Source organism: Bradyrhizobium sp. SZCCHNS3002, assembly GCF_032377435.1.
In the GTDB taxonomy this organism is placed as follows: Bacteria; Pseudomonadota; Alphaproteobacteria; order Rhizobiales; family Xanthobacteraceae; genus Bradyrhizobium.
In genome coordinates, this window is record NZ_JAUHHY010000005.1 from 1 (window position 1) to 57,671 (window position 57,671).

The 57,671-nt window shown below is 66.0% G+C and carries 45 protein-coding genes and 1 pseudogene; 25 read left to right on the forward strand and 21 right to left on the reverse strand.

Annotated elements, in window-relative coordinates:
- Positions 1 to 587 precede the first annotated feature (587 nt).
- Positions 588 to 1,121 (reverse strand): GNAT family N-acetyltransferase, encoded by a 534-nt coding sequence (locus tag QW845_RS11905; protein ID WP_315801787.1) that lies wholly within the window; start codon positions 1,119 to 1,121, stop codon positions 588 to 590.
- 105 nt (positions 1,122 to 1,226) lie between these two features.
- Between QW845_RS11905 and QW845_RS11910 the strand changes: the two genes are divergently transcribed.
- From QW845_RS11910 to QW845_RS11950, 9 genes are all read left to right on the forward strand, one after another.
- Positions 1,227 to 1,826 carry a superoxide dismutase gene (locus tag QW845_RS11910; protein WP_315801788.1) on the forward strand — a complete coding sequence of 200 codons (600 nt, stop codon included), beginning with the start codon at positions 1,227 to 1,229 and terminating at the stop codon, positions 1,824 to 1,826.
- Positions 1,827 to 2,001: 175 nt separating this feature from the next.
- Positions 2,002 to 2,388 (forward strand): fluoride efflux transporter CrcB, encoded by a 387-nt coding sequence (gene crcB / locus QW845_RS11915; RefSeq protein WP_315801789.1) that lies wholly within the window; start codon positions 2,002 to 2,004, stop codon positions 2,386 to 2,388.
- A 330-nt stretch (positions 2,389 to 2,718) separates the two neighbouring features.
- A complete protein-coding gene (locus tag QW845_RS11920; RefSeq protein WP_315801790.1) occupies positions 2,719 to 2,940 on the forward strand; it encodes a hypothetical protein in 222 nt (73 codons plus the stop codon).
- Positions 2,941 to 2,942: 2 nt separating this feature from the next.
- Positions 2,943 to 3,701, forward strand: a complete 759-nt coding sequence (locus QW845_RS11925; protein ID WP_315801791.1) for an ABC transporter ATP-binding protein — start codon at positions 2,943 to 2,945, stop codon at positions 3,699 to 3,701.
- Positions 3,698 to 4,570: a metal ABC transporter permease gene (locus tag QW845_RS11930; RefSeq protein WP_409997905.1), complete on the forward strand. Its 873-nt coding sequence runs from the start codon at positions 3,698 to 3,700 to the stop codon at positions 4,568 to 4,570. Before QW845_RS11925 ends, QW845_RS11930 begins: the two co-directional genes overlap by 4 nt.
- An 11-nt stretch (positions 4,571 to 4,581) precedes the next feature.
- On the forward strand, positions 4,582 to 5,451 hold the full coding sequence (locus tag QW845_RS11935; RefSeq protein WP_315801792.1) for a metal ABC transporter substrate-binding protein: 870 nt from the start codon (positions 4,582 to 4,584) through the stop codon (positions 5,449 to 5,451).
- Between the two features lie 69 nt (positions 5,452 to 5,520).
- A complete protein-coding gene (locus QW845_RS11940) occupies positions 5,521 to 6,564 on the forward strand; it encodes a CobW family GTP-binding protein (protein ID WP_409997906.1) in 1,044 nt (347 codons plus the stop codon).
- Positions 6,564 to 7,583, forward strand: coding sequence for a WD40 repeat domain-containing protein (locus QW845_RS11945; protein WP_315801794.1), 1,020 nt, complete (start codon positions 6,564 to 6,566; stop codon positions 7,581 to 7,583). Before QW845_RS11940 ends, QW845_RS11945 begins: the two co-directional genes overlap by 1 nt.
- Before the next feature lie 105 nt (positions 7,584 to 7,688).
- Positions 7,689 to 7,997 carry a hypothetical protein gene (locus QW845_RS11950; RefSeq protein ID WP_315801795.1) on the forward strand — a complete coding sequence of 103 codons (309 nt, stop codon included), beginning with the start codon at positions 7,689 to 7,691 and terminating at the stop codon, positions 7,995 to 7,997.
- 137 nt (positions 7,998 to 8,134) lie between these two features.
- Here the strand turns inward: QW845_RS11950 and QW845_RS11955 are convergent.
- The 6 genes and pseudogenes from QW845_RS11955 to QW845_RS11980 form a co-directional block, all read right to left on the reverse strand.
- Positions 8,135 to 8,554: pseudogene (locus QW845_RS11955) on the reverse strand (transposase); the annotation flags it as partial.
- Between the two features lie 167 nt (positions 8,555 to 8,721).
- Positions 8,722 to 10,146, reverse strand: coding sequence for a homospermidine synthase (locus QW845_RS11960; protein WP_315801796.1), 1,425 nt, complete (start codon positions 10,144 to 10,146; stop codon positions 8,722 to 8,724).
- A 73-nt stretch (positions 10,147 to 10,219) separates the two neighbouring features.
- Positions 10,220 to 10,609 carry a RidA family protein gene (locus QW845_RS11965; RefSeq protein WP_315801797.1) on the reverse strand — a complete coding sequence of 130 codons (390 nt, stop codon included), beginning with the start codon at positions 10,607 to 10,609 and terminating at the stop codon, positions 10,220 to 10,222.
- 244 nt (positions 10,610 to 10,853) lie between these two features.
- Positions 10,854 to 11,447: an N-acetyltransferase gene (locus QW845_RS11970; RefSeq protein ID WP_315801798.1), complete on the reverse strand. Its 594-nt coding sequence runs from the start codon at positions 11,445 to 11,447 to the stop codon at positions 10,854 to 10,856.
- A gap of 177 nt (positions 11,448 to 11,624) precedes the next feature.
- Complete coding sequence (locus QW845_RS11975; protein ID WP_315716540.1) at positions 11,625 to 12,767, reverse strand: type III PLP-dependent enzyme; 1,143 nt, start codon at positions 12,765 to 12,767, stop codon at positions 11,625 to 11,627.
- A gap of 674 nt (positions 12,768 to 13,441) precedes the next feature.
- Positions 13,442 to 13,702 carry a hypothetical protein gene (locus tag QW845_RS11980; RefSeq protein WP_315801799.1) on the reverse strand — a complete coding sequence of 87 codons (261 nt, stop codon included), beginning with the start codon at positions 13,700 to 13,702 and terminating at the stop codon, positions 13,442 to 13,444.
- A 132-nt stretch (positions 13,703 to 13,834) separates the two neighbouring features.
- Here QW845_RS11980 and QW845_RS11985 point away from each other — a divergent pair, with 132 nt between their 5' ends.
- The 3 genes from QW845_RS11985 to QW845_RS11995 are packed head-to-tail and all read left to right on the forward strand — an operon-like array spanning position 13,835 to position 17,782.
- Positions 13,835 to 15,916, forward strand: a complete 2,082-nt coding sequence (locus QW845_RS11985) for a M3 family metallopeptidase (protein WP_315801800.1) — start codon at positions 13,835 to 13,837, stop codon at positions 15,914 to 15,916.
- 10 nt (positions 15,917 to 15,926) lie between these two features.
- Positions 15,927 to 16,562 carry a DUF1007 family protein gene (locus QW845_RS11990; RefSeq protein ID WP_315801801.1) on the forward strand — a complete coding sequence of 212 codons (636 nt, stop codon included), beginning with the start codon at positions 15,927 to 15,929 and terminating at the stop codon, positions 16,560 to 16,562.
- The gene (locus QW845_RS11995; protein WP_315801802.1) at positions 16,559 to 17,782 is read left to right on the forward strand and encodes a nickel transporter; all 1,224 of its coding nucleotides are present in this window, start codon (positions 16,559 to 16,561) and stop codon (positions 17,780 to 17,782) included. The genes QW845_RS11990 and QW845_RS11995 overlap by 4 nt, the downstream gene beginning before the upstream one ends.
- 223 nt (positions 17,783 to 18,005) lie before the next feature.
- Here the strand turns inward: QW845_RS11995 and shc are convergent, their stop codons facing one another.
- Positions 18,006 to 20,096, reverse strand: a complete 2,091-nt coding sequence (gene shc / locus QW845_RS12000; protein WP_315802159.1) for a squalene--hopene cyclase — start codon at positions 20,094 to 20,096, stop codon at positions 18,006 to 18,008.
- 216 nt (positions 20,097 to 20,312) lie between these two features.
- The gene (locus tag QW845_RS12005; RefSeq protein ID WP_315801803.1) at positions 20,313 to 20,720 is read right to left on the reverse strand and encodes an MAPEG family protein; all 408 of its coding nucleotides are present in this window, start codon (positions 20,718 to 20,720) and stop codon (positions 20,313 to 20,315) included.
- 95 nt (positions 20,721 to 20,815) lie between these two features.
- Here QW845_RS12005 and hemH point away from each other — a divergent pair, with 95 nt between their 5' ends.
- From hemH to QW845_RS12020, 3 genes are all read left to right on the forward strand, one after another.
- A complete protein-coding gene (hemH, locus tag QW845_RS12010; RefSeq protein WP_315801804.1) occupies positions 20,816 to 21,913 on the forward strand; it encodes a ferrochelatase in 1,098 nt (365 codons plus the stop codon).
- Positions 21,914 to 22,122: 209 nt separating this feature from the next.
- The gene (locus QW845_RS12015; RefSeq protein ID WP_315801805.1) at positions 22,123 to 23,127 is read left to right on the forward strand and encodes an SPFH domain-containing protein; all 1,005 of its coding nucleotides are present in this window, start codon (positions 22,123 to 22,125) and stop codon (positions 23,125 to 23,127) included.
- A gap of 16 nt (positions 23,128 to 23,143) precedes the next feature.
- Positions 23,144 to 23,590, forward strand: coding sequence for an NfeD family protein (locus QW845_RS12020; RefSeq protein WP_315801806.1), 447 nt, complete (start codon positions 23,144 to 23,146; stop codon positions 23,588 to 23,590).
- A gap of 79 nt (positions 23,591 to 23,669) precedes the next feature.
- Here the strand turns inward: QW845_RS12020 and QW845_RS12025 are convergent, their stop codons facing one another.
- Positions 23,670 to 24,827: an IS481 family transposase gene (locus tag QW845_RS12025; protein ID WP_315800828.1), complete on the reverse strand. Its 1,158-nt coding sequence runs from the start codon at positions 24,825 to 24,827 to the stop codon at positions 23,670 to 23,672.
- A 174-nt stretch (positions 24,828 to 25,001) separates the two neighbouring features.
- Positions 25,002 to 26,720: an outer membrane beta-barrel protein gene (locus QW845_RS12030; RefSeq protein WP_315801807.1), complete on the reverse strand. Its 1,719-nt coding sequence runs from the start codon at positions 26,718 to 26,720 to the stop codon at positions 25,002 to 25,004.
- A 169-nt stretch (positions 26,721 to 26,889) separates the two neighbouring features.
- On the opposite strand from QW845_RS12030, the gene QW845_RS12035 reads away from it, so the two are divergent.
- From QW845_RS12035 to QW845_RS12045, 3 genes are read left to right on the forward strand one after another with little or no spacing between them, the layout of a single operon-like run.
- A complete protein-coding gene (locus QW845_RS12035) occupies positions 26,890 to 27,891 on the forward strand; it encodes a KpsF/GutQ family sugar-phosphate isomerase (RefSeq protein ID WP_315801808.1) in 1,002 nt (333 codons plus the stop codon).
- 10 nt (positions 27,892 to 27,901) lie between these two features.
- Entirely contained in the window at positions 27,902 to 28,717 is an 816-nt protein-coding gene (locus QW845_RS12040) for an arylamine N-acetyltransferase (RefSeq protein WP_315801809.1), read from the forward strand.
- A 15-nt stretch (positions 28,718 to 28,732) separates the two neighbouring features.
- Positions 28,733 to 29,548 carry an arylamine N-acetyltransferase family protein gene (locus tag QW845_RS12045; RefSeq protein WP_315801810.1) on the forward strand — a complete coding sequence of 272 codons (816 nt, stop codon included), beginning with the start codon at positions 28,733 to 28,735 and terminating at the stop codon, positions 29,546 to 29,548.
- A gap of 981 nt (positions 29,549 to 30,529) precedes the next feature.
- Here QW845_RS12045 and QW845_RS12050 read toward each other — a convergent pair.
- Both QW845_RS12050 and gltB read right to left on the reverse strand, forming a co-directional pair.
- A complete protein-coding gene (locus QW845_RS12050; RefSeq protein ID WP_315801811.1) occupies positions 30,530 to 31,978 on the reverse strand; it encodes a glutamate synthase subunit beta in 1,449 nt (482 codons plus the stop codon).
- Between the two features lie 314 nt (positions 31,979 to 32,292).
- Complete coding sequence (gene gltB, locus QW845_RS12055) at positions 32,293 to 37,029, reverse strand: glutamate synthase large subunit (protein ID WP_315801812.1); 4,737 nt, start codon at positions 37,027 to 37,029, stop codon at positions 32,293 to 32,295.
- Between the two features lie 548 nt (positions 37,030 to 37,577).
- Between gltB and QW845_RS12060 the strand changes: the two genes are divergently transcribed.
- The gene (locus QW845_RS12060; RefSeq protein ID WP_315801813.1) at positions 37,578 to 38,567 is read left to right on the forward strand and encodes a hypothetical protein; all 990 of its coding nucleotides are present in this window, start codon (positions 37,578 to 37,580) and stop codon (positions 38,565 to 38,567) included.
- Between the two features lie 187 nt (positions 38,568 to 38,754).
- Here the strand turns inward: QW845_RS12060 and QW845_RS12065 are convergent, their stop codons facing one another.
- Entirely contained in the window at positions 38,755 to 39,519 is a 765-nt protein-coding gene (locus QW845_RS12065) for an alpha/beta hydrolase (protein WP_315801814.1), read from the reverse strand.
- 163 nt (positions 39,520 to 39,682) lie between these two features.
- A complete protein-coding gene (locus QW845_RS12070; RefSeq protein WP_315801815.1) occupies positions 39,683 to 40,162 on the reverse strand; it encodes an Hsp20 family protein in 480 nt (159 codons plus the stop codon).
- 194 nt (positions 40,163 to 40,356) lie between these two features.
- Between QW845_RS12070 and QW845_RS12075 the strand changes: the two genes are divergently transcribed.
- Positions 40,357 to 41,304, forward strand: coding sequence for an alpha/beta hydrolase (locus QW845_RS12075; protein ID WP_315801816.1), 948 nt, complete (start codon positions 40,357 to 40,359; stop codon positions 41,302 to 41,304).
- Positions 41,305 to 41,385: 81 nt separating this feature from the next.
- Positions 41,386 to 42,234 (forward strand): tetratricopeptide repeat protein, encoded by an 849-nt coding sequence (locus QW845_RS12080; protein ID WP_315801817.1) that lies wholly within the window; start codon positions 41,386 to 41,388, stop codon positions 42,232 to 42,234.
- Here the strand turns inward: QW845_RS12080 and QW845_RS12085 are convergent.
- The 3 genes from QW845_RS12085 to QW845_RS12095 all read right to left on the reverse strand — a co-directional run bounded on the left by QW845_RS12085 (position 42,224) and on the right by QW845_RS12095 (position 46,149).
- Complete coding sequence (locus QW845_RS12085; protein WP_315801818.1) at positions 42,224 to 42,934, reverse strand: hypothetical protein; 711 nt, start codon at positions 42,932 to 42,934, stop codon at positions 42,224 to 42,226. The two genes, QW845_RS12080 and QW845_RS12085, sit on opposite strands and share 11 nt — an antisense overlap.
- A gap of 89 nt (positions 42,935 to 43,023) precedes the next feature.
- Positions 43,024 to 44,586, reverse strand: coding sequence for a TadE/TadG family type IV pilus assembly protein (locus QW845_RS12090; RefSeq protein WP_315801819.1), 1,563 nt, complete (start codon positions 44,584 to 44,586; stop codon positions 43,024 to 43,026).
- A gap of 360 nt (positions 44,587 to 44,946) precedes the next feature.
- Positions 44,947 to 46,149: an ABC transporter substrate-binding protein gene (locus tag QW845_RS12095; protein WP_315801820.1), complete on the reverse strand. Its 1,203-nt coding sequence runs from the start codon at positions 46,147 to 46,149 to the stop codon at positions 44,947 to 44,949.
- A gap of 147 nt (positions 46,150 to 46,296) precedes the next feature.
- On the opposite strand from QW845_RS12095, the gene QW845_RS12100 reads away from it, so the two are divergent.
- Both QW845_RS12100 and QW845_RS12105 read left to right on the forward strand, forming a co-directional pair.
- Positions 46,297 to 46,971 carry a GntR family transcriptional regulator gene (locus tag QW845_RS12100; RefSeq protein ID WP_315801821.1) on the forward strand — a complete coding sequence of 225 codons (675 nt, stop codon included), beginning with the start codon at positions 46,297 to 46,299 and terminating at the stop codon, positions 46,969 to 46,971.
- A gap of 465 nt (positions 46,972 to 47,436) precedes the next feature.
- The gene (locus QW845_RS12105) at positions 47,437 to 47,586 is read left to right on the forward strand and encodes a hypothetical protein (protein WP_315801822.1); all 150 of its coding nucleotides are present in this window, start codon (positions 47,437 to 47,439) and stop codon (positions 47,584 to 47,586) included.
- Between the two features lie 105 nt (positions 47,587 to 47,691).
- Here QW845_RS12105 and QW845_RS12110 read toward each other — a convergent pair whose 3' ends face one another.
- Entirely contained in the window at positions 47,692 to 48,591 is a 900-nt protein-coding gene (locus QW845_RS12110) for a LysR family transcriptional regulator (RefSeq protein WP_315801823.1), read from the reverse strand.
- Between the two features lie 113 nt (positions 48,592 to 48,704).
- Here QW845_RS12110 and QW845_RS12115 point away from each other — a divergent pair, with 113 nt between their 5' ends.
- Positions 48,705 to 50,294, forward strand: coding sequence for an NADH-quinone oxidoreductase subunit L (locus QW845_RS12115; protein WP_315801824.1), 1,590 nt, complete (start codon positions 48,705 to 48,707; stop codon positions 50,292 to 50,294).
- A 13-nt stretch (positions 50,295 to 50,307) separates the two neighbouring features.
- Positions 50,308 to 52,836, forward strand: a complete 2,529-nt coding sequence (locus tag QW845_RS12120) for a DUF2309 domain-containing protein (RefSeq protein WP_315801825.1) — start codon at positions 50,308 to 50,310, stop codon at positions 52,834 to 52,836.
- Between the two features lie 46 nt (positions 52,837 to 52,882).
- Here the strand turns inward: QW845_RS12120 and QW845_RS12125 are convergent, their stop codons facing one another.
- Both QW845_RS12125 and QW845_RS12130 read right to left on the reverse strand, forming a co-directional pair.
- On the reverse strand, positions 52,883 to 55,687 hold the full coding sequence (locus tag QW845_RS12125) for a di-heme-cytochrome C peroxidase (protein ID WP_315801826.1): 2,805 nt from the start codon (positions 55,685 to 55,687) through the stop codon (positions 52,883 to 52,885).
- A 187-nt stretch (positions 55,688 to 55,874) separates the two neighbouring features.
- Entirely contained in the window at positions 55,875 to 57,668 is a 1,794-nt protein-coding gene (locus QW845_RS12130) for an adenylate/guanylate cyclase domain-containing protein (protein WP_315801827.1), read from the reverse strand.
- Positions 57,669 to 57,671: the final 3 nt, after the last annotated feature.

Genomic DNA, 57,671 nt, shown 5'->3' on the forward strand with positions numbered 1-57,671 from the left:
CATTCCCTGCGCGACGGTCTTCACGCTTATACGCAGTCTCCCTGGTGCGCCGGGCTTGTTGGCCACCATGCCGCGACCATGCTTGCGCATTGCGCGGGTGACACCAGCGTCGGGGTGTCAGGACGCTGCGACTTCACGTCCGCGAGGTATCGTTCGTCCGCATCCTCGTCGAAGAGAATGCTGCGATCTCTCGCGGCCATCGCATCCCCACCTCGCGTGTCGTGACGATCGCGCGCTACGCCCCTCTGCGGTGAGGCGGGATGCACGGAGATAATCATGATTTCCGATAATGCGCAAGCGAATTATTTTTTTCGGAAGTTGCGCCGGGCGCTGCGCTGTCGTCCCGGTCGGGACATGGTTTGGACTGCCGCGACAAACTCCGCTGTCGTCCCGGCGAACGCCGGGACCCATACCCCCAGGGAGCGGTTTGAGGCACGCTGGCCGTTGGCCTTTCGCGTCTCGCAACCGCCGCGGCGTATGGGTCCCGGATCGGCGCCGCGACGCGCTGGCGCGCGTCACGGCTTGTCCGGGACGACAGCGGAAGGGAGAACGGATTTACGATTCAAACAAGGGAGGGGAGAACGGAGTCACCACGGCAATCCGCAGAGGTCGATGGTGCCGCGGGTCGGCGCGGTGCGCTTGACGTCGTGGACCAGCGCGGACAGCCGGTCGAAGCGGATGCGGCCCTGCTCGGGCTGCTCGGCGTAGACGTCGCCGTCGAACGGGATGAAGCCTCTCGCCGTGTAGAAGGGGATGCGATCCGCCGCGCAGAACAGCACGGCGTAGTTGATCGAGTCCTCGTGCCGCAGGGTCTGGATCGCCGCGTTCAGTCCCACCGTGGCGAGGCCGCGGTTGCGCATGTCGGGACGCGTCAAAACGCCGCCGATGCCGGCGACATTGACGTTCTGGCCGTTCCACTTCACGAGTCGGCGATAGATGCCGACATGGCACAGCACCTCGCCGCTCTCGTCCTGCGCCAGCACCCGCAGGTCGGCATGCGCAAATGTGATACCAGCCCACGGCAAACCGGCGACCACCTCCGGCGGCCAAACCGCGTCGTAAAGCGGCTTGACCAGCGGCCAGGCGGCGTCACCATTCAATACGTCGATCTCGATGCTCATCAAAGCGGCTCGCTTTTTCCAAATTCACGGTGTTTTACGGTGTCGGAACCTTCTATAAGAAGGTCCCGTTAAATCCCGTCTTCCACAAGTTGCGGAACCGCCCCCATGACCTTTACGCTTCCCCCCCTGCCTTACGCCTATGAAGCCCTCGGACCCTACATGTCCAAGGAGACGCTCGAGTACCATCACGACAAGCATCATCAGGCCTATGTGACCAACGGCAACAATGCGATCAAGGGGACCGAATTCGAAGGCAAGTCCCTCGAGGAGATCGTCAAGGGCTCGTTCGGCAAGAACCCCGCCGTCTTCAACAATGCTGGCCAGCATTTCAACCACATCCATTTCTGGTCCTGGATGAAGCCGAATGGCGGTGGCTCCAAGCTGCCCGGCCGGCTCGAGAAGAAGATCGACGAGGATCTCGGCGGCTTCGAGAAGTTCAAGGCCGACTTCGCCGCCGCCGGCGTCGGCCAGTTCGGCTCGGGCTGGTGCTGGCTCTCGGTCAAGAACGGCAAGCTGGAGATCTCCAAGACCCCGAACGGCGAGAACCCGCTGGTGCACGGCGCGACCCCGATCCTCGGCTGCGACGTCTGGGAGCACTCCTACTACATCGACTATCGCAACCGCCGTCCCGACTATCTGAAGGCGTTCGTCGAGAATCTCATCAACTGGGACTACGTCGACGAGCTCTACGGCAAGGCTGTCTGATCGCTTATGATCCACGGAGGAGGGCGGTGAGCTCTAAGCTCGCCGCCCTTTTTCGTGACAGGATATTGACGCGACCGGTCCTTGCAAGCGAAGGCGCGTTTCGGCAAGAATTTTGCTGGTGAGGTGCGGAGGGTAGGGCATCCGTTCTCCGGCGCCGTGTGCAAGGTCAGGTTCTGTGAATCAATTGTTGGGCTATCTTCTCGTCTTCGTCGGCGGTGGCTGCGGCGCCTCGCTCCGGCACGCGATCAACATGGCGAGCGCCCGCGCGCTCGGCACCGATTTTCCGTGGGGCACCTTCATCATCAACATCACCGGCTCCACCGTGATGGGGCTGATCGCCGGCTACCTCGCCTTCAAGGGCGGCGCCTCTCAGCATTGGCGGCTGTTCCTGATGACCGGCATCCTCGGCGGCTACACGACCTTCTCGGCATTCTCGCTCGATACCGCGCTGCTCTATGAGCGCGGCGCACCGGGGCTGGCGGCGTTGTATGTGCTGGGCTCGGTCGGCATCTCCATCGCCGGCCTGTTCGGCGGCCTGGCGCTGGTGCGGGTCTTGAGCTGAGGCATCTTCGGCTCCCGCTGGCGCTAATGGCCCCGGAAACATTCCGGGCCTCATGGTTCGAGACGCGCCTTTCGGCGCTCCTCACCATGAGGGGCAGCTTCGTAGCCAGCGTGGCACGTTGATCGGAAACAGCGTGTTGACGGCGCGAGGGCCGCTGCGATCTGCTCAGTCCAGTCCAGAGTGCGAACCTTCGCTCCTCACCCTGAGGAGCCCGCCGCAGGCGGGCGTCTCGAAGGGCGAGGCCCGCACGAGCGGGCGTCAATGGTGACGGCCTTGCATAGCGCGCCGCCGGTGGACAGGGGTGATGTTATAATGTAACATTATAACGAAATGACCCAGTCCGCGCTCCAGAGCCACGATCACAGCCATGCGCATGGCGCGCACGGGCATGGCCACGGCCACAATCACGCCCACGGTCATGGTCCGGGCGCGCCGCATCCGGCGCAGCCGGCGTCCTGGTCGATCCTGCGGATGCCCGTGACGACACGGCTGGGGGCCGCGATCGCGGCCAGCGCGGTGCTCTGGGTCATCGTCATCATGGCGATGCGGTGAGGATGGCGATGGTGCAGCTGCAGTTCCGGGACGTCACGCTCGGCTATGACCGGCACCCGGCCGTGCATCATCTTTCGGGCGACGTGGCGGAGGGCGCGCTGCTGGCCGTGATCGGTCCCAACGGCGCCGGTAAATCGACCTTGTTCCGCGGCATCGTCGGCCTGTTGAAGCCGCTCGCCGGCAGCATCACGGCCGCCGGCCTCAAGCCGCGCGAGATCGCCTATCTGCCGCAGATCGCCGACATCGACCGCTCTTTCCCGATCTCGGTGTTCGATTTCGTCAGCACCGGACTGTGGCGCAGCACCGGCATGTTCGGCGGCATCGGCGCGGCCGCGCGCGAGAAGATCGCCCGGGCCATCGCCGCCGTCGGCCTCACCGGCTTCGAGGGCCGCGGCATCGGCACGCTGTCGGGCGGCCAGATGCAGCGCATGCTGTTCGCGCGCGTGCTGCTGCAGGATGCCCGCGTGATCGTGCTCGACGAGCCGTTCAACGCGATGGATTCCAAGACCTCGGCCGACCTTCTGCAACTGATCGAGCACTGGCATGGCGAGCGGCGCACCGTGCTGGCGGCGCTGCACGACATGGACATGGTGCGCGCGCATTTCCCGCAGACCCTGCTGCTGGCGCGCGAGGCCGTGGCCTGGGGGCCGACGGCGGAGGTGCTGACGACGGACAATCTCGCGCAGGCGCGCCGGATGTGCGAGGCGTTCGACGACGCCGCCGCGCCCTGCGTGCCCGCGCCAGCCTCCAAGGCGGCATGATGCTGCGCGAGGTGCTGTTCGCTCCGTTCTCGGATTTCGAGTTCATGCGCCGCGCGCTCGCCGCGGTCATCGCGCTGTCGCTCGGCTCCGGACCGATCGGCGTCTTCCTGATGCTCAGGCGCATGAGCCTGGTCGGCGACGCCATGGCGCATGCGATCCTGCCGGGAGCCGCGATCGGCTTCCTACTGTCGGGGCTCAATCTGTTCGCGATGACGACCGGCGGGCTGATCGCAGGCTTCGCCGTGGCGCTGCTGTCGGGCCTGGTGTCGCGCTCGACCGGGCTGAAGGAGGACGCGTCGCTCGCGACCTTCTATCTGGCGTCACTGGCGATCGGCGTCACCATCGTCTCGGTCAAGGGCACCAATATCGATCTGCTGCACGTGCTGTTCGGCAACATCCTGGCGATGGACGATCCGACCCTGCTGATGGTGGCCTTCAATGCCACGCTCACCTTGGTCGTGCTCGCCGTGATCTATCGCCCGCTGGTGGTCGAGAGCGTCGACCCGCTGTTCCTGCGCACCGTCAGCCGCGCCGGCGCGCCGGCGCACCTGATCTTCCTCGGCCTGATCGTCGTCAATCTGGTCAACGGCTTCCAGGCGCTCGGCACCTTGCTCGCGGTCGGCCTGATGATCCTGCCGGCGGGCATCGCCCGGTTCTGGTCGCGCGACGTCACGCCGATGATCTGCATCGCCGTCGCCTCCGCGATCGTCTCCGGCTATGTCGGCCTGGTGCTGTCGTTCCAGACCCGCATTCCCTCGGGGCCAGCGATCATCCTGGTCGCGTCGCTCCTCTATCTCGGCTCGGTGCTGTTCGGACGCGTGGGCGGCGTGCTTCCGCAACTGTTTCCGGGACGTCACCTCGAAGCCTGAAGTCCATCCCCATGAAACGTTTGCTGTCCGTCCTCACTCTGCTGCTGTCGCTCGTCGCCCCCGCATCGGCCGAGACCCGGCTGAACGTCGTCACCAGCTTCTCGATCCTCGCCGACTTCGTCCGCCAGGTCGGCGGCGACAAGGTCAGTGTCGCCTCGCTGGTCGGGCCGGACAGCGACGTGCACGTCTACACGCCGACGCCGCATGATGCGAAGGACGTCGGCGCCGCGCGGCTCTTGATCGTCAACGGCCTCGGGCTGGAGGGCTGGCTGCCGCGGCTGCAGCAGGCCTCCGGCAGCAAGGCGCCGATCATCACGGCCACGCAGGGCATCAGGCCGCGCAAGCGCGGCACGGATGCCGATCCGCATGCCTGGCAGTCGGTCGGCAATGCCAAGGTCTACGTACGGAATATCCGCGACGCGCTGGTGGCGGCCGACCCCGCAGACGCGGAGGTCTTCAAGGCCAATGCGGAGCGCTACCTCGCCGAGCTCGATGCGCTCGACCGCGAGGTCCGCGCCGAGATCGACAAGATCCCGGCCGAGCGGCGCAAGGTGATCTCGACCCATGACGCCTTCGGCTATTTCGCCGATGCCTATGGCGTCGCCTTCATCGCCCCGCTCGGCGTCTCCACCGAGACCGAGCCCTCGGCCCGCGACGTCGCCGAGATCATCCGCCAGGTGAAAAAAACAGGGATTCCGGCCGTCTTCCTGGAGAATTTCAACGATGACCGGCTGGTCGGCCGGATCGCCGCCGAGACCGGCGCCAAGATCGGCGGTACGCTGTATTCCGACGCCCTGAGCGATGAAAAGGGCCCCGTTCCCACTTACATTGCCATGGTCAGGCACAATATAAGGGCCTTGACGAGCGCGCTGGTCCGTTAGGGTTTTCAAGCCCTCGCGGCCAGCGCTTTTGAGCCATTTTCGATGCGATCTGAGGTTTTCGGAGTGAGCATGTCCGACGCGAGCAAGACACCAGTGACGGTCCTGACCGGCTATCTCGGGGCGGGCAAGACCACGCTTCTGAACCGCATCCTCTCGGAAGACCACGGCAAGAAGTACGCCGTCATCGTCAACGAATTCGGCGAGATCGGCATCGACAACGATCTCATCGTCGGCGCCGATGAGGAAGTGTTCGAGATGAACAATGGCTGCATCTGCTGCACGGTGCGCGGCGACCTCGTGCGCATCATCTCCGGCCTGATGCGGCGCAAGGGCAAGTTCGACGCCATCATCGTCGAGACCACCGGGCTCGCCGACCCCGCGCCGGTGGCGCAGACCTTCTTCGTCGACGAGGACGTGCAGAAGAACGCCCGGCTCGATGCGGTGGTGACGGTGGCCGACGCGAAGTGGCTGTCGGACCGGCTCAAGGATGCGCCGGAGGCCAAGAACCAGATCGCGTTCGCCGACGTCATCGTGCTCAACAAGACCGATCTCGTCAGCAAGCCGGAGCTCGCCGAGGTCGAGGCGCGCATCCGCGCCATCAACCCCTACGCAAAGCTGCATCGCACCGAGCGCTGCCAGATCGCGATCTCCGATGTGCTGGAGCGCGGCGCGTTCGATCTCGATCGTATCCTGGAGATCGAGCCGCAATTCCTCGAAGCCGGCGACGACCACGATCATCACCATCATGATCACGACCACGGTCATGATCATCATCACCACCATCACGATCACGGCCTGAAGCACTATCACGACGAGGAGATGCAGTCGCTGTCGCTGCGCTCCGACAAGCCGCTCGATCCGTCGAAGTTCATGCCGTGGCTGCAGAACCTGGTGCAGACCGAGGGCGGCAAGATCCTGCGCTCCAAGGGCATCCTGGCGTTTCAGGACGATGACGACCGCTACGTCTTCCAGGGCGTGCACATGATGCTGGAAGGCGATCATCAGCGGAAGTGGAAGCCGGATGAGGCGCGCCAGAGCCGCGTCGTCTTCATCGGCCGCGAGTTGCCGGAAGACGCCATCCGCGAAGGCTTCGAACGCTGCATCGTGACCTGATGACGTCGTTCGACCAGGGCGGCGAGGCCGCATCCATCGTCTCCGTCACCGACAAGGTGAAGCAGGTCGCGCTCGGCATGGCCGTCACGGCCGTGCACTATCTCGGCGACCGCGCGGTCTTCGTCGGCACCGAGGAGAGCGTCGCGGTTGTCGACGCCGAGGGCGAGATCAGCAAGATCGAGGTATCAGGCGGCGGCATCCTGTCGGCGGTGTCGGACGGATCGCGCATCCTGTTCGGCGGTGATGACGGCAAGGTCTCCGCGCTCGACAAGGCCGGCAGCGTCAGCGTGCTCGCCACCGATCCGAAGCGGCGCTGGATCGACAACGTCGCGGTTCATCCGGACGGTGCGATCGCCTGGTCGGTCGGCAAGACCGCGTTCGTGCGCGCGCCGAAGGGCGAGGAGAAGTCGCTCGAGGTGCCCTCGACCGCGGGCGGACTGGCGTTCGCGCCGAAGGGCCTGCGGCTCGCGATCGCGCATTACAACGGCGCGACCTTGTGGTTTCCGAACATGGCGGGCGAGCCGGAATTCCTCGGCTGGGCCGGCTCGCATCACGCCGTCACGTTCAGCCCGGACAACAAGTTCCTGGTCACCGCGATGCACGAGCCGGCGCTGCATGGCTGGCGGCTGGCCGATTCCCGGCACATGCGCATGACCGGCTACCCGTCGCGAGTCAAGTCGATGTCGTGGGGCAGCGGCGGGCGCTTTCTCGCCACCTCCGGCGCCGACATGGTCATCCTCTGGCCGTTCGTCGGCAAGGACGGCCCGATGGGCAAGGAGCCGGCGATGCTGGCGCCGATGAAGGCCAAGGTGACCGCGGTCGCCTGTCATCCCAAGCAGGACATCCTGGCCTGCGGCTACGAGGACGGCACCGTGTTGATGGTGCGGATGCAGGACGGCGCCGAGATCCTGGTGCGGCGGAACGAGACACCGCCGATCGTGGCGCTGGGCTGGAATGCCGCGGGAACGTGGCTCGCTTTCTCCGATGAAAGTGGCGAGGCGGGCCTGCTGCGGCTGTAACGGCGCGTTCCAGGGCGGGGATGGGGCGTTGGGGCGCAGGTCCCAATCGGAACCTCGCCCCCTTCCATTCGTTGTTCCGCACATCACATGATGCGGATGACAGCCATGGCCTCGATCAACAGCAAACGGACGTTGCGAAGGGACCTGTGGCTCGCAGGCGGCCTGCTCGGCCTTGGCGCACTGGTGGCGATCATCTCGCTGACCGAGATCAAGGCCAACCATCTCGACCAGGTGGCCCAGGCGACGCCCGAACCGTCGGCGACGCCAGCCGAATCCAAGCCCGGCGGCACCCGCCCGACCACACCGGCGCCCGAGCCGGCGCGCCCCGATCCGGCTGCTCAGCAGGAAGGCGCCAAGCCCGCGCTGCCGCCGGCTCCCGCCGAGAAGGTCGCGCCGCCGATGGAGAAGAAGTAGCTGGCCGCTGCGAGCTAAGTGCTCGATCATCCGCACTCTGCCTCAACATCGTTATGCCCGGGCTCGTCCCGGGCATCCACGTGTTTCCGGCTGCGCAGGCTTCGTGGATGGCCGGGTCAAGCCCACGGCTGTCCGGTTCAGCTTCCGCATATTGCGAGGCTCAACTGTTGTGGGTTTTTGGCAAGTTGGGGTGGCCCCGTGAGCAATTGATCGATGGGGCGGCGATGCATGAGGTTGGTGCGGACCAATCTGGCAAAGACCAAGGGGCTTTGGATTGCCTTCTGAAGGTCTTGCGCGAGGCGAAGCAAGAGGAAGGCGATCAGGGCAACGGCGATCTGGATACGAACGGCGTTCTCAGAAGTCCCGAGGAACCTGGTGATCTTGAGGGTCTGCTTGACCCAACGAAAGAACAACTCGATGGCCCAGCGGCGACGATAGAGGTCGGCGATCTCTTGAGCGCTGGCATCGAGGTCGTTCGACAGGATGCGCAGGATCTTTCCCGTTTCCAAGGTGACGCGCACTTCGCGCACCGCAGTCTGCATTGGATTGCGGCGGCTGGAGAGAGCGGGGCGCGAACGCGGCGACAAATTCCGCCGTCGTCCCGGCGAACGCCGGGACCCATAACCTCAGGGAGTAGTTCGGGGCAGGCTATTAGCTCCACCTCCCGCCACATACTCGTCACGGAGTATGGGTCCCGGCTCGAGGCCGGGACGACGGCGAGGGCTTACCGCACCAGGATGTTGCGGAACTGCCAGGGATCGGACGTATCGATGTCCTCCGGGAACAGGCCGGGGCGATCGTTCAGCGGGGTCCAATCGGTGTAGTAGCCCTTGACCGGGCCGAGATACGGCGACTGGATTTCCAGGCAGCGGCGGAAGTCCATCTCGTCGGCCTCGACGATGCCGGCGGTCGGGTTTTCCAGCGCCCACACCATGCCGGCGAGCACCGCCGACGACACCTGCATGCCGGTGGCGTTCTGATAGGGCGCGATGCGGCGGGTCTCTTCGATCGACAGCTGCGAGCCGTACCAATAGGCGTTCTTGCCGTGGCCGTAGAGCAGCACGCCGAGCTCGTCGATGCCGTCGACGATCTCGTTCTCGTCGAGGATGTGCCACTTCTCCTGCATCTTGCCGGTGGCGCCGAAGATCTCGTGCAGCGACAGCACCGCGTCGTTGGCCGGGTGATAGGCGTAGTGGCAGGTCGGGCGGTACACCACCTTGTCGCCGTCGCGCACGGTGTAATAGTCGGCGATCGAGATCGACTCGTTGTGGGTCACCAGGAAGCCGTATTGCGCGCCCGGGGTCGGGCACCACGAGCGGACGCGGGTGTTGGCGCCGGGCTGCAGCAGGTAGATCGCAGCGCCGCAGCCCTCGGTGTGGCAGCGGCCGTTCTCTGGCATCCACTTCTCGTGCGTGCCCCAGCCGAGCTCGGCCGGCTGCAGACCCTCGGACACGAAGCCCTCGACCGACCAGGTGTTGACGAACACGTCCATCGGCTTCGGATTCTTTGATCGCTGGGTGTCGCGCTCGGCGATGTGGATGCCCTTGACGCCGAGCTTCTGCATCAGCTGCGCCCAGCCCTCGCGGCTCTTCGGCTCGACGATCTCGGTCTTGGTGTCCTTGGCGATGTTCAGCAGCGCCTGCTTGACGAACCAGGAGACCATGCCGGGATTGGCGCCGCAGGTCGAAACGGCGGTGGTGCCGCCCGGGCTCTTGCGGCGCGCAGCCAGCAGCGTCTCGCGCAGCGCGTAGTTGGAGCGCTGCTCGACACCCTTCTGCTTGTCGAAATAGAAGCCGAGCCACGGCTCGACGACGGTGTCGATGTAGAGCGCACCGATCTCGCGGCACATCGTCATGATGTCGACCGAGGAGGTGTCGACCGAGAGATTGACGCAGAAGCCCTGGCCGCCGCCTTCGGTGAGCAGCGGCACCAAGAGCTCGCGGTAATTGTCGCGGGTCACGCCCTGCTGGATGAAGCGGACGCCGTGCTTCTTGGCCAGCGCGCCGTCGTCATGCGGATCGATGATGACGAACCGGCTCTTGTCGTAATCGAAATGGCGTTCGATCAGGGGCAGGGTGCCCTTGCCGATCGAGCCGAAGCCGATCATCACGATGGGGCCGGTGATCTTCGCGTGGATCTGCGAGCTCATGAATGGTTCTCCGCGAAAGGTGCGTGGGATGGATGGACTCAGGCGGCGCGCGCCTTCAGATGCCTCGCCGCGTTTAGGTGCCGCGGCGCTTGGCGGTGACCTCGATCTCGACCTTCATCTCCGGCTTCAGCAGCGCCGCGACGACGACCATCGTGGCGGCGGGGCGGATGTCGCCGAGGACCTCGCCGCAGACCGCAAAATGCGCATCGGCGTCGCTGACGTCGGTGAGGTAATAGGTCGCACGGACGATGTCGGCCATCTCGAAGCCGCCCTCCTGCAGGGCGGCGGCGATGGTCTTGAAGCAGTTGCGTGACTGGCTCGTGACATCGGCCGGCATCGTCATCGTGCTGTAGTCGTAGCCGGTGGTGCCGGCGACGAAGGCGAAGTCGCCATCGATGACGGCGCGGCTGTAGCCGGCGGTCTTCTCGAACGGTGATCCGGTAGAGATCAGGCGGCGGGACATGGCGGGCCTCGTGGCGGATTTTCGGGGGTTAAAGAGCTTTTGCTGCACCTGCGCAACCCCTCGCGGGGCTGCTGCGGCGCCCGTTGCCGGAATGCCTAACGCAGGCGGGTGACGTCGGGTCCGGCGGGCGGGCCGCTGCTCCAGCGCCGGACCATGATGTCGCGAACGATCATGATCCCGAGCAGGATCAGCAGGAGCGTTGGCAACAGCGTTCGCCGCCGCGGCGTGGCCGCCGCCCCGGTCCTCACGCCGCGCACGATATCTGCCGCTCGCGGCGCGAGCGGCGGGCCTTGCGCTCGGCCGCTCCCGTGGCGACGATCATGCCGGTCGCCCCGTGCAGCGCGCCATCGACCAGCTCGAGCCCGAGCAGGCGCGCGCGCGCGAACGCACCCGGCAGCTCCAGCTCGGCGGTCTGCGCGACCGAGAAGCCGAAGCGGGCGTAGTAGGGCGCATCACCGAGCAGGATCACCGCGCCATGGCCGCGCGACGCCGCGATCATCAGCGCGGCATTCATCAGCGCCGCACCGACGCCGAGGCTGCGCGCCTCGGCGGCGACCGCCAGCGGGCCGAGCATCAGCGCGTCGCGTCCGCCGGCGCTGACGTGCCACAGCCGCAGCGTTCCCACGAGGACGCCGCCGCGCGTCGCCGACAAGGCGAGGCCTGCGGCGGGCGCGCGTCCGTCGCGCAGGCGCTGGCAGGTGCGCTCATGGCGATTGTCGCCAAAGCAGGCATCGAGCAGCGTCTCGCGCGCCGGGACGTCGGAGGCACGCTCGGCACGGATCACGAACGGAGCGGCAGTCCGAACAGGCGCAGTCGAAGGGATGCGAAAAGCGGTCATGGCACGTCAGTCCCCGGCCTGCGCGGCGGACCTTGGGCTCGCGCGCAAACACGTGATGTCAGGTTGAAGATGACGGTGGATCGCTCCCTCCCCCGCTTGCGGGGGAGGGTCGGGGTGGGGGCAGCCCCACCCGAGGCTCTTGCCCATCTCACCCGCGCAGGGGCGAGGGCAGCCAGATCAGATGTGATAGGTCTTCAGCGGGGGGATGCCGTTGAAGGCCACCGACGCGTAGGTCGAGGTATACGCCCCGGTCCCCTCGATCAGCACCTTGTCGCCGATCGAGAGCGTCACCGGCAGCGGATACGGCAGCTTCTCGTACATCACGTCAGCCGAATCGCAGGTCGGGCCGGCGAGCACGCACGGGGTCATCTCCGCGCCCTCATGCGGCGTGCGGATGGCGTAGCGGATCGACTCGTCCATCGTCTCGGCGAGACCGCCGAACTTGCCGATGTCGAGATAGACCCAGCGCAGCTCGTCCTCGTCGCTCTTCTTCGAGATCAGCACCACTTCCGACTCGATGATCCCGGCATTGCCGACCATGCCGCGGCCCGGCTCGATGATCGTCTCCGGGATCTGGTTGCCGAAATGCTTGCGCAGCGCGCGGAAGATCGAGCGGCCGTACTGCACGACCGGCGGCACGTCCTTCAGGTACTTGGTCGGGAAGCCCCCGCCCATGTTGACCATGGTCAGGTTGATGCCGCGCTCGGCGCAGTCACGGAACACCGTCGAGGCCATCGCCAGCGCGCGGTCCCACGCCTTCACCTTGCGCTGCTGCGAGCCGACATGGAACGAGATGCCGCACGGCTCCAGGCCCAGGCGCTTCGCCAGGTCCAGCACTTCGACCGCCATCTCGGGATCACAGCCGAACTTGCGCGACAGCGGCCACTCGGCGCCGGCGCAATCGTACAGGATGCGGCAGAACACCTTCGCGCCCGGCGCTGCGCGCGCGATCTTCTCGACCTCGGCGGCGCAGTCGACGGCGAAGAGGCGGATGCCGAGCGCATAGGCGCGCGCGATGTCCCGCTCCTTCTTGATGGTGTTGCCATAGGAGATGCGGTCCGGCGTCGCACCGGCGGCCAGCGCCATCTCGATCTCGGCGACGGTCGCCGTGTCGAAGGAGGAGCCGAGCGAGGCGAGCAGCGACAGCACTTCCGGCGCCGGGTTGGCCTTGACCGCGTAGAACACGCGGCTGTCCGGCAACGCCCGAGCGAAGCTCATGTAGTTGTCGCGCACGATCTCGAGGTCGACGACGAGACAGGGCTCGTGGTCCAGACCTTCCTCGCGGCGGTTGCGCAGGAATTCCCGGATACGTTCGGTCATAGCACCCTCCAAACGGCCCCAGCGACGAGACCCGTTCAAAATGATCCCGACACGGGTGCCTTGGCGTTGCCGCCCGATGGAAAGGCGACAAAACCTCGAACCCGTAGCCGAATTGTGCTGCCGTGGATTGGTTGGGAATTTCCCGCCCGCACACCTGGCAATGAAGGACAAGCCTTTTCAGTAGCCCGCGCCGGCTTTGGACTGCCGGTAGAGACCAAAAAAGCCCGATCCGTCGTTGCTTTAAGTCGCGTCCCCCGTTGAGAGCGGGGTGCGCCGGTTCGCCTCCGGCTGCCAGTCACGGTTGCAAAAGATGGGGTGACCTTCAGCGGCATCTCTTGAGAGAGATGCTGGGCTCTGGAGCATGACGATCTCGATCATGATGATCTTGACCGCAACGATCCGAGGGCCCCTCGGTTCCTCATCCCTTGGCGGCTGTCCGGCCTCTTGTCCGGATACCTACCGACTGACACACGACCACAGGCACGTGCGAAATTGGGCAGAAGCGGAAATAAGCGTTTTGAATTTCGTTCGCAAGGCATTTTTGGACGCGGGGAAAGATTTCCCTCATCTGTGCTTGCGCGACACACAGAGCGGCGTCGATGTCTGAACGAACGTTAAGCGAGCTTAAACTTTCGTAACGCGTTCACGCTTGCAGGACAGTGTTTTTGCGCTGTTCACGCGCGCCTGGTGAAAGGCTCGATGCGCTGCGCGCCGCGGATGAAGCCGATCATCACGAACACGCCGATCGCGAACAGCACGGCCTGAACGATGTGCGCGCCGCTATCGCCGAGCCCGAACAGAATCGCCAGCGCCCAGCCGCCGGCGAAGGCCGCACCGAACACTTCGGCACCGATCAGGATCGCCGCCGAGATGACGGTGATCACGGTCGGCCAGGCGATCTGGCGGCCGGCTTTGGAGGTGGTCTCTGCGTTCATGGTCCAGGGTCCTGTTGCGGGCCGCAATCTCTCCGAAAAGGTCCGGCCCTTCAAGGGGAAATGACCCAAAAAGGGCCGGCTCCGTGATATGAGGGGCGCATCGAACTTCCGGGAGAGGACGGACCCCAGCCGATGTCAGACACCACCGCTGTGATCGACGCCCAGACCAACCCGCTGCTCGCGGCCTGGGAGACCCCCCACCAGACACCGCCCTTCGACGCGATCAGGCCCGAGCACTTCCTGCCGGCCTTCGAGCGCGCCTTCGCCGACCATTCCGCCGAAATCACCGCGATCACTCACGATCCGGCCGAGCCCGACTTCGCCAACACCATCACGGCGCTGGAGCGCTCGGGCAAGCTGCTGTCGAAGGTCGCGGCGGTGTTCTACGACTTGGTGTCGGCGCATTCGAACCCGGCGATTCTGGAGATCGACAAGGACGTATCGCTGCGGATGGCGCGGCACTGGAACCCGATCATGATGAATGCCGTGCTGTTTGGCCGCATCGCGCTGCTCTACGACAACCGCAAGGACCTCAAGCTCACCGGTGAGGAGCAGCGGCTCCTGGAGCGCACCTACACCCGCTTCCGCCGTGCCGGCGCCGGCCTGTCCGATGACGACAAGGTGCGGATGGCCGAGATCAACGAGAAGCTCGCCCAGCTCGGCACCACCTTCAGCCACCACGTGCTCGGCGACGAGCAGGACTGGGTCCTCGAGCTCGGCGAGGACGACCGTGCCGGCCTGTCCGAGAGCTTCGTGGCTGCCGCCAAGGCTGCGGCGGAAGAGCGCGGCATGCCCGGCAAGGCGATCGTGACCCTGTCGCGCTCCTCGGTCGAGCCGTTCCTGCAGAGCTCCGCCCGCCGCGACCTCCGCGAGAAGGTGTTCAAGGCGTTCACCGCGCGCGGCGACAATGGCAATTCCAACGACAACAACGCCGTCATCGGCGAGATCCTGGCGTTGCGCGAGCAGGCCGCCAGGATCATGGGCTTTCCCAACTTCGCCGCCTATCGCCTCGAGGATTCCATGGCGAAGACGCCGGAGGCGGTGCGCGGCCTCCTGGAGCGGGTCTGGAAGCCGGCCCGCGCCAAGGCGCTGGCCGACCGCGACCAGTTGCAGGCGATGATCACGGCGGAGGGCGGCAACTTCAAGCTCGAGGCCTGGGACTGGCGTTACTATGCCGAGAAGCTGCGCCAGGCGAAGGCCAACTTCGACGACGCGGCGATCAAGCCGTATCTTTCGCTCGACAACATGATCGCGGCCGCCTTCGATTGCGCCACGCGGCTGTTCGGCATCACCTTCGCCGAGCGCAAGGACATCCCGGTCTGGCATCCGGACGTCCGGGTGTGGGAGATCAAGGCGGCCGATGGCAGCCACAAGGCGCTGTTCTATGGCGACTACTTTGCGCGCTCGTCGAAGCGCTCCGGCGCCTGGATGACCTCGCTGCGCGACCAGCAGAAGCTCGACGGCGACACCGCGCCCTTGATCATCAACGTCTGCAACTTCGCCAAGGGCGCCGACGGCCAGCCGTCGCTGCTGTCGCCGGACGATGCGCGCACGCTGTTCCACGAGTTCGGCCACGGCCTGCACGGCATCCTGTCCAACGTGACCTATCCGTCGCTGTCGGGCACTGCCGTGTTCACCGACTTCGTCGAGCTGCCGTCGCAGCTCTACGAGCACTGGCAGGAGCGCCCCGAGGTGCTGCAAACCTTCGCGCGTCACTACCAGACCGGCGAGCCGCTGCCGCAGGACCTGCTCGACCGCTTCCTGGCGGCGCGCCGCTTCAACCAGGGCTTTGCCACGGTCGAGTTCGTCTCCTCGGCGCTGATCGACCTCGAGTTCCACACCCAGCCGGCATCGGCTTCGAAGGATGTGCGCGCGTTCGAAAAGGCCGAGATGGAGAAGATCGGCATGCCGCCCGAGATCGCGCTGCGCCACCGGCCGACTCAATTCGGCCATATCTTCTCGGGAGACCACTATGCGGCGGGCTATTACAGCTACATGTGGTCGGAGGTGATGGATGCGGATGCCTTCGGCGCCTTCGAGGAAGCCGGCAACATCTTCGATCCCACCGTCGCCAAGCGGCTTCACGACAACGTCTATTCCTCGGGCGGCTCGCTCGATCCGGAAGCGGCGTATGTCGCGTTCCGGGGCCGCGAGCCCGAGCCCGACGCGCTGCTCCGCCGACGTGGCCTGCTCGATGTCCCCGCGGCGGCTTGAGGTGAAGGGGATGGCGGTGGTTCGTTTCGTTCTCGGTGCGCTGATGCTCGTGCTCGGCGCGAGCGCGGCGAGCGCCCATCCGCATGTCTGGGTCACCGCGACCAGCGAGCTGCTCTACGCGGCCGACGGTTCGCTGACCGGCGTGCGGCACGCCTGGACCTTCGACGACATGTTCGCGACCTACGCGTTGCAGGGCCTCGAGACCAAGCAGAAGGGCGTCTATACCCGCGAGGAGCTGGCGCCGCTGGCGCAGACCAATGCCGAGTCGCTGAAGGAATATGCCTATTTCACGTTCATCAAGTCCGACGGCCGCAAGCAGAAGCTCGAGGATCCCGTCGACTACTACCTCGAATACAAGGACACCAAGCTGACCTTGCACTTCACTCTGCCGCTGAAGGCGCCGGTGAAGTCCAACCAGCTCCAGGTCGAGGTCTACGATCCCAGCTATTTCATTGATTTCCAGATGGCGGAGAAGGATCCCGTCAAGCTGGTCAGTGCTCCCGCAGGCTGCAAGTTCGGCCTGGTGAGACCGAGCGACGGCGGCACCGTCGCGCAGACCATGAACGAACAGACATTCCTGAGCGGCGGGGCGAACGCCAATTTCGGAATGAACTTCGCCAACAAGATCTCAGTGGAATGTCCATGACACCTCGCCCCAACGCCGCCCGACCACTCCTGACTTGCGCTGCGATCCTCGCTGCGCTGGCTGCCGCCGACGCCGCCTCGCACGTGCTGCTCGCCAAGTCGCCATTCGGCGCGCCTGCGGGCGAGCCGCAGGTCGGCGGCATCGTCGGCTGGCTGCTCGCCAAGCAGTCGGAGTTCTACCGGCAGATGTCGGGCGCGATCCGCTCCGCCAAAGAGGACGGCTCGGCGGTGTGGTGGCTGCTCGCGATCTCCTTTGCCTACGGCATTTTCCATGCGGCCGGCCCCGGCCATGGCAAGGCGGTCATCGCCTCCTATCTCGTTGCCAACCAGGAGACGGCGAAGCGCGGCATCGTGCTGTCATTTGCTTCGGGCCTGATGCAGGCGCTGGTGGCAGTGGCGATCGTCGGCATCGGCGCGGTGCTGCTGAACGCGACGGCGGCCAGCATGTGCAGCGCCGAGAAGGTGGTGGAGATCGCGAGCTATGGCCTGATCGCGCTGCTCGGCGCGCGGCTGGTGTGGGTCAAGGGCGCGGCGTTCCTGCGGACGTGGCAGCCGGCGACTCCAGCGCTGGCGCTGGCTGGTGGGCCGGCGGCTGCGGTGGTGCCGTCAGGGCATGATCACGGCCACGCGCATGATCATCAGCATCGCGCGCCTCAAGATCACCATGGGCATGACCACCATCACGGCCACGACCATCATGGACATGATCATCACCACGGTCATGCTCACACGCATGCGGCCGCGGCCCATGGTCACGCCGCTCACGATCACGCCCATCATGATCATGTCCATCACGATCACGTGCATCATGATCACGTCCATGGCGACGATTGCGGCTGCGGCCATTCGCACGGACCCGCGCCGAGCGAGCTCGCCGGCCCCGGCGGCTGGCAGCGCGGCTTCCAGGCGATCTTCGCCGCCGGCATCCGCCCCTGCTCGGGTGCGATCCTGGTGCTGGTGTTCGCCCTGGCACAGGGAATGTTCTGGGCCGGCGTCGCCGCCACCATCGTGATGGGTATGGGCACCGCGATCACCGTCGCCACCATCGCCGTCATCGCGGTCGCCGCCAAGGACATCGCCCGTCGCCTCAGCGCCGGCCGCGACGGCGGCGGCGCCCTGATCATGCGGGGACTGGAGTTCGGCGCGGCCGGGCTGGTGCTGCTGTTCGGTGTCGGCCTGCTGTTCGGCTACATGGCGGCGGAACGCACGACCTGCTTCTGAGCGGGGTGCGGTCAGCTACTCCGCTCCTGCGCAACACGTCCGCCGCGGCGTACTGGATGCGCCTGCGCGGGGCATGACAGCGGTGGGGTGGGCCGAGATCGCGCAAAACTATCGGTGTCGTCCCGGCCTTGAGCCGGGACCCATACTCCGCGGCGGCTGTGATTGAGCGAGCCTTTAACTACACGCCTGCCTCAAACCGCTCCCTGTGGTTATGGGTCCCGGCTCAAGGCCGGGACGACAGCGAGGGTGCGGATGCGGTGTTGCCATGCCCCTGCGGCCGCAGCGCGCGTCCCAAGGCCATCAGCGGGAAGTAGTGGCGGTACATGCCGTAGCGGAGCATGAAGGCGCGGGACAGCTCGGGGCCCTGCATCAGCCGCTCCTGCAACGAGGGATCGTTCAGCTTGATGGTCTGGCCGACGCCGTAGCCGGGGAAGCCGGTGCCGGTGAACTCCGGCTCGTCCCAGGTGCCGGCGGACTGGCGTTCGACCAGCCACAGGCAGCCGCGCTCGATGGCTTCCTTGTCCTGCGGACGGTTGGCGGCGAGCAGTGCCATCAGCGCCCAGGCGGTCTGCGACGCGGTGGTGGTGCCGCGCCCGACCGCGCTGACATCCATGTAGGACGCGCAGCTCTCGCCCCAGCCGCCGTCCGGCTCCTGATGGGCGACGAGCCAGTCGCAGGCGCGGCCGATATAGGGTTGCGTCATGTCCTCGCCGATCGCGGCCAGCGCCGGCAGCACGGCGCCGGTGCCGTAGACGTAGTTGACGCCCCAGCGGCCGAACCATGGACCGCTCGGCTCCTGCTCCCGTCGGATGTAGTCGAGCGCGCGCACCATGGCGGGATGGTTGCGCGAGATGCCGAGCTTGCCGAACGCCTCGACGATGTGGGCGGTGACGTCGACCGACGGCGGATCGAGCGCCTCGCCGTAGTCGCAGAACGGAATTTTGGTCAGGATCTGCTGGTTGTTGTCCTTGTCGAACGCGCCCCAGCCGCCGCCGTGGCTCTGCATGCCGATCAGCCAGTCGACGCCGAGTTGGATCGCCTCGTCGATGCCCTTGGTCTTCCACTTGGGATCATGCCGCAGCGGCGCCAATGCGATCAGCGCCACCGCGGTGTCGTCCGTGTCGGGATAGTAGTTGTTGGCGTATTCGAACGCCCAGCCGCCGGGCTTGACGTGCGGCAGCTTCATCGACCAGTCGCCGGGCACCCGCACCTGGCGCTCCAGTACCCAGTTCACCGCCTTGTCGACGGCTTCCGGATAATCGCCGAGCACGCCGGCATCGTCGAAGGCGAGCAAAGTGAGGATCGTGTCCCACACCGGGCTGTTGGTCGCCTGGATGTAGGTGGCATCGCCAACATCGACCCGCCAGCCGGGATCGTTCAGGGCATCGAGGCCCTTGGCGAGAACGGGGTGATTGAGCGGATAGCCCTCGGCATAGAGCGCCATCAGGCCGTAGATCCAGGGCGGCTGGATGCCGCCCCAGGCGCCGTCGAAATCCTGATGGCGGATCATCCATTCCAGCACGCGGCTGGTCGCCGCAGGGCGAAACAGGCCGAGATTGAGCTTGTTGCCGAAGTTCTGCAGGGCATGCAGCACCTTGTCGGCGCCGCGGAAGAACTTGTCCCAGCCGCCGGCATTGGCCTTGACCGGCAGGTCGTAGCCGAACGCGTTGCGCCCATGCGGAAACAGCGCGTCGAGCCGGTTCTCGGGCGGCAGCGGCCGGCTCGGGCGCCGCGCCGACAGCACGGCGATCGGCATCAGGGTGGCGCGTGCCCATTGCGCGAAATTGTAGATCGAGAACGGAAACCAGAGCGGAAACCAGATCACTTCGGGCGGGATGTTCGGCGTCTTCTCCCACGGCCATTCGCCGATCAGCGCCAGCCAGTAGCGCGTGAACACGCGGATGTTGCGCAAGCCGCCCTTGGCCTCGATCCATTCGCGGGCGCGGCGCACCGGCGGCTCATCGTCGCGGAAGCCGAGCGAGCGCAGCGCGGCATAGGCCTCTACGGTCGCGTTGATGTCGCCATTGGGCGCGCCGAAATAGACCTGCCAGGCGCCGTCCGGGCGCTGGCTGTCGAGCAGCGACTGGCCCAGGCGCTTGCGCAGCGGATGGTCCTCGAGCCCCATGAACCACAGCGCCAGGCACCATTGCGCCTCCATGCAGGCGTTGGATTCGGCGCGGCCGACCCAGTGGCCGTCCGGCTTCTGGTTGGCGATCAGCCAGTCCGAAGCCGCCCGCACCGTCGATTGCAGGGCGGTCTGGTAATTTCCCGGGTCGCGCGGCGCGCGCGCGGAAGCCGAGCTGGTCAAAGTCATCATCATCCCTCTGGCGGCCCGATAGCGCCGCTGCAGCCGTCGAATTCACCCCGCCCTATAGGGAATTTCGCCGTCAAATCCAATCAACTGGCCGTAGCAGGCCGGATCAAAGCGGAAACGAAAAGCGTACGGACCGAGGTCTTCAGCGCTCGTGGTTAGCACCTCGGCGGGGACAGGGATGTGACACCGCTCACGCGCGGGGACCGCGGCTTCCGCTCAAACCGGCAGGTAATTGCGCAGCAAAGGCAGGAAGAAGATCGCGACCGTGATCAGGAAGCCGATCGCCCACAGGATCGAGCGCAGCGACGGCCGGTCGCCGACGTAGGTCAGGACGTAGGCGATGCGCACGATCAGGAACAGCACCGACAGCTCGTTGATCAGGTTCTGCGGCGCGCCGCGGAACTCGGCCAGCAGTACCGCCGCCGCAAAGAACGGGAACGCCTCGATGCCGTTCTGGTGGGCGCCCAGCGCCCGCTCGCGGATGCCGCCGGCGTAGAAGGCGGGATCTCGCGGCCGGGCGTTGTCATAGCGCCCGGCGCCGTCGACCTTGATCCATTTCGCCGGCACGATCGTTAAAAGGTAGAGCATTACGCTGGCGAAAATGCACCATTCTGCAATCGTCATGGCTCCTCCAGCCCGATGACATCGGTGAAATGGCCCTTATCTTGACAATGTCGAAACAAGCCGCCAAGCCACGCCCTTCACCAGTCACAGGCATCATGACCGCCGCCATCTCCCTCGACAATGCCAGGCCTGTCGATGCCAAGGCTCTTGATGCCAAGGCTCTTGATGCCAAGGCTCTTGATGCCAAACCGTTGCCGGCCGCGAGCACGTCACGCGTCGGCGTGCTGCTGGTCAATCTCGGGACGCCCGATACGGCCGACGCCGCCGGCGTGCGGGTGTATCTGAAAGAGTTCCTGTCCGACCGTCGCGTCATCGAGGACCAGGGCCTGCTGTGGAAGATCATCCTCAACGGGATCATCCTCAACGTCCGGCCGCGCAAGAAGGCCAAGGACTACCAGTCGATCTGGAACACCGAGAAGAACGAATCGCCGCTGAAGACGATCACCCGCGCGCAGAGTGAGAAGCTGGCCGCTGCGATCGCCGACCGCAGCCACGTCCTCGTCGACTGGGCGATGCGCTACGGCAATCCGTCGATCAAGGCCGGTGTCGATGGCCTGATGGCCAAAGGCTGTGACCGCATCCTGGTCGTGCCGTTGTATCCGCAATATTCGGCCGCGACCTCGGCCACCGTGTGCGACGAGGCGTTCCGCGTCCTGACCGAGCTGCGGGCGCAGCCGACCATCCGGGTGACGCCGCCCTATTACAACGACGATTTCTACATCGAGGCGCTGGCGGTCTCGATCGAGGACCATCTGAAGACGCTGCCGTACACGCCCGAGCTGATCGTGGCGTCGTTCCACGGCATGCCGAAGGAATATGTCGACAAGGGCGACCCCTATCGCGAGCAGTGCGTCGCCACCACCGAGCTGCTGCGCAAGCGGCTCGGCATGGACGACACCAAGCTGCTGTTGACCTTCCAGTCGCGTTTCGGCTTCTCGGAGTGGCTGCAGCCCTACACCGACAAGACCATCGAGAAGCTCGCCAAGGACGGCGTCAAGCGCATCGCCGTGGTGATGCCCGGCTTCGCCGCCGACTGCCTGGAGACGCTGGAGGAGATCTCCGGCGAGAACTGCGAGATCTTCAAGCACAATGGCGGCGAGGAATTCTCCGCCGTGCCGTGCCTGAACGACAGTGCCCCGGGCATGGAGGTACTGCGGCAGCTCGTGCTGCGCGAGCTGCACGGTTGGCTGTAACGGGCTGGCTCTGAGCCGGCCCGCCGGCGCTTCTCTGCCTTCGGCTAGGTGAGCCGTGCGGCGGCGCAAGGTTAATGCCGCTGCAACCTTCGAAAATACTTTCCTGAACCGCGCCTAACGAATCCCCGACAAAATCATGCAGCAATCCCTAGATTGTGATGGCTGCAGAGGCTGGTGAGGGGACGACCGTCTCCTCCCTTGGAGGATCCATGAGCGGTTTCGACATTTTCGCCATAGCGCTGGTGCTGCTGGTCATCTTCACGCTGTATTCCGGCGTGAAGACCGTGCCACAGGGGTTCGACTGGACCGTCGAGCGGTTCGGCAAATACACCCGCACCTTGTCGCCGGGCCTCAACATCATCGTGCCCTTCTTCGATCGCATCGGGCGCAAGATCAACATGATGGAGCAGGTGATCGACATCCCCGAGCAGGAGGTCATCACCAAGGACAACGCCACCGTGACGGTCGACGGCGTCGCCTTCTACCAGGTGTTCGACGCCGCCAAGGCGAGCTACGAGGTGTCGAACCTCAACCAGGCAATCGTCACGCTGACCATGACCAACATCCGCTCGGTGATGGGCGCGATGGATCTCGACCAGGTGCTGTCGCATCGCGACGAGATCAACGAGCGGCTGTTGCGCGTCGTCGACGCCGCGGTGTCGCCGTGGGGCCTCAAGGTGAACCGGATCGAGATCAAGGACATCGTGCCGCCGGCCGATCTGGTCGAGGCGATGGGCCGTCAGATGAAGGCCGAGCGCGTCAAGCGCGCCGACATCCTGCAGGCCGAGGGCCAGCGCCAGTCGGAGATTCTGCGCGCGGAAGGCGCGAAGCAGAGCCAGATCCTGCAGGCGGAGGGCCGTCGCGAGTCGGCCTTTCTCGATGCCCAGGCGCGCGAGCGCGCGGCCGAAGCCGAGGCCAAGGCGACGCAGATGGTGTCGGACGCGATCGGTAAGGGCGATGTCGCCGCGCTCAACTACTTCATCGCCGACAAATACATCAAGGCGTTCGGCCAGCTCGCCGACTCGCCGAACCAGAAGGTGATCATGCTGCCGCTGGAGGCGACGGGCATGCTGGCCTCGCTCGCCGGCATCGGCGAGATCGCCAAGGCGACGTTCGGCGAGAGCGCGGCTTCGGCCGTGGCCGCCGCGCGCCGCGGCGGTTCGGTGCCGTCGGCGGGGACGCCGCCGGCACCGCCCGTGCCGCCGCGGACGTAGAGCGAAGGAGGCGATCATGAGCGACATGTTCGTCACGCTCGGCACCTGGAACTGGCTGATCTTCGGCGTCCTGCTGATGGCGCTGGAGCTGCTGGCGCCCGGCATCTTCCTGTTCTGGCTAGGCCTCGCGGCGCTGCTGGTCGGCCTGATCTCGTTCGTCATCGCGCCGGGATGGCAACTGCAGATCCTGCTGTTCGCGCTGTTCGCGATCGCGGCCGTGCCGCTGTGGCGGCGGCTGGCGCGCGCCAACGCGGCGCCATCGCAGGACAATCCGTTCCTCAACCGCCGCTCGGCCGCGCTGGTCGGCCGCGAGTTCACCCTGGAGAAGCCGATCGTCGGCGGCAACGGCACCGTGCGCATCGACGACACGGTGTGGCGCGTCGCCGGCCCGGACACGCCCGCCGGCAGCCGCGTGCGCATCGTGCAGGCGGACGGCGCACATCTGACGGTGACGGCGGCGTAAGCTCCGGGTGATGTCGCCTGATTGAAGCAACGCTCTCACCACGTCATTGCGAGCGCAGTGTTTAGCCCGGAGACATAGCTTACACCTGTTCGGGGACATGGTTGACACTTTTGGGGTCACGCAAATCGATCGCTGCGATCTGATGAGCGGCAAAGAAAACTCCGAATTTTCCGTCTTGGCTGAGTGGACGAATAGCGAGTCGCTCACCGCGAAAGGCTTGAGGGACTTTCCAGAGCCGTCCCTCGAAACTGACATAGGCCTTCGTGCTCGACACGGAACGGACGATCTCCCCCTCGTCGTAGTCCACCGTCGGAAGGCGATCCGGCATGGTGCGTTGGCTGGGCCGATAGCGGCTTGCCGGCACATTGAAGTCGAGAGCCTCATGGGGGCGGTCGAGATTGTAGACGGCTCGCCATTCGTCGAGTGCCCGCTGGACATCGGGAAGGTCCCTGTAACGCTTGAAGGCAAAGACCTCGGCCTTCAGGCTGCGGTGGAAGCGTTCGTTCTTGCCGCGGCTCTGGGGATGATAGGGCCGGCTATGGATCGTTCGAACGCCGAGCTTCAGCAGCCAGACCGTCAACGCGGTCCAGGGGTCTTCGAGAGTAAAGCCCCAGGGGCCACCGTTGTCGACGAACATCGCATCCGGCAGTCCATAGCGGCGGAACGTCGTCTCCAAATGTCCTTTGACCGTAGAGCCGCGCTCATTGTCGCAGGCCGCCAGGCACAAGGAAAAGCGCGAGTGATCGTCCAGCGCGGTGAGCGGATGACAAGACACACCGTTCTCCAGCGCACTGTGTCCCTTGAAGTCCATCTGCCACAGCTGATTGGGCGCATCCTTCTCGAACCGCGTGTAGGGCTGCCCGGGCGTGCCGCCAGGCTCCGTCACCCGATCGTAGCGGCGCAGGATGTTATGCACGGTGGAGATCGCCGGGACAGCTTGCCCATCGCGATCGAGACGATGCGCGAGCTTGCGCGCGCCCCAGGCCGGGTGAGCATCGCGCAACGCGACAATCTGCTGCTCAGTCGCAGCTGCGGTGCGCTCCGGACTTCGATGCGGCCGCCGCGACCGGTCCGCCAGCGTCGTATCGCCGGCGTCAGACCGCTCGATCCATTTGTAGCCGGTCTGGGGGCTGATGCCGAACCGCCGACACAGCTGCCGCCGGTTGGCTCCCTCCTGCTTGGCAAGCATCACAAACTCTCGTCGCTGGTCCATGACAGACACCTCTCGCCACGGCATCGCTCGCCCCTTTGCTTGACGAATCGAGCCAATTTTGAGGTGTCAACCATGTCTCCGAACACCTGTCAGCCATGTCCCCGGGCTGAACAGCAGCGAAGCAATCCAGAGTCGTTTCCAAAACCCTGGATTGCTTCGTCGCTGCGCTCCTCGCAATGACGGAGGAGAGAGCGGGGATCAGTTTTGCAGCCGCACGCCCAGCATCACCACCGTGCCCGACGAACCGGCACCGGCAATGTTGGAGTCCAGCTTGTCATAGCGCAGCGTGCCCTTGACCCAGACGTTGCGCGACATCTTGTAGACGAGGTTGCCTTCGGCCGAATAGGTGCGGTCGCTGCGGCCGTAGCCCTGATAGTCGAGCGTGCCGAAGCTGAACTTGCCGATGCCGGTCAGCCAGCGGCGGAAATCGTGATCGACCTGCACCGTGTAGGTGCGCACCAGCACGCCGGAGGCGCCGGCCACCGTGGTCTCCGCGAGCTGCGTGTCGGAGAGAAAGCGCGCGGTGGTGAGCGGCGTCGCCGACCACACCAGCGAGGCCGTGGTCAGGAAGCCCTGCAGCCGGTTCAGCCGCGGGTCGACATAGCTGCGCGTGGCATAGCCGAGCGAGACCTCGCCGGTCAGCAGCCGGGTGAACTCGAACGAGGTGCCGGCCTTGGCGTAGCCGCCGGATGAATCGCGCTGATAGCCGGACCGATCGATCTTCTCGTCGTGCACGCGGCTGTCGCCCTGGATTTCCGTGAAGGGCTTCAGGCCGGGCATGACCTCATAGGACACCCGGCCGATGCCGCCGAACTGGTTGTAGTTGCGGTCATCGTTCGACGTCATCGTGCCGTCGGTCAGCTTGCTCTGCTGATAGCTGGTGCGATCGGCGGTGGCGCCGGCCGAGACCTGCAGCCGGTTGAGGCGCTGGTCGATGCCTAAGGTGGTGCCGAGCGTGGTGTAGACCGGATAGCGCGACAATCCGGCCTGCACGCTCGGGCTGCCGGGATTGTCGGTCGCCGCGCGCAGGCGGAGCTGGGCGCCGATCGAGGTGTCGCGCGTGATATCGAGGCGGCCGTCGACATGGCCGGTGAAGTCGGGGCGGTCGAGCGTGGTCGGCGCCGAATTGATGCCGCCGTCCATGATGGCCGGCAGGGTGCTGCCATAGCCGGTGAAGGATCCCCTGAGGTCGGCGACGAGGGCGTGACGCTCCCAGTTCGACACCGCCAGGAATTCCGGCGCGATCACCCAGGCCGGCATGCCGCGCGGCCTGGCGAGGCGGGCCGGGTTGCTGTCATAGCCGGCGGAGAGCTCCACCGCGCCCTTGATCAGGAACGGCCCGGCGTAGTCGCCGACCGCGCCGAATGGGTCATCGTCGATTCTGAGGCGCTTGCGCGGCGGCTGGCCGGGGACGGTGCCCGCCATCGCGGGCGGCAGCGGTTGCCGGTTGGCGGAGGCCGAGGGCGGCAGGGTCGGGCGCAACTGGCCGGTGAGCTCGCCGGACGGCGGTGTGCCGGGGCCCGGCGCCGGCTTGGGCCGCGCCTGGGCGGGATAGTATTTCGGCTTCTTGCGGGTGCGATTCAGCGAATCATAGCCGACATCGGATGCGCCGCTGGCCGCGGGCACACCGGGCAGGGGGACCAGATTTCGTCGTGCGGCCGAGCTGGCCGGCGTAGGCGTCGCGGGCAGCCCTGGCGTCGGGACGGCATCGGTCAGGCCGCTGACCACGGTCCGCCGCAACGGGGAGTCCTGCGGCGCCAGGAAGCCGTCGCGCACCGGCCGGAACACGTCGATGGTCTGGGAGCGGGCGGCCTCGGGGCCGAGCGCGGCGAGCAGCAGGCATGCGGCGGACGCGCCGCGCCACACCGCGCGCCTTCGCGCGCGCCTCGCGCGGCCGCTGTCAGGCCTCCACCCCACGATGAAAATACTCCAACAAAATCAATTGCGTCGTCGGGACGCCCGCGCCGCCGGCCAACCGCGTCGTTAAGGGAGTAAAAACAAATATGGTTAATGGGCTGTTGATGGCGCCTTGCTGCCTTACCCATGCTAAAGAGCGGCGCCTGACTGTTCAGCCCTGGAAGTCCGCATGCCGAGATCGAAGCCGTTGCCCGACACCGCTCCCGCCAACGCAGATATCCAGTCGGCACTGCGCACGCTCGACGCCGGCAGCAACGGCATTGCCGCGATCTCCGCGGCGCTATCCGGGCCCTTGGGAGCAGCCTTCGCCGCTGCCGTCGAGCTGATCCGCCAAGCCAAGGGCCGGGCGATCCTCACCGGCCTCGGTAAGTCCGGCCACGTCGCCCGCAAGATGGCCGCAACCCTCGCCTCGACCGGCACGCCCGCCTTCTTCGTCCATTCCGCCGAGGCCGGCCATGGCGATCTCGGCATGATCACCTCGGACGACGTCGTCATCGCGCTGTCGTGGTCCGGCGAGCAGCCGGAGATGAAGACGCTGGTCAACTATACCAAGCGCTTCGCCATCCCGCTGATCGCGGTCACCTCCAATGCGCAATCGTCGCTGGGGGAGGCGGCGCGCATCGTGCTGGAGCTGCCGAAGGCGCGCGAGGCCTGTCCGCACAATCTGGCGCCGACCACCTCGACCCTGATGCAGGCCGCGATCGGCGATGCGCTCGCGATCGCGCTGCTCGAAGGCCGCGGCTTCACCGCGCTCGAATTCGCCAATTTCCATCCGGGCGGCAAGCTCGGCGCCATGCTCAAACATATCTCCGATCTGATGCGCTCGGGCGACGCGGTGCCGCTGAAGCCGCTCGGCACCGGCATGGCCGATGCGCTTGCCGAGATGTCGGCCAAGGGTCTGGGCTGCGTCATCATCGTCGATGGCCGTGGCCATGTCGCCGGCATCATCACCGACGGCGACCTCCGCCGGAAGATGCGTGCCGACCTGCTGTCCGTCTCGGTCGACGAGATCATGACCGCGAACCCGCGCACCGTGCGCCGCGAGGCGCTGGCCTCCGAGGCGCTGGAGATCCTGAACTCCGCCAAGATCACGACCCTGATCGTGACCGACGGCGCCAAGCCGGTCGGCATCCTGCACATGCACGATCTGTTGCGGGCAGGGGTGGCGTGACCTTCCCACCATGACCGACCGTTTCGATCTCGACAGATATCTCGCCCGCATCGGCTATCGCGGCCCGCTGACGCCGACGTTCCAGACGCTCGCCGGATTGCAGGCTGCCCATGTCGATGCCATCGCTTTCGAAGGCATCGATCCGCTGCTCGGCCGGCCCGTGAACATCGATCTCGCCTCGGTGCAGGCCAAGATCGTCGACGGCCGTCGGGGCGGCTATTGCTTCGAGCAGAACGCGCTGTTCAAGGCCGCGCTGGAGGCGATCGGCTTTGCGGTGACGCCGCTCTCGGCGCGGGTGCGCTGGCGGCTCGATGCCGACGCGCCACTGACGCCGCGCACGCACATGATGCTGAAGGTCGACCTGCCGGAGGGGCCGTACATCGCCGATGTCGGTTTCGGCTCCTGCCTGCTCGATACGCCGCTGCAGATGGTTGCCGACATCGAGCAGCCGACCGCGATGGGTACGTTCCGTCTGACGCTCTCCGATGGGCTGTATTGGCTCGCGGCGAGGCAGCCGGCGGGCTGGCGCACGATGTACGTCTTCGACCTCGCGCCGCAGATTCATGCCGACTACGTGCTCGGCAACTGGTTTACCTCGACCAGCCCGTTGACGCCGTTCACCTCGATGCTGATCCTGGAGCGGTTGACCCGCGAGGCGCGCTACAAGCTGGTCAATCGCCGCCTGGTCGTCGAGGCGCGCGATGGCGAGGTGAGGAGCGAGCAGATCATCGAAACGCCCGAGACGCTGCGCAGCGTCATCGAGGAGGTGTTCGGGCTGACACCTCCGGTGTCCGTCGATGTGATCTGGGCGCGCATCGAGGGTTGACGGGAAGGCGTTGCGATGGCGGATGAGTTTCAGCTGGAGTCCTATCTCGCCCGCATCGCCTATCGCGGGCCGCTCGCGCCCGACCTGGCGACGCTCGCAGCGCTGCAGGCCGCGCATGTCGACGCGCTGCCCTTCGAGGCGCTCGATCCGCTGATGGGCCGTTCCGTCCATGTCGACCTGCCGTCCGTGCAGCAGAAGCTCGTGCTCGGCCGCCGCGGCGGCTACTGCTTCGAGCAGAACGTGCTGTTCCAGGCCGCGCTGGAAGCGATCGGATTCAAGGTCAACGGCCTGACGGGGCGCGTGCGCTGGCGCTCGGCGCCATCAGATCCGCTCGGGCCGCGCCAGCACATGATGCTGCTCGTCGAGGTCGACGGCCATCCGCATCTCGTCGATGTCGGCTTCGGCATCTGCATGATGGATGCGCCCATCCGTCTCGAGATCGGGCCCGAGCAGCAGACGCCGATGGGGACGTTTCGCATCGGCACGTGGGACGGACTCTACACGGTCAGCGCAAAGCAGCCGGCGGGCTGGCGCATGATGTACGCCTTCGATCTCGCGCCGCAGATCCATGCCGACTACGTGCTCGGCAACTGGTACACCTCGACCAGCCCGAACGTGCCGGCCACGCATACGCTGATGATGGAGCGTGTCGAGCCTCGTGTGCGGCACAAGCTGGTCAGCCGCCGCTATCAGCGGCAGGCGCGCGATGGCGAGGTGATCGAGGAGCGGATCATCGAGACCGCCGGCGAGCTTGGCCGTCTCATCGACGACATCTTCCGTGTGACGCCCCCGGTGCCGGTCGAAGACATCTGGGCGCGGACGTCGAGCTGATCGCGTTGCAGGTTGCACGCGATGTTCTGTGATCGAACGTGCGTTGCGGCCGCGCATGCGAGCACGAGTCGCTGCGGACCTTTTTCGCGTGTCGTGCGGAATTTGACGGGAATGCCGGCCCTCTCATTGTGTTTATGTTAAGAGTCGCACCCTTAGGTTGCGGGAACCTGAGGGGCTCGCGGCTGCCAGCCGTCGAACAATGGGGATCGTCCAGCATGACTGACATCGTGATGCACGCGACGCGATCAATCCTGCCGAGTGTGTCCGAGCAGGGCTGCCCTCACCGAACACGGCCGCATCCTTCCTGACATCGGAGCCGCGCACCGCGGCTCATCCGAGCTGGCCTCACGGCCAGGACGGGTGGGGGCTTCACGGTTGCAACGTCGACCCTGACGCTTCGACGCTCATCCGATCGATCATGAGACCACGGCCTGACCTGCCACTTCAGGCCGAGCGGAGACTCTCGTCGAGGAAGCCCCCACCCCTTTTTTGTTGTCCGTGCAATGAATGCTGCAAATTGGATTGGAGCTGCAAGCGACGCAATCGGTGCGCTCCCCTCCCCCTTGCGGGGAGGGATCGGGGGTGGGGGTCCCCGAGTCACGTTCGATCTGATGAGAGCTGAATTCTCTATCCGTGAGTAGGGCGCATGCTGAGCTCGATAGTCCCACCGCGTCATTGCGAGCGCAGCGAAGCAATCCAGAGTCGGTTGCGCGGCTCTGGATTGCTTCGTCGCTTTGCTCCTCGCAATGACGGAAGCTCATAGCTGACTTCAGAAGAAGAGGGCGACGAAAGCGGTGACTGCCTTGGGCATGTTCTTCGGCATGTTCTTGGGCATGTTGAAGCGCCGGCGGATCCAACGCTGTTCGGCGCCCGGTGACCCCCACCCCCGACCCCTCCCCGCAAGGGGGAGGGGAGCGCACCGGTGTCGGGGTGGGCAGTCGGGCTAAGGCTGATCTACAGCACGTCCACTACACTCCGCGCTCAGCGCGGCAGCTCGGTCTTGCCCATAAGGAACTTGTCGACGGCCTGGGCGCACAAGCGGCCCTCGCGGATCGCCCAGACCACCAGCGACTGGCCGCGCCGCATATCGCCGGCGGAGAAGACCTTCGGCAGCGAGGTCTGGTAGTCGGTCAGGTTGGCCTTGACGTTGCCGCGCGGGTCGAGGTCGACGCCAAGGCTCTTGAGCAGACCCTCGTGCACCGGATGCACGAAGCCCATCGCCAGCAGCACGAGGTCGGCTGCGAGCTCGAACTCGGTGCCCGGGATCGGCTTGAACTGGGCGTCGACGCGGACGCAGTTCATCTTCTTGACCGCGCCGTTCTCACCCTCGAACTTCTGCGTCAGCACCGCGAACTCGCGCATCGCGCCCTCGGCCTGGCTCGACGATGTCCGCATCTTCAGCGGCCAGTTCGGCCAGGTCAGCGCCTTGTCCTCGCGCTCCGGCGGGGCCGGCATGATCTCGAGCTGGGTCACGGAGAGCGCGCCCTGGCGCAGCGAGGTGCCGATGCAGTCGCTGCCGGTGTCGCCGCCGCCGATCACGACGACATGCTTGCCGCCGGCGAGGATCTCGGTCGCATTCACCGGCTCGTTGCCGACGCGGCGGTTCTGCTGCGGCAGGAAGTCCATCGCGTAATGAATGCCGGCGAGATCGCGGCCGGGGATCGGCAGGTCGCGCGGGGCTTCCGCGCCGCCGGTCAGCGCCACGGCGTCGTAATCCTTCAGCAGCGTCTTGGCATCGAGGCCATCCTTGCCGCCGACATTGACGCCGTAGTGGAAGACGACGCCTTCGCCTTCCATCTGCGCGATGCGGCGGTCGATGATACCCTTCTCCATCTTGAAGTCGGGAATGCCGTAGCGAAGAAGTCCGCCGGCCTTGGCGTGCTTCTCATAGACATGCACCTCGTGACCGGCGCGAGCGAGCTGCTGCGCGGCGGCGAGCCCGGCCGGGCCGGCGCCGACGATCGCGACCTTCTTGCCGGTCTTGACCGCGGCCGGCTCCGGCTTCAGCCAGCCGTTCTCCCAGGCCTTGTCGACGATGGCGCATTCGATCGTCTTGATGGTCACCGGGTTGTCGTCGATGTTCAAGGTGCACGACGCCTCGCACGGGGCGGGGCAGATGCGGCCGGTGAACTCCGGGAAGTTGTTGGTCGAGTGCAGGTTGCGCGACGCCTCTTCCCAGTTGCCGTTGTAGACGAGGTCGTTCCAGTCCGGGATCTGGTTGTTGACCGGGCAGCCGGTGGTGCCCGGCGCGGCCGAGCCCGTGCCGTGGCAGTAGGGGATGCCGCAATTCATGCAGCGCGCCGCCTGGTCGCGCAGCTCCTTCTCGGAGAGCGGCACCACGAACTCGTTGAAGTTCTTCAGACGCTCGGCAACCGGCGCGTACTTGCGATCGTGCCGCTCGATTTCGAGAAAACCTGTGACCTTGCCCATGACCTACGACGTCCCTGACTGCTCGGGCCTCATGGTTCGAGACGGCGCTTTCGCGCCTCCTCACCATGAGGGTTTGCTCCTACTTCTCCTCACCCTGAGGAGCGGCGTCTTCGCCGCGTCTCGAAGGGTGAGGCCCCGCTCTCGGCCTCATGGTTCGAGACGGTGCTGCGCACCTCCTCACCATGAGGGTTTGCTCCTATTTTCTCCTCACCGCTGAGGAGCGGCGTCTTCGCCGCGTCTCGAAGGGTGAGGCCCCGCTCTCGGCCTCATGGTTCGAGACGGCGCTACGCGCCTCCTCACCATGAGGAGAGATATCAAGCCCCGATCGCGATCTTCGGCTCGGCGTCGGCGTTGGCCGCCATTTCCTTCAGGGCGCGGCGGTACTCGACCGGCATGACCTTGCGGAACTTCGGCGCATAGTCCTTCCAGTTCGCCAGGATTTCTGCGGCGCGCTTCGAGCCGGTGGCCTTGGCGTGACGCGAGATCAGGATGTGCAGGCGCTCGATGTCGGACGCCAGCAGGTTCTTGAACACGTCGACCCGGCCATGCGCCTCGAGATCGCCCATCTGGTGATAGGAGGCTTCCGCGATCATCTCCTCCGACAGCACCGGCTCGAGCTCGACCATCGCCATGTTGCAATGCTTGTCGAAGTCGCCGGCCTCGTCGAGCACATAGGCGACGCCGCCGGACATGCCGGCCGCGAAGTTGCGCCCGGTCTTGCCGAGCACGACGACGATGCCGCCGGTCATGTACTCGCAGCAATGATCACCCGCGCCCTCGACGACGGCGACCGCGCCCGAGTTGCGCACCGCGAAGCGCTCGCCGGCGATGCCGCGGAAGAAGCACTCGCCGGAGATGGCGCCGTACATCACGGTGTTGCCGACGATGATCGACTCCTCCGGCACGATGCCGGAGTTGCGCGGCGGCTTGACGATGATGCGGCCGCCCGACAGGCCCTTGCCGACATAGTCGTTGCCTTCGCCTTCGAGCTCGAAGGTGACGCCGTTGGCGAGCCAGGCGCCGAACGCCTGGCCGGCGGTGCCCTTCAGGCTGACATGGATCGTGTCCTGCGGCAGGCCGGCATGGCCGTAGATCTTGGCCACCGCGCCGGAGAGCATCGCGCCCGCGGAACGGTCGGTGTTGTTGATCTCGGCCTCGATCTTGACCGGCGCGCCGCGATCGAGCGCCGGCTTGGCCTGCTCGATCAGCCTGCGGTCGAGCACGGCCTCAAGGTGATGGTCCTGCTTCTCGGCGTGATGGACCTTCTGGCCCGGCTCCGCCTTCTGCTTGACGAAAAGCTTGGAGAAGTCGAGGCCCTTGGCCTTCCAATGCGCCACCAGGCGGGACTGGTCGAGCATCTGGGTCTGGCCGACCATCTCGTTGAACGAGCGGTAGCCCAGAGCGGCCATGATCTCGCGGACTTCCTCGGCGACGAAGAAGAAGAAGTTGATGACGTGCTCGGGCTGGCCTGTGAAGCGCTTGCGCAGCACCGGGTCCTGGGTGGCGACGCCCACGGGACAGGTGTTGAGGTGGCACTTGCGCATCATGATGCAACCAGCCGCGATCAACGGCGCGGTGGCGAAGCCGAACTCGTCGGCGCCAAGGAGTGCGCCGATGACGACGTCACGGCCGGTGCGGAAGCCGCCGTCGACCTGGACCACGATGCGGCTGCGCAGCCGCTCACGCACCAGCGTCTGATGCGTCTCGGCAAGGCCGATCTCCCACGGCGATCCCGCATGCTTGATCGAGGTGAGCGGGGAGGCACCGGTGCCGCCCTCGAAGCCCGCGATCGTGACGTGGTCGGCGCGCGCCTTGGCGACGCCGGCCGCAACCGTGCCGACGCCGACCTCCGAGACGAGCTTGACCGACACCTGACCGTCGGGATTGACGTTCTTCAGGTCGTAGATCAGCTGCGCGAGATCCTCGATCGAGTAGATGTCGTGGTGCGGCGGCGGCGAGATCAGGCCAACGCCGGGCGTCGAGTGGCGCACCTTGGCGATGGTGGCGTCGACCTTGTGGCCGGGCAGCTGACCGCCTTCGCCGGGCTTGGCACCCTGCGCCATCTTGATCTGCATCATGTCGGAGTTGACGAGGTACTCCGTCGTCACGCCGAACCGGCCCGAGGCGACCTGCTTGATCGCCGAGCGCATGGAATCGCCGTTCGGCAGCGGCTTGAAGCGGTCGGCCTCCTCGCCGCCTTCGCCGGTGTTCGACTTGCCGCCGATCCGGTTCATGGCGATCGCGAGCGTCGTATGCGCCTCGCGCGAGATCGAGCCGAAGCTCATCGCGCCCGTGGCGAAGCGCTTGACGATCTCCTTCGCCGGCTCGACCTCGTCGAGCGGAACCGGCTTGCGCTTGTCGTCCTCGGCCGACTTGATCCGGAACAGGCCGCGCAGGGTCAGCAGCCGCTCGGACTGCTCGTTGAGCAGCTTGGCGAACGCCTGGTAGCGCTCCCTGGAGTTGCCGCGCACGGCGTGCTGCAAGGTCGCAACCGACTCGGCCGTCCACGCATGGTCCTCGCCGCGGGTGCGGTAGGCATATTCGCCGCCGACATCGAGCGCGCTCTTGTAGACCAGCGCATCGCCGAACGCGTCGCGGTGACGGCGCGTGGTCTCCTCGGCGATCTCGGCGAGGCCGACGCCCTCGATGCGGGTGTGGGTGCCGGCGAAGAACTTCTGCACGAACTCGGCGCGAAGGCCGACCGCGTCGAAGATCTGCGCGCCGCAGTAGGACTGATAGGTCGAGATGCCCATCTTCGACATGACCTTGAGCAGGCCCTTGCCGATCGACTTGATGTAGCGCTTGACGACCTCGTAGTCGCTCAGCGCGCCCGGCAGCTTGTCCTTGAGCGCGATGATGGTCTCGAAGGCGAGATACGGATTGATCGCCTCGGCGCCATAGCCCGCCAGACACGCGAAGTGATGCACCTCCCGCGGCTCGCCGCTCTCGACGACGAGACCGACCGACGTGCGCAGGCCGGTGCGGATCAGGTGATGATGCACGGCGGCGCAGGCGAGCAGCGACGGGATCGGAATCCGGTCGGCCGAGACCATGCGGTCGGACAGGATGATGATGTTGACGCCCTCGCGCACCGCGGCTTCGGCGCGGCCGCAGAGATCGTCGAGCACCTGCTCGAAGCCGGCCGCGCCCAGGCTCGCATCGAAGGTGGTGTCGAGCGTGCGTGAGACGAAGTGGCTGTCGGAGACCTCAGAGATCGAGCGGATCTTCTCCAGGTCCGCATCGGTCAGGATCGGCTGATGCACCTCGAGCCGCTTGGTCGAGGCGACACCCTCGAGGTCGAACAGGTTAGGTCGCGGGCCGATGATCGAGACCAGGCTCATCACCAGCTCCTCGCGGATCGGATCGATCGGCGGGTTGGTGACCTGTGCGAAGTTCTGCTTGAAGTAGGTGAACAGCAGCTTCGGCTTGTCCGACAGCGCCGAGATCGGCGTGTCGTTGCCCATCGAGCCCGTGGCCTCCTCGCCGGTGGCGGCCATCGGCGTCATCAGGATCGCGATGTCTTCCTGGCTGTAGCCGAACGCCTGCTGCCGGTCCAAGAGCGGCAGGTTGGTGCGCGCGCCCGTGGTCGGCGCATCCGGCAGCTTCTCGACCTGGATCTGCGTGCGGCCGAGCCACTCGGTGTAGGGATGGCTGGCGGCGAGCTGCGCCTTGATCTCGTCGTCCGGGATCAGGCGGCCCTGCTCGAGATCGACGAGCAGCATCTTGCCGGGCTGCAGCCGCCACTTGGTGACGATCTGGTCCTCCGGGATCTTCAGCACGCCCATCTCGGACGCCATTACGATGCGGTCGTCCTTGGTGACGAGATAGCGCGCCGGCCGCAGGCCGTTGCGGTCGAGCGTGGCGCCGATCTGGCGGCCGTCGGTGAAGGCGATCGCGGCCGGGCCGTCCCACGGCTCCATCAGGGCGGCGTGATATTCGTAGAACGAGCGGCGCTCCTCGCTCATCAGCGGATTGCCGGCCCACGCCTCCGGGATCATCATCATGACCGCGTGCGGCAGCGAGTAGCCGCCCTGCACCAGGAACTCGAGCGCGTTGTCGAAGCAGGCGGTGTCGGACTGGCCCTCGTAGGAGATCGGCCAGAGCCGGCTGATGTCCTTGCCGAACAGCTCGGACGACACCGACGCCTGCCGCGCCGCCATCCAGTTGACGTTGCCGCGCAGGGTGTTGATCTCGCCGTTGTGCGCGATCATCCGGTAGGGATGCGCCAGCGACCAGGTCGGGAAGGTGTTGGTCGAGAAGCGCTGATGCACCAGCGCCAGCGCGCTCTCGAAGTCCGGCTCATGCAGGTCGGCGTAGTACTTGCCGAGCTGGTCGGCCAGGAACATGCCCTTGTAGATCACGGTCCGGCACGACATCGAGCAGGGGTAATAGCCCGACATGCCACGGTCGCGGCGCTGATAGATCGCCTGCGAGATCGACTTGCGCAGGATGTAGAGCTTGCGCTCGAACTCGTCCTCGGTCTTGGCGGCGCCGTTGCGGCCGATGAACACCTGCATGCTGCGCGGCTCGGTCGGCTTGACCGTCACGCCCAGCGAGGAGTTGTCGGTCGGCACGTCGCGCCAGCCGAGCAGGACCAGGCCTTCCTCCTCGATCTGGTCGGCGATGATGCTCTTGATGACGTTCCGCCAGGAATCGTCGCGCGGCATGAACAGCGCGCCGATGGCGTATTCGCCGGGGGCGGGCAAGGTGAAGCCGAGCTCCTTCGCCTTGCGCGAGAAGAAGGCGTGCGGGATCTGGACCAGGATGCCGGCGCCGTCGCCGAAGCGTGGGTCGGCGCCGACGGCACCGCGGTGCTCGAGGTTGCACAGGATGTTCAGCGCGTCGGCGACGATCTGATGCGACTTCTGGCCCTTGATGTTGGCGATGAAGCCGACGCCGCAGGAATCCTTCTCCTGGCTCGGGTCATACAGACCTTCGGCCTCCGGACGCCAGGTGTGCAGCTCGCGGGTGATCTCGGCCGGTTTCTCGTGCGAATCCACAGCCAGCACCGCGCCGCCCAAAATTCCGTGCTCGACCTTCGATCCGCTCATATCCGTCCCCATCAGTTATTGGTCAGGGCCTTCACCACAGTCCGGTACACAGTCCGGCGCACCCCGGGCGCTGCGCGGCCCCTCTCCGGAGCCAACGCTCGTCCTTTTTCAGCGAGCCGCATTTGCAGAATTCAGGCCAGCCGCCGGGGGACCATGTCCCCGCTGGACGACCGCGGCCTGTTCATGTCGCAGCGCCCTCAGGCGCCGTAACATCATTGCAAAGTCTCGGTCACCTTTGCAACGAAATTTTAGACAGCATTTCTGTCCTAAACCGCAAGATGCCAAACTTTAACCTATCACACAAGCACTGCGGAGTCCTCGAGTTCGGGCGCCGCAACACGCTCATTCCCCGGCAAATCTTCCGTTTCTGCCGCTGACCGAACGATCCGGCCGGGCCGGCGATCACGCGCCGCGCTCGATTTTGAAACCTAACGCCCCGATCCCGCCCCTTCGCCGACCCAGGACCGCCGGAATCGCGGCAGAACTTCCGCCGCACTTGAGAAGAAGCGAACAGCTTCACGTGCGGGGGCATGCAGGAGCTTTGAACCATGAAGTTGCTAGTTGGAGTCGTCTCAGCCGCGCTGGTCGCGACGTTCGCCGCCGCGCAGGCCGAGCCGCTGCCACCGTCCGGCCTCCACGGGCCGTATACGGCAGTCTCCGATTTCGATGCGCCTTATTCGGACTTGCCGCCGCCGGCCGTCGTGCCTGCGCCACCGCCGCGTTACGGCTACCGGCCGGGCCCTGACTACGGCTACCGCGACGAGCGCTATGTGCCGCCGGCGCCGGTCTACCGTCAGGACAATTACAGAGAGGGCTATCAGCAGGACTATGGCTATGCGCCCGCGTTCCTGCCGGTGCATGAGGTCTATGCCATTCTGCGCGACAACGGTTTCTCGCCGCTCGGCGCGCCGCGCCAGCGCGGCAATGTCTGGATCGTGGCGGTGCTCGATCGCCAGGGCGAGGACGGCAAGCTCGTCGTCGATGCCCGCTCCGGCCGCATCATCCGCTTCGTGCCGGCGTTCCAATGGGGCGAGGAGTACGAGCGGATGCGCTATGAGCCCGCCCCGCGCGGTGGCCTCGACCGCCTGCCGCCGCCGAGCGTGATCCGGGCCGATCCGCGCCTGGTGCCGCCGATGCCGGCTGCGCCGCGCGTTGCCACCGCGGCGCCGATCCAGCCGAAAGTGCCGACGCCTGCCGCGCGGCCGAGTGCACCGGCACCGCAGACCGCAGCGCTCAATCCGAAACCGGCGGACGCACCCAAGGCCCTTCCGCCCAAGCCCGCGGACATCAAGCCGGCCGAGGCCAAGGCTTCGGACGCCAACACCTCTGACGCCAACACCTCTGACGCGAAGCCTTCAGACGCCAAGGCTTCAGAGGCCAAGGCTTCAGACGCAAAACCCTCTGAGCCGAAGCCCGTGCAATCGGCCGCGGCTACGGCCACGCCGCAGACGACTGGCTCCGTCGCGGCGCCCGCGGCGAAGCCGGTGCCCCAGATCCTGCCGACGGCAAAGATGCCGGCTGTACAGGGGTTGGAATAGAGGCAGTCAGACGGTCTGCCCGGCCGCTTGCCACCCCCAACGCCGTCATCGCCCGGCTCGACCGGGCGATCCAGTCAACACCGGCATCTCGGTCATTCACGACCGCCGCCGCGGACTGGATGCCCGCTTTCGCGGGCATGACAGGTCGTTTGGAGCAGCCGATGAGACCCCAGCACCATCGGTCGCACTACTCGTGCTGACCGGCGGCCTTCAGGATCAGATCAGCGATCTCCTTCGGATGCGACACCAGCGACAGGTGTCCGGCGTCGAGCTCGATCGTGGTTGCCTTCATGCGGTGGGCCAGGAAGCGCTCGAAATCCGGATCGATGGTCTTGTCCTGCTTCGACACTGCATAGAATGACGGCTTGTCGTGCCACGCCGCCTGGGTGGTGCGGTTGCCGAAGATCGTCGCCGCGGTCGGCCACTGCACCGCATAGAGCTCCTTCGCCGTCGTCGCATCGACACCATTGGCGAAGTCCTTCAGGAAGGCGTCCTCGTTGAGCTTGGTCTCGCCGTCATGGTCGACGATGCCGGCGCGTGCCGGCGGTGTCGGATATTGCCCGGCGAGCTTGACGAAATCCTCGCCCGCATCGGGGGCGCGGGCGGCGACATAGACCAGCGCGCTGACCTTCGGATCGGTGCCGACCTCGCTCACGACCGTGCCGCCCCAGGAATGGCCGACCAGCACGGCTGGCCCATCCTGCTCGGCCAGGGCGCGGCGGGTGGCGGCCGCGGAGTCCGCCAGCGAGGTCAGCGGGTTCTGCACGGCCGTGACCTTGAGGTCGGCCGCCTGCAGATAGGGGATGACCTTGGCCCAGCTCGAGCCGTCGGCCCAGGCGCCGTGCACCAGCACGACGTTGTGGACCTTGGGCGGCGGCGCGGGCTGCGCCAGAGCAGGGCCGGCCAATGCCGTCAGGGCGGCGACGAAAGTGAGGGTGCAAACGACGTTCATCGTTGAGGCTCCAGTGGCTCGGGTGAGTGAGGTCATCACTGGCGTCTTCGCTGGCCGGGTGCAGGCGTTACCGCCCGTCACGATCGTTTGACTGCACTGCAGCAACGCACAAAAAAACGCCCCGGCTGCCCGGGGCGTTCGCATTCTCAAGTCTGAGTGCCGGTTAAGCGGCGGCCTTCTCGGCCGATCCCTCGATCACCGGCTGCTCGGAGCCTTGCGCGCCGGTCGAGATCGGAATCGAGCGGGGCTTCTTCGCTTCCGGAATCTCGCGTACGAGGTCGACGTGGAGCAGGCCGTTTTCGAGGCTGGCGTTCTTCACCACCACGTGGTCGGCGAGCTGGAACGAGCGCTCGAACGCCCGGGCGGCGATGCCGCGATACAGCACCTCAGCCTTCTTGCCGTTCTCATTGGCGGCCTTCTCGCCCTTGATCGTCAGCGTGTTTTCCTTCGCGACGAGGGAGAGCTCATCCTTGCCAAAGCCGGAGACGGCGACGGTGATGCGGTAGGCGTTCTCACCGGTGCGCTCGATATTGTAGGGCGGATAGCCGGGGGTGGGCTCGGCGGTGGCCTGATCGAGCATCGAGAACAGACGGTCGAAACCGACGGTGGAACGATAGAAGGGGGTGAGGTCGTAGGTACGCATGGTCAAAGTCCTCCATTGAGCGACTATTGGGCAAACCCGCCCGCCATCGGGCCGGGCCGTCGTGCAGCCATCAGAGGCCTGCACGATCTCGATGTAGGGCAGGCGTTTCGACGTTCAAGGGCGTTCGGGACCTGCTCTTTTTGCCGTTCCACCCCTTGATTCCCACTGCCTTTCACCTATTCGATGGGCGCCTCATGACGCTCGTCTCGATTCCCGCCAATCCCGTTCCCGAAAACGTCACTGCCGGCACCATCAAGACCCCTGATGGCGCCGAGCTGCGTTTTGCGCGCTGGGCGCCGCCGGCCGGGCGCAAGGGTACGGTGTGCGTGTTCACCGGCCGCAGCGAGATGATCGAGAAGTATTTCGAGACGGTGCGCGATCTGCGCGATCGCGGCTTTGCGGTCGCCATCATCGACTGGCGCGGCCAGGGCCATTCGTCGCGGCGCCTGCGCGATTCCCGCAAGGGCTATGTGCGCTCGTTCTCCGACTACGAGACCGACGTGGAGACCTTCGTCACGCAAGTCGTGCTGCCGGACTGTCCGCCGCCTTATTTCGCGCTGGCGCATTCGATGGGCGGCACGGTGCTGCTGCGGCTCGCGCATGCCGGCAAGCGCTGGTTCGATCGCATCGTGCTGTCGGCGCCGATGATCGACCTTCCGGGCAGCCGCACAGCGCTGCCGGCGCGGCTGTTGCTGCGGGCAATGCGCATCGCCGGGCAGGGCGGCCGCTACGTGCCGGGCGGCAACGACGAGATCAGCGGACTGGCGCCATTCGTCAACAATCCGCTGACCTCCGATCCGGTCCGCTATGCCCGCAACGCCGCGATCCTCGAAGAAGATCCGACGCTCGGCATCGCCTCGCCCACGGTCGCCTGGGCCGACGCCGCGTTCTCCGCGATGATGACCTTCCGCGGCATGAGCTATCCGTCGCAGATCCGCCAGCCGATCCTGATGCTGGCGGCCTCCAGCGACACCGTGGTGTCGACGGCTGCGATCGAGGAGTTCGCCTATCATCTGCGCGCCGGCTCGCATCTCGTGATCGCCGGCGCCAAGCACGAGATCCTGCAGGAGCAGGACCGCTACCGCTCGCAGTTCTGGGCCGCGTTCGATGCCTTCGTGCCGGGCACCCCGCTGTTCGGCTGAGCCGTCGCGCCCGTTTGCTGGACACCCCTGGGCGGGCGGGCTAGCTAGACTCGACGTCCTCCTCGGAGCTTGGCGGCAGACGTGAGTGAACGGCGGAAAAATCAGCAGGCGCAGGCGCTGCAGGAGGCGATCCACGCGCTGCGTGCGCGGCAGTTCGCCCGCGCCGAGCAGATCGCCGCCTCGATCCTGCGCACGGCCAGGACCGACCGTGCCGCGCTGCTCGTTCATGCCCATGCGCTGCTGGGCCAGCACCGCGCAAACGAGGCGATCGTGCCGCTGGAGAAGGCGGTGCTCCGCGGCAGCGATCCGGAACTCGAGACGCTGCTCGGCGCCGCCTTGTGCGAGGCACGACGCGCCGCCGACGGCATCGCGCAGCTGCGCAAGACCGCGGCGCGGCGGCCGCCGTTTCTGCCGGCGTTCCAGGAGCTGGCGGGGCGGCTTGCCAAGTCGGGGCAGCTCGGTGAAGCCATCGCCGTGATCGAGGAGGCGCTGACGCTGTCACCCGGCAGCGTCGACCTCCAGCTCGATCTCGGACGCCTCTCTCTTCAGGCCAATGACCGCGTTCGTGCCCACACGAACCTGCTGGCGGCGCGCGAGGCCGCGCCGGGACGGCCCGACATCCTGATCGAGCTCGCCTGGGTGCAGTTCCTCGACGGCGACTATGCCGAGGCCGCCGACACCTACCGCCATGCGCTCGGTCTGCGGCCCGACGACACCCAGACCCGCGCCAATCTCGCGATGTGTCTGGCCGAGATGGGGGATCGCGATGGCGCCCAGGCTGCGCTGCGCACGGTGGTGCGCGGCCGGCCGCATCTGCTGACCCGCGCCGCCTACACGCTCGCGGTCACCTCGCACGGCCGCTTCTTCTTCCGTCCGAGCGGCGCCGCCAGATTCCTGCAGATCGACGGCGCTGCGACAGCTAAGCCCTGAACCGCTTGCGATAGACGCCGGTCTCGCGCTTCAGCGCATCGCGCACCTCGTGGATCTCGGCGATCTCCTCTTCGGTGAAGGCCGAGGTCTGCATCGCCCATGCCTGCCGCTTCACCGGAATGCATTGCGCGACCGGCGTACCCCTCGGGATCACGCCGCGGAACGCCGTGTCATGCCAGTGCGCCGGGAAGTGCACGAACGAGCCATGAAAGCGGTCGCTGTCGACCAGCCCGGTCACGGTGGTGAAGGGCAGGTCGAAGCGGTTGAGCGGATGCGTGAACAGCAATGCCCAGCCCTGCGGTGCCTCGATGGTCCAGAGATTGTGAAACTTGAGCAGGAAGCGGTCGGCCTCGAACAGCGGCGAGCCCGTGACCTGCGCGACGTCGTGGAAGCTGATCGGTGAGCGCGGAAAATCGATCGCACCGCCCGGCGGCAGCTCGTTGTCCCAGCTGATGCCGCCATCCTCGACAGTGAGATCGCAGATCAGCGGAATGAGGAAGCCGGTCGTCATCGCGTCGATGAAGGGCGGGCAGCGCTTGACGGTCTGCTCCTCGGCCTGGTTGAGCGCGCTGAACGCGGTGGCCGGCATCGTCTTGACCCAGTCGGGAACGCCCATCGGCGCCGGCACCGGCTGCGGAATGAGGCCTTCGAGCTCCCTCGGACAGCGGAATTTCAGCGTGAGCGGTTCAGTCTCGGACATCGGCGCCGCGGCTCTCCTGGGGATGACGGCAGATGTCTACGCCTTCGCCGCCGAAAGTCCAACCGGCCGAGCCTGGGCCTGGCGATGCTCTATCTCGTCAGATGCGCCTCGGACACCGCATGATTGAACATCGCGTTCAGCGCCGACGTGATGTCGGCGGGCGTGTTCGCCGTATAGAAGAATCCGGGCGAGGCGCAGGCCTTCAGGCTCGGCGGAATCGAAGGAATGTTGCTGTTGGCATAGTCGTCTTCGTCACCGGCGAAGGATGCGTTCACCGGATTGATCACCTGGTAGGGTATGTAGAGCACGGAAATGATGATGCCGCGGTTCTTCAGCGGTGTGCAGGAGGTGTTCGGATCGATCACGGTGGCATGGTTGCTGCCTGACCATGAGCCATTGGGGACGCCCTTGACCTGCGGGTCCTGTGCGCCGTCGGTGACCAGGAATACGTAGGGCAGGGTGTTGGTCGAAGCGCTGCCGTTGCCGACACTGACGATCAGGTTGTTGACGCTGGAGAGGGCCGTGTCGATGTGCGTGCCGCCCGAGCCCAGAGATGCGTTGGTGTTGGTGTCGAGCAGGGTCGCGAGGTTGGCGGCTGCATAGTTGATGGTGGTCGAATCCGACGTCGAGCCGTTGATGCTGCTGGTGAGCGGGAAGTAGGAATAGAGATAGCGAATGAAGGGATAGAGACCGATCCGGAACTGGTTGCTGACCTTCTTGGTGTTGTTCGCAGTGACGAACAGCTGGTTCACGGCATAGCCCACCGCATCCAGCCGCAGCTGGATGCAAGAATCCGTCCCGTCGGTCGGACAGTTCGCAACGGTCGCCAGGTTCTTGTACAGCGAGTTCGGCAGGCCGGACACGATCGACGACGGCAGTTGAACGCCCTTGGGATTGTTCTTGTTGGTGGTCAGCAGGCTCTTGTAGCCGCTCTGGCTGACGCGCGAGATCGCATAGCCCAGGCAATAGTTGTTGGTAGGATATCCCTGGGTCCCCGTATCGGTGCACGCGCTGTTCTGCGGCGAGAAGTGGCACGCCAGCGTGCACCCCGTGGGGTATTGCCGGTAGTTGTCCGGGCTGATCGCCTGCATGCGCTGCGCTTCGGCCGATGTCGACGGCAGGCCCATCGAGCCGGAGACGTCCAGCGTCAAGTAGAAGTCGAGATAGAGCGGCAGGGTGACGGAGGAGGACGATTGGCCGCTGACCGTCAGATTCTGATAGCCGATCACCGTCAGGAACGTGGCCGGCACGTTGGCGGTGAATTGCACCTGCGACGTCAGTGTGGACCCGCTCTTGGTGACGGTGCTGGTCTCAGACGTCAATGTGTAGCCTTGAAAGGTAGAGGCGTTGCCCTTGAAGATGTTGTCCGCCTCGGAGACCCCGGCGGTAACGGTTCCGTCCGACGTCATCGCCATCGCCGCTGCATAGCCTGCCGAGTTGACCGAGATCGAGGCGATGCTCGCGGCATCGGCCGCAGACTGGAGCCTGATCTTCATGCGCATGGCCATGGAGTAGTCGGTCGCGCATCCGATCGCCGTGAGAATCGGCAACAGCGCCAGCGCGAATGTGACCGCGATATTGGCCTTGCTGTCGCGGGAGAAGCGCGCGATGGCGGCGATCGCCCGGCTCGCTGGTCGGCTGATATCCGTCATGCTCTTCCTCAAAAGATCCCGTTGGGGCGGTGAGGACCTGTATTCTTTTCCTTGTTGGCGCTTCCCTGCGGCGATCATCTCCGCGACTGCTTCAAGGAGACCTGCAGTGAGAACCGGGCACGAGCTCCGCCCGCTCCCCGGTCGTGAGCAGAGGGGGACGCCGTCGCGCGCGGGACCACATGTGGATGTATGCGGACGCCGATTGCGAATTCGGTTGACCTGCGACGAAACATCGCAGGCGACTGTTGCGATTTTGTTTACGTGGCGAGAGAGAGGCGCCGTCCTCCAATACCGTGCCAGCCCATGCATGCACCTGTCGTCAGCGCGGAGCCGCGCCGACGATCCACGGAGCAGCCGCCGCTACTTGGTCGACAGCACCTCGCCGAACCGCTCCCACTGCTTGCCGGTGAAGCGCATGAACTGCACCTGCTCGACCGGGAGGTGGTCGCTCTCGCTGGTGCTGACCTTGATGCCCGGCAGCAGCATCGGCAGCTCCAGATCCTTGATCGACAGCGCTTGCCGCAAAATGTTCTCGCGCGACAGATCGTTGCCGGCGGCCTTCAGCACGTGCTCCAGCACCATGCCGTTGTTGTAGCCGTTGACGTAGTTGGAATCGCGGATGTCGCCGTCCGGCACGTATTTCGCCATGTAGTCGCGCCAGCCCTTGACGCCGGCATCGTCCGCCCAGGCCGGATCCAGAGGATCCTTGACATAGGCCGTCGAGATGATGCCTTTGCCGGCTTCGAGGCCCGCGGGCTCCATCACTGACGACATCCACACCGAGACGTTGGTCAGGAACGTCAGCGGGCGCCAGTTGATCTCATGGATCTTGCGGATCGCCTGCGCGGCGAATTTCGGCGTCGCAGCGATGATCAGCGCATCGGCGCCGGTCGATTTCAGCTTCACGATCTGCGAGTCGATGGTCGGATCGGTCGACTCGTAGCTTGCGACGGTCACCGCGCTGTCGAAGCGCTCGCCGAGCACGTCCTTCAGCCCGGCGAGATAGTCGCGGCCAAAATCGTCATTCTGCGCGAGAATGGCAAAGGTCGCATCCGGCTTCTTCTGCAGAGCGTAGCGCGCATACATCCGAGCCTCGTTGCGGAACGGCGCCATCACCCCCATCAAGGCCAGCGGAAATTGCTGGGGATCACCGAACTTCGAGGCGCCCGAGGCCACGAACAGCTGCGGCACCTTCTTGCCCTGGAGATACTTGGCGATCGCAGTGTTGTGCGCGGTGCCCATGGTCGAGAAGATGAACGACACCTCGTCGCTCTCGACCAGCCGTCGCGTCTGCTCCACGGTCTTGGGCGGCACGTAGCCGTCGTCCAGCGAGATCAGGTTGACCTTGCGGCCGTTAATGCCGCCGCGGTCGTTGACCATCTTGAAATAGGCCACCTCGCCTTTGCCGAGGATGCCGAAGGCGGACACGGGCCCGCTGTAGGGCATGGTCTGTCCAATGCGGATCTCGCCGGCGGTGATGCCCGGCTGATCCTCCGCCCGCACGGGCGCGGCGAGGACGGACGCGACGACGAACAATCCTGCCGCTGCGATGGCGCTTCGCATGGATACCTCCCTGGTGGCCGCGCTGCCGGCGGCGTTTTAGCGGTCAGCATAGGCGGAGGTTGGGGGGCTGCGCAATTAAAATATATTTTTTAATAAAAATGTACTTTCTGGCTTTGCTAGTGTGAATTGTCCTGCGAAAGTGAGTCGATGTCCGGCAGCGCCACCCAGACCGTCTACGAGCAGTTGCGTGCCAGCCTGCTCGCCGGCCTCTATCGTCCGGAGGAGAAGCTGAAGATCAGCGAACTCGGATCAGCCTTCTCGGTCAGCACGGGGGCGATCCGCGAGGCGTTGGCGCGGCTCACGGCGGAAGGGCTGGTGACGGCGACGCCGCAGCGCGGTTTCCGCGTGGCGCCGGTCTCGGTGGCCGATCTGCGCGATCTGACCGACATGCGCGTCGAGATCGAGACCAAGTGCCTGCGCCGCGCCATCGCCAACGGTGATCTCGCCTGGGAGACCACGGTCGTTGCCGCGCATCACCGTCTAGCCGCGACGCCGATCGCGGCTCATGACGGAAGCTTCTCGCCGGCCTGGATGCTGGCGCATGCCGATTTCCATGCCGCGTTGGCCCAGGCCTGTGGCAGCGCCTGGATGATGCGGGTGCGTGATCTCCTGTTTGCACACAACGAGCGCTATCTCGATCTCGCCTGCAAGACCGATCGTGGCAAGCGCGATGCCGCGCGTGAGCATCGCGAACTGATGGAGGCGGCGCTGGCGCGGGACACCGAGCGTGCTGTGATGCTCATGACGGCGCATCTCGACAAGACCCGGGACACGATCGAGGCGGCGCTGCTCGCAGCGACGGCGATGAACGAGGCGAAGTAGGACCCTATCAGGACGCAGACGGCGAACGTCTTCGACGCGATCCGTCCCGAACCGGATGTCACCAGCCGAATGAATGAGGGTAGCCTGACGGCTGCGGCCACGTCATTCGGGGGGCGATGTACTTCCGCTGAGAAGCGTCGAACTAAGCGCGCCGCGCGTAGATGCGATCGCTCGGCGCGACGCGAACCACCATGCCTCGAGCGCGGTCGTAGTCCACCCTTGTCGTCGACATCATCCGTCAAGCGCGAGCTGTTAAGAAAGTTCAACCTTTTCGAGCGCCGACGCTTCCCTCGTCCCGCTGCATTTGTGAAATCCGCCGTCAGTGTTAATCGGGCTTCATGCCGGGCTTGCTGTGCATTCAAGGATGCATTCACCACGCGCCGATCTCTCCAAGTTTGGAAACGTCCCGGTAACGCGCCGTCCCGCTAGTGGCGTCCACTAACGACATTCCTGGAGGAGACATTGATGATTATGAACATTGCGCGGAAGCTGGTTGGTCCCCATGCGCTCAATTCCGGCTTCGGTCTGGTGACCATGTTCTCATTGACCGGCGTGGTCGCTTCACTCGTGCTGGTCCAGCACGGGGTGAATGTCAGCCCGCCCGCGATGTTCTGATCGAACCGCTGCCGACCCGGCCCCAGTCGGTAGTTGGTCCGCAGGACTCACCCGTCCCGAGGTGGGCTGCCTGCAACCTCTCTCGAGACAAGCTGTCACCGACAGTCATTCGGGCCGTGAACCGGTCTTCCTGGCGCGCGATCCGATCAGCTCGGCGACGAGCGGATTGGCGTAGCGGCGCTGCTGGCTCACGGCAAAGAACTGCTCCTTCAGCGCACTCAGCCGCGCGCGCTCGACGAGCGTGCCGGAGCGCAGCTCGTCGATCACGACGATCGACGGCACCAATGTGACGGTGCCGCTCTCGCGGGCCATCAGGCGCAGCATCGCCATGTCGTCGACCTCGGCGGCGATGATCGGGCGGATCCCGCCCGATCCGACTAGCGCATCGAAGGCCGAGCGCAGCGCGCTGCCTCGGCCGGGCAGGATCACGGGCGTCGTCGCGAGATCCTGCGGAAAGCGGAATCGCGCGGGCCTGGTCGGCTTGCGGCCGACGAGGCTGACGCGCTGTTCGTCGATCAGTGTGTTCTCGAAACTGCTGCGCATGTCCGGCGCTGCCGGATGGTTGGCGAGCACGAGGTCGAGCTTGTGGGAATCGAGCTGCTCCAGGAGCTCGGCGAACTGGCCGGTGCGGATGATCAGCTCAACGTCGACCCGCGCGATCAGCGGCTTCAGGAAGGCGATCTGGAAGTTGCGCGACAGGTTCGCCGCGGCGCCGACCCGCAGCAACTGTCGTCCCGGCCGTAGGCCCGACAGCGTCTCGATCAGCTCATGGCCGGACTTGAACACGCTGCCGGCATAGTCGAGCGCGATGCGCCCGGCCTCGGTGAGCTGCAGAGTGCGGCCGGTGCGCTCGAACAGCTTCTGCCCGAGCTGCGCCTCCAGCGCCTTGATCTGTACCGAGAGAGAGGAGGGCGAGACGTTGAGCCGCTGCGCGGCGCGGCTCATGCTGCCTTCGCTGGCGATGACCCAGAAATAGCGCAGGTGATGGTAGTTCAGGTGCGGCATGGCATCGTTCTATATTTTATAACGATCAGGTTCAATCATTGAAATTTTAAGAAGCATCGTGGGCCGGTAAAGCAGGGGGCAGCCGTCTCATTTGATCAACCTGTCGAGCCGTCATGAACCCGCTCATTCCCTGCCTCGCGGCGCTTGCGCCGCTCACGCTGTGTGTCGCCGCACTTGTGGGCATCCACGCCAGCGCCCGTGACGTTGCTCGCCGCGCGATCCTCGCCGCGGCGATCGCCTTCGGCATCGCGACGGTCGCGAGCCTCGCTGCGGCCGTCGTCGGGGCAGGGCGGACGCCGCTGCTTGGCGGATACGACCTCGGGCTGTCGCTTCAGCTCGACGCGCTCGGCGCCATCCTCTCGGTTCTCGTCAGCTTCATCGGCATGGTCGTGGTGCGCTACAGCCGCAACTATCTCGACGGCGATCCAGGTCAGGTCCGGTTCACGCGCTGGCTGCTGCTGACCCTCGCCGCGGTGCTGACACTGCTGATCGCGGGCAATCTGGTGCTTCTGCTCGCCGCCTGGGTCGCGACGAGCCTTTCGCTCGGCAAGCTGCTGTTGTTCTACGAGACCCGGCCGGCTGCGATCCGCGCCTCGCGCAAGAAGTTCGTCGCGAGCCGGCTCGGCGACGCCTGCCTCGCACTCGCTGCGCTGCTGCTCTACATCCGGTTCGGCACGCTGGAGATTGCCGGCCTCGTCGCCCACGCCCGGGCGGGCGAGGGGGTTGGCTCGGCGATCGTCACGATTGCAGCGCTCCTGATCGTCGCGACCGCCATGCTGAAATCCGCCCAGCTGCCGCTGCATGGCTGGCTGATCGAGGTGATGGAGACGCCGACGCCGGTGTCGGCGCTGCTGCATGCCGGCATCATCAATGCCGGCGGCTTCCTGGTGCTCAGGCTCAGCGACGTGCTGCTGCTGGCCACGCCCGCGCTCGACGTCCTCGCGATCGTCGGCGGCGCCACCGCGCTGTTCGGCTCGCTGGTGATGCTGACGCAGACCTCGGTGAAGGTGCAACTGGCCTATTCGACGGTGGCGCAGATGGGCTTCATGCTGCTGCAATGCGGGCTCGGCGCCTTCTCCGCGGCGCTGCTGCACATCGTGGCGCACTCGCTCTACAAGGCGCATGCCTTCCTGTCCTCGGGCAGCATCATCGATCTTGCCCGGGCGTCCTGGACACCGAGCCCCGGCGGCCAGCCGCACGCGGCACGGCTGATCCTGGCGCTGGTCGCCGTGATCGGGCTCGCGCTGCTCACCGGGTTCGCCTTCGGCATGACCTTGCGCACCAACCCGGCGCAGATCGCACTCGGCTCGGTGCTGCTGATGGGGCTCGTTCACCTGATGGCCAACGCCATCGACGAGCGGCCGAACGCCTTCGTCGTCGCTCGCGCCGCGGTCACCGCGGCCGGTGTCGCGATCGTCTACTTCGCGCTGCAGGCCGCGATGGCCTGGCTGGTCGGGGGCAGCATCCCGGCTGCACGGCCGGTCGACGGCATCGTGCCGATGCTGATCGCGGCCGCCGTCGTCGTGTCGTTCGCGGCCGTCACCGTGTTCCAGAACCAGATGATGCGCCGCGCCGACGCGCCGTTCTGGATCGCGGCCTACGTCCACCTGCGCAACGGCCTCTATCTCAACACGCTCGCCAACCGTCTCGTGCTGACCTTAGGGCCGAGGCATTCGACCGCACGTCTCCCGTCCAACCAGTGATCCGAGATCTCCGATGACCCAGGCCGCCCTCGCCATGTCCATGGCCGATCCGCTCGACACCCCCGCCGATGCCGGGCTCATGGCCCGCATCGACAGCGCCTGTCAGCGGGTCGCGCCGCTGTGGCCGCTGAAGCACTTCGTCGCGGTCAATCCGTTCCTCGGCTTCACCGGCCAAAGCTTCGCGGCGACCGCCGCCACCTTCGAGCGCGTGGTGCGCACGCGCATGCTGATGCCGCGGGCGTATTACCGGCAGGCGCTCGATGACGGCCGGATCGACGATGCCGCGCTGACGCAGGCTCTCATGTCGCATCCATCCATGGGCCTCGACGTCGAACAGCTCAAGAGCAAGGCTCTTGCCGAGGCCGCGCAGTCGTCGCCGCCCGCCGTGGTCGCGACCGTCGCCGAGGTGCTCGACCGGCTCGCCGAGGGCGACCGCTACGTCTCGCTTGTCGCCTTCATGATCGACGAGATCTCGGCCTTCTGCGCCACCTATTTCGACGAGGGGCAGGCGAGCTGGCCGAGCCCAGTGCGCAAGCTCAAGCCCTACGCGGCCTGGCGCAAATTCGCGGCCTACGATCGCAATCCCGAGGCGATGGGCCTTGCGGGATTCCGCAAAGCTGTCGCCGAGCTGCCGGCGGATCCGGTGCAGGCGATCGGCCTGATCGTCGACCGGCTGGGAATCCCGGATCGCGCCGTCGAGGACTATCTGGTGCGGGCGCTGTTCGATCTCGGCGGCTGGTCGGCCTATGCGCGCTATATCGGCTGGAACGCGCAGCTCGATGGCCGGCGGGACGATACGCTGCTGGAGCTCCTGACGATCCGGCTCGCCTGGGGCTTTGCGCTGTTCCAGGCCCGGACCGATGAGGCGTTCAAGGCGGCCTGGGCGCAGGCGATGGCCGAGGCCTCCCGGCTGCCGGCCGATCATCGCCTCGAGGAGACGCCAGAGCTCGCGATCGATCTCGTCCTTCACGAGGCCTATGAGATCGCATTTCGGGAGAAGCTTGTCGCGCGGCTCGCCGCGCACGGCGCGCATGGCTCGATCACGCAGCTGCCGGCCCGGCCGCTGGTCCAGGCCGCGTTCTGCATCGACGTGCGCTCGGAGATCTTCCGCCGCGCGCTGGAGACCGCCTATCCGGAAGCCGAGACCATCGGCTTCGCCGGTTTCTTCGGCTTCCCGATCGAATACGTGCCGATTGGCCACACCAGAGGCGGCGCGCAATGCCCGGTGCTGCTGAAGCCCGCCTTCATCGTCTGCGAGGCCGTCAAGGGCGCCGACGATGTCGAGGAGGCCGAGGTGCTCGGCCTGCGGCTGCTGCGGCGGCGCGCGGCCAAGGCATGGAAGTCGTTCAAGGTCTCGGCCGTGTCGTCGTTCTCCTTCGTGGAGGCTGCGGGCCTCGGCTTCGCCGCCAAGATCGCGACCGATAGCGCCGGCGTCACACGGCCGGTGCCGTCGCCGGTCGTAGATGGTCTCGATCCGGAGGTCGCCTCGCGGGTGATGCCGCAACTGACGCCCGGCGAACTCGGCGGGCGCGTGACCGGCTTCGACGACGTGCAGCGCGTCGCGATGGCGGAGGCGGTGCTGAAGGCGATGTCGCTGACCGGGCCGTTCGCGCGGCTCGTGCTACTGGCCGGCCACGGCAGCACGACGGTCAACAATCCGCACGCCTCCGGGCTCGATTGCGGCGCCTGCGGCGGTCATACGGGCGAAGCCAACGCGCGTGTCGCGGCAGCCGTGCTCAACGACCGGCGCGTCCGCGAGGGCCTCCGTGCCAAGGACATCGACATTCCCGCCGACTGCTGGTTCATCGGCGCGCTGCACGACACCACCACCGATGCGGTCACGCTGTTCGATGAGGACGACGTTCCGGCGGCGCTCGCGCAGGACCTCGCGCGGCTGAGGGCGCGGCTGACCGAGGCCGGACGGCTGGCGCGGCTCGAGCGCAGCGCGCTGCTCGGCATCCGCGACGCCTCGGATGTCGACGAGGCCGTCGTCGCGCGCACCCGCGACTGGTCGCAGGTGCGGCCGGAATGGGGGCTCGCCGGCAACGCCGCCTTCATCGCCGCGCCGCGCAGCTTCACCCGCGGGCTTGACCTCGGCGGCCGCGTCTTCCTGCACTCCTACGAGGCGGGGCGCGACGAGGGACATCGGACGCTCGAACTGATCATGACGGCGCCGATGGTGGTCGCGAGCTGGATCAATCTGCAGTACTACGGCTCGACCGTGAACAATGCCGCCTTCGGCAGCGGCAACAAGGTGCTGCACAACATCGTCGGGCAACTCGGCGTGCTCGAGGGCAATGCCGGCGATCTCCGGGTCGGACTGCCCTGGCAGTCGGTGCATGACGGCACCCGCTTCATCCACGAGCCGGTTCGCCTGAACGTGTTCATCGCCGCGCCGGAGAGTGCGATGGACGAGATCATGCAACGCCACCAGGGCGTCCGCGATCTCGTCGCCAACGGCTGGGTGATGCTGCATTCGCTGAGCGAGCAGGGCACGACCATCCGGCGGTGCCTACGCCCCGGTCTCTGGAGAGCGGCATGACGCGCTGGCGCGCCTCGCCGTCGGCAAGGCGCGCCGCTTCACATCCTCACAACGTCTTCAGATATTCGATGAGGTCCCAGCGCTCGTCCTCCGAGAAGGCACCGCCGATGATGCCGTTCGGATAATCCTTGTTGGGCTTGGTCGGGCCTTCGAAGGAATGACCGAGCGTGCTGTTGCCCTTGATCGGCTTGCCGTTGGAATCATTGGCCATGAACAGCGTCTGTCCGACCTTGCACGCGCTCTCGCCGCCCTTCGGCACGGCGAAGCCGACCGGCTTCGGGTCATAGTCGCGCGCGCCCTGGCAGAACGACGTCGGCCGCTCGGCAGCCGGCGTCAGCAGCCAGTACAGCGACGGCACTGAGCCGTTGTGTAGATAGGGCGCGGTCGCCCAGACGCCGTTGAGCGGGCGGGCGCGATAGCTCTTGCCGGCCGGGTTGGGGCAGTTCCTGCGATCGCCCCACAATGCGGCCCGCTCTGCCTCGGAGAGCTTGCGGTCTTCCATCCATTTGTCACTGGCCTTCTGCACGACGGCCATCAGCGCCAGCGCATAGGGCATGTCCGTGGTCGAGTCCTGCGGCAGGTTGCAGCCCTTCAGGTCCTTGGCCGGATCGACCTCGAGGAAGCCTGCCACCCTGACCTTGCGGTTGGCGAGAATGCTCGCCTGTCCAGGGTCGGTCTGCATCGCGTCGACCGGCTTCTGCACGAGGTCGAGGATCGGGCCCTTGGCATTCCAGCCCTTGCTCTCCCAGTCATCGGCCGGCTTGATCTTCCAGAAGCTCTTGTCCGGATAGGTCTTGTCGAACACGGTGTCGGCGACCGGGCCGAGATGGCACTCGACGCAGATCGTTGCATAGAGCTTCCGGCCGCGTTCGACGCGGGCCGGATCGATCTTCCAGGCGTCGTCGCCGGCGAACAGCTTCTCCGGCCATTTCGGCGAGGTCAGCCCGCCGAAGGCGGGCGTCGTGGTTGCGAACGGATCGGGACCGCGCAGCATGTTCTCGATGTAGAGCAGGTTCTCGATCGCCATAGACGAGCGCCACAGCTTGTCCCGTGCGGTCTCCGGCGAGAGGTTGATCTGTGCAAACACGCCGAGCGCCTCGCCGGCATTGCGGATCAAGGGCTGCGCGATCGAGCCGTCATACTGCGCCCAGGAGAACCACGGCACCGTCCAGATGGGCGGATACGACACCGGCGCGTCGATGGCCTCCTGGTTGCCGAGCATGTTCGGCAGGCCGCTCACGGCCATGTCGAGATAGAACACCTGGTTGCCGATGCGGTTGAGTGCATCGAGCCTGCCGAAGCCTTCCTCGGTCTCGATCTGCTTCTTGGCCTTGATCGTGTCCTTGTAGTTCTTGGCCTGCATGTTGAGCGCGAAGGAGGTCGCGTCCTTCAGCCCCTTCTTCAGGGCGTCGCGATCGGCATCGGTTGCATTGGGCCCAAGCACGCGATCGGCAAAGCGCGAGAAGCGTCCGGGCACGTATTGCGTGAAGATCATCGCAAAACCCATGGCTTCTTCCAGCTTGCGCAGGTCGACCATGCCGGGGCCGCCGTCGAAGCGCACGCTCACGCCTTTGTAGTGAATGCTGCCGGCGTGGCAGGCCGCGCAGGTGAGGCCGATCTTGTCGGATTGCGGCGCACCGGTGGTGGGATCGGCAGCGCCAGTGAGCCGCGCGAAGCCGACCGGCAGGCCGCCTTCATTGCCGGCCGGGGTCGGCTTGAGGCCGGCGGGCAGCGGCGCGGCGGGTTCGGTCTTGGCAGCCGTGGCGGCGTAGCCGAACGGCCGGAGGACGCTTGGGTCGCCGTCGACGCTCTTCGGGCTCGGGATGAAGCCGAAACGTTCGAGATAGGCGCTGTCGGAGATCAGGCCGGGCGTGCCGAACGGCGTCAGATAAGGCTGCTCCATCGCCATGAACCAGGCGTAGGGAATCGGGAAGGTCGCGGTGCCCTGCGTCACGTGGTGAAACCAGTGCCGGTCCTGCGTGCTCCAGCCCTGGTCGAGCCAGTAGGCCGCCTTGGTCGGCTCGGTCTCGGGCAGCGCGGGCGGCACCAGGGCCGCGGCATCGGACGGCAGGATGGAGCGTAGCTTGTCGCTCACCGCGTCCGGCGCGGCCACCCAGAGCAGCAGCAGCGCCAGCGCCGCGGCGACCGCGCCGCCGACGAGCGCCTTGCCGATGCGCCAGACGATGTTCGCGGGCTTGGGTTTGGCCATCAGCCGCGCGGCGATACGCTGCGGCAGGCGACGCTCGACGAACAGCGTGCGGACCTCGGCGACCGAGAGATAGCGGCCATCGCCGTCGCCCTTGCCGAGGATGTTCAGCAGCACCGGCCATTCGCCCTGCATCAGGATCGGGAAGTACCAGCGTGCCTGGTCGCCGTCGCGCGTCAGATTGGCCTTCATGAAGGTCTGGATCTGGGCCGCGTTGAGGCCGCGCTCGGTGCCCCCGTTGGGATCGGGATAGTCGCTGCCAAAGCTTGCGAAGCGGTCGATCTCCTCGGGATGGACCTTGGCCTCGGCGTCGAGGATGCGCGAGCCGCCGCCATGCTTGTCGAGCGGACCGTTGCGCAACTGGTCGAGATCGGCGCCGGACCACAGGCTCTTCAGGAGCCGCAGCGGCGACAGGCCGTTCGCGATCAGCGCCACGCCGAAGGTCTCGATGCCGACGAGCCGCTTCTTGAAGCCGGTCTCGCCGCTTGCCGCCTCGACCCGGTCGCCGATGGTCTTCAGCGGGACGCTGTGGCCGTCGACGAAGCCGCCGGCGACGAGCGCGCGCAGGAAGGGGCACGGGTTGTCGGACGAGACCGGAAGCTGTCCGGGCAGGGCGTCACGGGCGCGGGCGCTGTCTTCTTGCATCGAAGAACATCCTTGGAAAGCACCTGAGTGATGAAAACGAAATCACGCAAACAAACGAAGGCGGCGCCGAATTGCGCCGAGGAACGGGCGGGTCGGCCGCCGTCTGAACGCTACAATGCAATCGTGAATGATTGGAGTAACCCGCCCAAGTGTCAACCTCAAGTGTCAACCTCAAGTCGCGATCGCGCTATTCGCCCGCGAATTTGGCCTTGGTGTCCACGAGGGTGAGCTTGGTCAACGGGATGCCGGCCTTGGTGAGGCCGTCGCGATAATGCGCGATGTCAGCAGGATTGCGCCAGCGGATGTTGCTCAGGAGGCGCTCGATCGTCATCCACGGATGCTGGCTCAAAAGCGCCGCGACGGCCTCGCCGGCTTCGACCGAGCGTCCGAGCTGCGCCAGCGCGGCGGCGCGGATCGCGAGGCACTGAAGATGGTTCGGATTCTGATAGTGCGACTCCCGCGCCCAGGACAGCGAGGCGTCGTACTGGCCGAGCATGTAGTGGCTGAACGCGCTCAGCACCGACCATTGATAGCGCGGATCGCTGTTGCCGCGCTGGGCAGCGACCGAGAACAGCTCGATCGCCTGACGGTGCTCGCCGCCGACGAGATGGCAGACGCCAAGCACGCCGCGCGCACCCATGTCATAGGGATTGAGCTGCAGCGCCTTGCGCGCCGCCTCCATCCCGGCCTCGACCCGGCCCTGCATGGCATGGACATAGGCCAGCAGCGAATAGGAGAACGACGAGCGGGAATCGAGCCGGACACCGGCCTCGGCCAGCGCCATTGCCTCGTCCCACAGCTCCCGTGAATTCCTGATCCAGCCGAAATGGATGCCCTGCAGCAGGATGGTGCCGAGATAGGTGTGGGCGATCGCGAGACCTGGGTCGATCCTGATCGCCTCGCGGAACAGCGCGATCGAGCTCTCGTAGTCGGCCTTGGTCGGTTGGTAGTAGTGCGACAGCCCGCGTAGGAAGCGGTCCCACGCCGTGAGGTCGGTCGTCTTGGACCGCACCGGCACCGCGGCCTCGGCGCGGTAGATCTCGGGGATCAGCGCGGTGCACAGGTTGGCGGTGATGTCGTCCTGCACGGCAAACAGGTCGCCGATGTCGCGGTCGTAGCGGCCGGCCCACAGCTGCTCGCCGTTCTCCGGCGCGACCAGCTCGGCGGTGACCCTGATCTTGTCGCCGGAGCGCCGCACCGATCCCTGGATGAGATAGGTCGCATCGATCTCGCGTGCGATCAGGCGGGCGCTCATGCCGGCATGCTTGAAGGCGAAGGTGGAGTTGCGGCTGAGCACCCGGAAGAACGACTGCAGCGACAGCGCATGGATGAGGTCCTCCGCCAGGCCGTCCGAGAAGTACTCGTCGGTCTCGCCGCTGAGATTGGCGAATGGCAGCACGCCGACGATGGCGGTCCGGTATTGCGCCGGCAGGGCCGTGGCGGACCGCTGCTCGCGTCTCTTCTCCGGCGAGGACGGATCCCAGGTCCAGACGTTGATCGTGTCTTCGATGTTCTTGAAGCGGAACGGCCCGCGGTCGACGAAGGTGACCGTGAGGTGCTTGCTGGCTTCCTGGTAGGCCTTGTGGGAGACGGCAATTCCGCCAGGCGGTGCTGCGGCTTCAAGTCGCACCGCAGTATTGACGCCGTCGCCGAATACCTCGTCCTCATCGAAGATGACGTCGCCCATGTTGAGGCCGAGGCGAAACTGCATCACGCGGTCGGCCGGCAAATGAGCATTGCGCTCGGCCATCAGCTTCTGCACCTCGACCGAGGCCGCGATGGCGCCGACGACGCTCGGAAATTCCAGGAGAAACCCGTCCCCTGTGTATTTCACGATGCGGCCGCCGTGATTGAGGATGATCGGGTGGATGGCGCCGCGATGCGCCTTGAACGCGGCATGGGTTCCCGCCTCGTCGGCGCCCATCATCCGCGAGTAACCGACCACATCGGCACAGACAATCGCGGCCAGCCGTCTCTCCATTCC

Coding starts and splice junctions, on each gene's coding strand:
- QW845_RS12120 (WP_315801825.1), top strand. CDS start 50,308: ATGACCCAGGCCGCCCTCGCCATGTCCATGGCCGATCCGCTCGACACC.
- QW845_RS12005 (WP_315801803.1), bottom strand. CDS start 20,720: ATGACGATTGCAGAATGGTGCATTTTCGCCAGCGTAATGCTCTACCTT.
- QW845_RS12100 (WP_315801821.1), top strand. CDS start 46,297: ATGTCCGGCAGCGCCACCCAGACCGTCTACGAGCAGTTGCGTGCCAGC.
- QW845_RS11910 (WP_315801788.1), top strand. CDS start 1,227: ATGACCTTTACGCTTCCCCCCCTGCCTTACGCCTATGAAGCCCTCGGA.
- QW845_RS12060 (WP_315801813.1), top strand. CDS start 37,578: ATGAAGTTGCTAGTTGGAGTCGTCTCAGCCGCGCTGGTCGCGACGTTC.
- QW845_RS11930 (WP_409997905.1), top strand. CDS start 3,698: ATGATGCTGCGCGAGGTGCTGTTCGCTCCGTTCTCGGATTTCGAGTTC.
- QW845_RS11980 (WP_315801799.1), bottom strand. CDS start 13,702: ATGAACGCAGAGACCACCTCCAAAGCCGGCCGCCAGATCGCCTGGCCG.
- QW845_RS11970 (WP_315801798.1), bottom strand. CDS start 11,447: ATGACCGCTTTTCGCATCCCTTCGACTGCGCCTGTTCGGACTGCCGCT.
- QW845_RS12045 (WP_315801810.1), top strand. CDS start 28,733: ATGGCGGATGAGTTTCAGCTGGAGTCCTATCTCGCCCGCATCGCCTAT.
- QW845_RS12085 (WP_315801818.1), bottom strand. CDS start 42,934: ATGTCCGAGACTGAACCGCTCACGCTGAAATTCCGCTGTCCGAGGGAG.
- QW845_RS11985 (WP_315801800.1), top strand. CDS start 13,835: ATGTCAGACACCACCGCTGTGATCGACGCCCAGACCAACCCGCTGCTC.
- QW845_RS12015 (WP_315801805.1), top strand. CDS start 22,123: ATGAGCGGTTTCGACATTTTCGCCATAGCGCTGGTGCTGCTGGTCATC.
- QW845_RS11920 (WP_315801790.1), top strand. CDS start 2,719: ATGACCCAGTCCGCGCTCCAGAGCCACGATCACAGCCATGCGCATGGC.
- QW845_RS11960 (WP_315801796.1), bottom strand. CDS start 10,146: ATGAGCTCGCAGATCCACGCGAAGATCACCGGCCCCATCGTGATGATC.
- QW845_RS12130 (WP_315801827.1), bottom strand. CDS start 57,668: ATGGAGAGACGGCTGGCCGCGATTGTCTGTGCCGATGTGGTCGGTTAC.
- QW845_RS12020 (WP_315801806.1), top strand. CDS start 23,144: ATGAGCGACATGTTCGTCACGCTCGGCACCTGGAACTGGCTGATCTTC.
- QW845_RS11975 (WP_315716540.1), bottom strand. CDS start 12,767: ATGACCGAACGTATCCGGGAATTCCTGCGCAACCGCCGCGAGGAAGGT.
- QW845_RS11925 (WP_315801791.1), top strand. CDS start 2,943: ATGGCGATGGTGCAGCTGCAGTTCCGGGACGTCACGCTCGGCTATGAC.
- QW845_RS11995 (WP_315801802.1), top strand. CDS start 16,559: ATGACACCTCGCCCCAACGCCGCCCGACCACTCCTGACTTGCGCTGCG.
- QW845_RS11905 (WP_315801787.1), bottom strand. CDS start 1,121: ATGAGCATCGAGATCGACGTATTGAATGGTGACGCCGCCTGGCCGCTG.
- QW845_RS12110 (WP_315801823.1), bottom strand. CDS start 48,591: ATGCCGCACCTGAACTACCATCACCTGCGCTATTTCTGGGTCATCGCC.
- shc (WP_315802159.1), bottom strand. CDS start 20,096: ATGACTTTGACCAGCTCGGCTTCCGCGCGCGCGCCGCGCGACCCGGGA.
- QW845_RS11945 (WP_315801794.1), top strand. CDS start 6,564: ATGACGTCGTTCGACCAGGGCGGCGAGGCCGCATCCATCGTCTCCGTC.
- QW845_RS11965 (WP_315801797.1), bottom strand. CDS start 10,609: ATGTCCCGCCGCCTGATCTCTACCGGATCACCGTTCGAGAAGACCGCC.
- QW845_RS12105 (WP_315801822.1), top strand. CDS start 47,437: ATGATTATGAACATTGCGCGGAAGCTGGTTGGTCCCCATGCGCTCAAT.
- QW845_RS12050 (WP_315801811.1), bottom strand. CDS start 31,978: ATGGGCAAGGTCACAGGTTTTCTCGAAATCGAGCGGCACGATCGCAAG.
- QW845_RS11950 (WP_315801795.1), top strand. CDS start 7,689: ATGGCCTCGATCAACAGCAAACGGACGTTGCGAAGGGACCTGTGGCTC.
- QW845_RS12035 (WP_315801808.1), top strand. CDS start 26,890: ATGCCGAGATCGAAGCCGTTGCCCGACACCGCTCCCGCCAACGCAGAT.
- QW845_RS12070 (WP_315801815.1), bottom strand. CDS start 40,162: ATGCGTACCTACGACCTCACCCCCTTCTATCGTTCCACCGTCGGTTTC.
- QW845_RS12095 (WP_315801820.1), bottom strand. CDS start 46,149: ATGCGAAGCGCCATCGCAGCGGCAGGATTGTTCGTCGTCGCGTCCGTC.
- QW845_RS12115 (WP_315801824.1), top strand. CDS start 48,705: ATGAACCCGCTCATTCCCTGCCTCGCGGCGCTTGCGCCGCTCACGCTG.
- hemH (WP_315801804.1), top strand. CDS start 20,816: ATGACCGCCGCCATCTCCCTCGACAATGCCAGGCCTGTCGATGCCAAG.
- QW845_RS11990 (WP_315801801.1), top strand. CDS start 15,927: ATGGCGGTGGTTCGTTTCGTTCTCGGTGCGCTGATGCTCGTGCTCGGC.
- QW845_RS12065 (WP_315801814.1), bottom strand. CDS start 39,519: ATGAACGTCGTTTGCACCCTCACTTTCGTCGCCGCCCTGACGGCATTG.
- QW845_RS11940 (WP_409997906.1), top strand. CDS start 5,521: ATGTCCGACGCGAGCAAGACACCAGTGACGGTCCTGACCGGCTATCTC.
- QW845_RS12025 (WP_315800828.1), bottom strand. CDS start 24,827: ATGCCGTGGCGAGAGGTGTCTGTCATGGACCAGCGACGAGAGTTTGTG.
- gltB (WP_315801812.1), bottom strand. CDS start 37,029: ATGAGCGGATCGAAGGTCGAGCACGGAATTTTGGGCGGCGCGGTGCTG.
- QW845_RS12040 (WP_315801809.1), top strand. CDS start 27,902: ATGACCGACCGTTTCGATCTCGACAGATATCTCGCCCGCATCGGCTAT.
- QW845_RS11935 (WP_315801792.1), top strand. CDS start 4,582: ATGAAACGTTTGCTGTCCGTCCTCACTCTGCTGCTGTCGCTCGTCGCC.
- QW845_RS12075 (WP_315801816.1), top strand. CDS start 40,357: ATGACGCTCGTCTCGATTCCCGCCAATCCCGTTCCCGAAAACGTCACT.
- QW845_RS12125 (WP_315801826.1), bottom strand. CDS start 55,687: ATGCAAGAAGACAGCGCCCGCGCCCGTGACGCCCTGCCCGGACAGCTT.
- QW845_RS12090 (WP_315801819.1), bottom strand. CDS start 44,586: ATGACGGATATCAGCCGACCAGCGAGCCGGGCGATCGCCGCCATCGCG.